The organism is Rahnella sp. BCC 1045, assembly GCF_019049615.1.
In the GTDB taxonomy this organism is placed as follows: Bacteria; Pseudomonadota; Gammaproteobacteria; order Enterobacterales; family Enterobacteriaceae; genus Rahnella; species Rahnella contaminans.
Genome location: NZ_JAFMOZ010000145.1, coordinates 173,015 through 217,004, shown reverse-complemented (window position 1 = coordinate 217,004; position 43,990 = coordinate 173,015). Strand labels below are relative to the sequence as shown.

The 43,990-nt window shown below is 52.8% G+C and carries 40 protein-coding genes and 1 other RNA gene (1 of these 41 only partly in view); 30 read left to right on the top strand and 11 right to left on the bottom strand.

Annotation, left to right across the window (positions count from 1 at the left end; genetic code table 11):
- Positions 1-37: 37 nt before the first annotated feature.
- Positions 38-463, bottom strand: coding sequence for a ribonuclease E inhibitor RraB (gene rraB, locus J1782_RS26270; RefSeq protein ID WP_104924309.1), 426 nt, complete (start codon positions 461-463; stop codon positions 38-40).
- Between the two features lie 168 nt (positions 464-631).
- On the opposite strand from rraB, the gene argF (J1782_RS26265) reads away from it, so the two are divergent.
- Complete coding sequence (gene argF, locus J1782_RS26265; protein ID WP_152327287.1) at positions 632-1,639, top strand: ornithine carbamoyltransferase; 1,008 nt, start codon at positions 632-634, stop codon at positions 1,637-1,639.
- Between the two features lie 164 nt (positions 1,640-1,803).
- Positions 1,804-3,576, top strand: a complete 1,773-nt coding sequence (locus J1782_RS26260) for an alpha-amylase family glycosyl hydrolase (protein ID WP_152327288.1) — start codon at positions 1,804-1,806, stop codon at positions 3,574-3,576.
- 12 nt (positions 3,577-3,588) lie between these two features.
- Here the strand turns inward: J1782_RS26260 and J1782_RS26255 are convergent, their stop codons facing one another.
- Entirely contained in the window at positions 3,589-4,059 is a 471-nt protein-coding gene (locus J1782_RS26255; RefSeq protein ID WP_165061614.1) for a YhcH/YjgK/YiaL family protein, read from the bottom strand.
- A gap of 690 nt (positions 4,060-4,749) precedes the next feature.
- On the opposite strand from J1782_RS26255, the gene arcA reads away from it, so the two are divergent.
- The 12 genes from arcA (at position 4,750) to J1782_RS26195 (ending at position 16,241) form a co-directional block, all read left to right on the top strand.
- Entirely contained in the window at positions 4,750-5,970 is a 1,221-nt protein-coding gene (gene arcA / locus J1782_RS26250) for an arginine deiminase (RefSeq protein WP_217154259.1), read from the top strand.
- Between the two features lie 23 nt (positions 5,971-5,993).
- The gene (gene arcC / locus J1782_RS26245; protein ID WP_217154258.1) at positions 5,994-6,905 is read left to right on the top strand and encodes a carbamate kinase; all 912 of its coding nucleotides are present in this window, start codon (positions 5,994-5,996) and stop codon (positions 6,903-6,905) included.
- 24 nt (positions 6,906-6,929) lie between these two features.
- Positions 6,930-7,937, top strand: coding sequence for an ornithine carbamoyltransferase (argF, locus tag J1782_RS26240; RefSeq protein ID WP_152327291.1), 1,008 nt, complete (start codon positions 6,930-6,932; stop codon positions 7,935-7,937).
- A 55-nt stretch (positions 7,938-7,992) separates the two neighbouring features.
- Entirely contained in the window at positions 7,993-9,396 is a 1,404-nt protein-coding gene (locus J1782_RS26235) for a YfcC family protein (RefSeq protein WP_217154257.1), read from the top strand.
- A gap of 62 nt (positions 9,397-9,458) precedes the next feature.
- Positions 9,459-9,965: an arginine repressor gene (locus J1782_RS26230; protein WP_152327293.1), complete on the top strand. Its 507-nt coding sequence runs from the start codon at positions 9,459-9,461 to the stop codon at positions 9,963-9,965.
- A 261-nt stretch (positions 9,966-10,226) separates the two neighbouring features.
- Positions 10,227-11,168, top strand: a complete 942-nt coding sequence (gene pyrB, locus J1782_RS26225; RefSeq protein WP_217154256.1) for an aspartate carbamoyltransferase — start codon at positions 10,227-10,229, stop codon at positions 11,166-11,168.
- A 13-nt stretch (positions 11,169-11,181) separates the two neighbouring features.
- Positions 11,182-11,646 (top strand): aspartate carbamoyltransferase regulatory subunit, encoded by a 465-nt coding sequence (gene pyrI, locus J1782_RS26220; RefSeq protein ID WP_101075010.1) that lies wholly within the window; start codon positions 11,182-11,184, stop codon positions 11,644-11,646.
- A 53-nt stretch (positions 11,647-11,699) separates the two neighbouring features.
- Positions 11,700-12,086: a 2-iminobutanoate/2-iminopropanoate deaminase gene (gene ridA, locus J1782_RS26215; protein WP_101075009.1), complete on the top strand. Its 387-nt coding sequence runs from the start codon at positions 11,700-11,702 to the stop codon at positions 12,084-12,086.
- 208 nt (positions 12,087-12,294) lie between these two features.
- Positions 12,295-13,755 carry a circularly permuted type 2 ATP-grasp protein gene (locus tag J1782_RS26210; RefSeq protein ID WP_152327295.1) on the top strand — a complete coding sequence of 487 codons (1,461 nt, stop codon included), beginning with the start codon at positions 12,295-12,297 and terminating at the stop codon, positions 13,753-13,755.
- Positions 13,749-14,690, top strand: coding sequence for an alpha-E domain-containing protein (locus tag J1782_RS26205; RefSeq protein WP_152327296.1), 942 nt, complete (start codon positions 13,749-13,751; stop codon positions 14,688-14,690). Before J1782_RS26210 ends, J1782_RS26205 begins: the two co-directional genes overlap by 7 nt.
- Positions 14,690-15,484 (top strand): transglutaminase family protein, encoded by a 795-nt coding sequence (locus tag J1782_RS26200; RefSeq protein WP_165061380.1) that lies wholly within the window; start codon positions 14,690-14,692, stop codon positions 15,482-15,484. The genes J1782_RS26205 and J1782_RS26200 overlap by 1 nt, the downstream gene beginning before the upstream one ends.
- A 25-nt stretch (positions 15,485-15,509) precedes the next feature.
- Positions 15,510-16,241 (top strand): proteasome-type protease, encoded by a 732-nt coding sequence (locus J1782_RS26195; RefSeq protein WP_217154255.1) that lies wholly within the window; start codon positions 15,510-15,512, stop codon positions 16,239-16,241.
- Between the two features lie 23 nt (positions 16,242-16,264).
- Here the strand turns inward: J1782_RS26195 and J1782_RS26190 are convergent, their stop codons facing one another.
- From J1782_RS26190 to uxaC, 4 genes are all read right to left on the bottom strand, one after another.
- Positions 16,265-16,828, bottom strand: a complete 564-nt coding sequence (locus J1782_RS26190) for a YgjV family protein (RefSeq protein ID WP_152327299.1) — start codon at positions 16,826-16,828, stop codon at positions 16,265-16,267.
- Positions 16,829-16,920: 92 nt separating this feature from the next.
- Entirely contained in the window at positions 16,921-18,411 is a 1,491-nt protein-coding gene (locus tag J1782_RS26185) for a UxaA family hydrolase (RefSeq protein ID WP_152327300.1), read from the bottom strand.
- Positions 18,412-18,421: 10 nt separating this feature from the next.
- Complete coding sequence (locus J1782_RS26180; protein ID WP_217154254.1) at positions 18,422-19,873, bottom strand: tagaturonate reductase; 1,452 nt, start codon at positions 19,871-19,873, stop codon at positions 18,422-18,424.
- Between the two features lie 139 nt (positions 19,874-20,012).
- Positions 20,013-21,425 carry a glucuronate isomerase gene (gene uxaC, locus J1782_RS26175; protein WP_217154253.1) on the bottom strand — a complete coding sequence of 471 codons (1,413 nt, stop codon included), beginning with the start codon at positions 21,423-21,425 and terminating at the stop codon, positions 20,013-20,015.
- A gap of 957 nt (positions 21,426-22,382) precedes the next feature.
- Here uxaC and J1782_RS26170 point away from each other — a divergent pair.
- The 10 genes from J1782_RS26170 to J1782_RS26125 all read left to right on the top strand — a co-directional run bounded on the left by J1782_RS26170 (position 22,383) and on the right by J1782_RS26125 (position 29,478).
- On the top strand, positions 22,383-23,675 hold the full coding sequence (locus J1782_RS26170; protein WP_152327303.1) for an MFS transporter: 1,293 nt from the start codon (positions 22,383-22,385) through the stop codon (positions 23,673-23,675).
- Between the two features lie 190 nt (positions 23,676-23,865).
- Positions 23,866-24,642: a transcriptional regulator ExuR gene (gene exuR / locus J1782_RS26165; RefSeq protein WP_152327304.1), complete on the top strand. Its 777-nt coding sequence runs from the start codon at positions 23,866-23,868 to the stop codon at positions 24,640-24,642.
- A gap of 381 nt (positions 24,643-25,023) precedes the next feature.
- Complete coding sequence (locus J1782_RS26160; protein ID WP_152327305.1) at positions 25,024-25,704, top strand: DedA family protein; 681 nt, start codon at positions 25,024-25,026, stop codon at positions 25,702-25,704.
- A gap of 11 nt (positions 25,705-25,715) precedes the next feature.
- Entirely contained in the window at positions 25,716-26,087 is a 372-nt protein-coding gene (gene mzrA / locus J1782_RS26155) for an EnvZ/OmpR regulon moderator MzrA (protein WP_371819843.1), read from the top strand.
- 129 nt (positions 26,088-26,216) lie between these two features.
- On the top strand, positions 26,217-26,594 hold the full coding sequence (locus J1782_RS26150; RefSeq protein ID WP_152327307.1) for a DUF1090 domain-containing protein: 378 nt from the start codon (positions 26,217-26,219) through the stop codon (positions 26,592-26,594).
- Positions 26,595-26,730: 136 nt separating this feature from the next.
- Complete coding sequence (locus J1782_RS26145) at positions 26,731-27,033, top strand: YqjD family protein (RefSeq protein ID WP_152327308.1); 303 nt, start codon at positions 26,731-26,733, stop codon at positions 27,031-27,033.
- A gap of 2 nt (positions 27,034-27,035) precedes the next feature.
- Positions 27,036-27,443: a phage holin family protein gene (locus J1782_RS26140; RefSeq protein ID WP_152327309.1), complete on the top strand. Its 408-nt coding sequence runs from the start codon at positions 27,036-27,038 to the stop codon at positions 27,441-27,443.
- Positions 27,440-27,724, top strand: coding sequence for a YqjK-like family protein (locus J1782_RS26135; protein WP_152327310.1), 285 nt, complete (start codon positions 27,440-27,442; stop codon positions 27,722-27,724). The genes J1782_RS26140 and J1782_RS26135 overlap by 4 nt, the downstream gene beginning before the upstream one ends.
- A gap of 242 nt (positions 27,725-27,966) precedes the next feature.
- Positions 27,967-28,359 (top strand): DoxX family protein, encoded by a 393-nt coding sequence (locus J1782_RS26130; protein WP_101074992.1) that lies wholly within the window; start codon positions 27,967-27,969, stop codon positions 28,357-28,359.
- Positions 28,360-28,494: 135 nt separating this feature from the next.
- Positions 28,495-29,478, top strand: a complete 984-nt coding sequence (locus J1782_RS26125; RefSeq protein WP_217154251.1) for a glutathione S-transferase family protein — start codon at positions 28,495-28,497, stop codon at positions 29,476-29,478.
- Between the two features lie 42 nt (positions 29,479-29,520).
- Here J1782_RS26125 and J1782_RS26120 read toward each other — a convergent pair whose 3' ends face one another.
- Complete coding sequence (locus J1782_RS26120; RefSeq protein ID WP_152327312.1) at positions 29,521-30,426, bottom strand: LysR family transcriptional regulator; 906 nt, start codon at positions 30,424-30,426, stop codon at positions 29,521-29,523.
- Between the two features lie 110 nt (positions 30,427-30,536).
- On the opposite strand from J1782_RS26120, the gene J1782_RS26115 reads away from it, so the two are divergent.
- The gene (locus J1782_RS26115; protein ID WP_217154250.1) at positions 30,537-31,241 is read left to right on the top strand and encodes a pirin family protein; all 705 of its coding nucleotides are present in this window, start codon (positions 30,537-30,539) and stop codon (positions 31,239-31,241) included.
- Between the two features lie 76 nt (positions 31,242-31,317).
- Here J1782_RS26115 and rnpB read toward each other — a convergent pair.
- Positions 31,318-31,696: RNase P RNA component class A (gene rnpB / locus J1782_RS26110), an RNA gene on the bottom strand.
- A gap of 25 nt (positions 31,697-31,721) precedes the next feature.
- The gene (rsmI, locus tag J1782_RS26105; RefSeq protein WP_152327315.1) at positions 31,722-32,591 is read right to left on the bottom strand and encodes a 16S rRNA (cytidine(1402)-2'-O)-methyltransferase; all 870 of its coding nucleotides are present in this window, start codon (positions 32,589-32,591) and stop codon (positions 31,722-31,724) included.
- Between the two features lie 61 nt (positions 32,592-32,652).
- On the opposite strand from rsmI, the gene J1782_RS26100 reads away from it, so the two are divergent.
- The 4 genes from J1782_RS26100 (at position 32,653) to dolP (ending at position 36,321) form a co-directional block, all read left to right on the top strand.
- Positions 32,653-34,680, top strand: a complete 2,028-nt coding sequence (locus J1782_RS26100; protein ID WP_217154249.1) for a penicillin-binding protein activator — start codon at positions 32,653-32,655, stop codon at positions 34,678-34,680.
- 66 nt (positions 34,681-34,746) lie between these two features.
- Complete coding sequence (locus J1782_RS26095; protein WP_152327317.1) at positions 34,747-35,115, top strand: YraN family protein; 369 nt, start codon at positions 34,747-34,749, stop codon at positions 35,113-35,115.
- 30 nt (positions 35,116-35,145) lie between these two features.
- A complete protein-coding gene (gene diaA, locus J1782_RS26090; RefSeq protein WP_013577230.1) occupies positions 35,146-35,736 on the top strand; it encodes a DnaA initiator-associating protein DiaA in 591 nt (196 codons plus the stop codon).
- 9 nt (positions 35,737-35,745) lie between these two features.
- Positions 35,746-36,321, top strand: coding sequence for a division/outer membrane stress-associated lipid-binding lipoprotein (gene dolP, locus J1782_RS26085; protein ID WP_152327318.1), 576 nt, complete (start codon positions 35,746-35,748; stop codon positions 36,319-36,321).
- Between the two features lie 65 nt (positions 36,322-36,386).
- On the opposite strand, the gene mtgA is transcribed toward dolP, so the two are convergent.
- Positions 36,387-37,109: a monofunctional biosynthetic peptidoglycan transglycosylase gene (gene mtgA / locus J1782_RS26080; RefSeq protein ID WP_152327319.1), complete on the bottom strand. Its 723-nt coding sequence runs from the start codon at positions 37,107-37,109 to the stop codon at positions 36,387-36,389.
- Between the two features lie 895 nt (positions 37,110-38,004).
- Complete coding sequence (gene arcB, locus J1782_RS26075; protein WP_217154248.1) at positions 38,005-40,344, bottom strand: aerobic respiration two-component sensor histidine kinase ArcB; 2,340 nt, start codon at positions 40,342-40,344, stop codon at positions 38,005-38,007.
- Between the two features lie 871 nt (positions 40,345-41,215).
- Here arcB and gltB point away from each other — a divergent pair.
- Positions 41,216-43,990 carry the 5' portion of a glutamate synthase large subunit gene (gene gltB / locus J1782_RS26070; protein WP_152327321.1) on the top strand. The gene runs 1,683 nt beyond the window's last position, so 2,775 of the gene's 4,458 nt are visible here — the first part of the coding sequence; it begins with the start codon at positions 41,216-41,218; its stop codon lies off the right edge, out of view.

Below are 43,990 nucleotides of genomic sequence, written 5' to 3'. Positions count from 1 at the left end.
GCATTGCCCGGTTTTTTTATATTACTCGCGATAAAAATTAATGACGTTTCCCGTCATCATCTTCATCAACGAAATCTTCGTCTTCGCCTTCCTCACCTTCTTCGTCGTCATCGCCTTCGAAGTAAGTGCCCCAGCCGTCGTAGTTGACGCCGTTGGCTTCGGCCAGGTTCATCAGTTGTTCAACCTGAGCGTCGATCAGTTCCGCTTTCAGCGCGATTTCGCTGATTACGTCACAACACATCAGCACAGAACCGTCTTCAACTTCTAACTCTTCAGGGTCGGTAACTTCGTAACCCAGCTTGAAAGCCTCAACCGCTGCTTTCTCCAGAACTTCGAACTTCTCTGAAGATAAGTGATGTTCAATGGTGTAAAGCGCGTCAGGATCGCTGCCATCGTCCAGCAGCTCTTCGATGATTAAGCGAGTCTCTTCACGTTGTTCGTCCAGCAATTCACGGTTTGCCATATCTCAGTCCTCAATCAATGTGACGTTTGACCGCTATTTTCACACACCACAGGGCGCGCCTCCACTATAAACGACAAAGTTTTTGCTTCGGGGTTGTAATTGCATATTCATACAGTTAAATTGAATTTAAATTCAATCCGAAATGCTAACGCGCTATGGAGCGACATCATGAGTTTGTTGAGTAAACGTCATTTTCTCAGGTTACTGGATTTTACCCCGTCAGAGATTTCGTCCCTGCTGAAACTCTCCGCAGAATTAAAAGCCGCTAAGAAAAACGGCACCGAGAAGGCCAGCCTGCAAGGCAAAAACATCGCGCTCATCTTCGAAAAAGACTCGACCCGTACCCGATGCTCTTTCGAAGTTGCCGCTTACGATCAGGGGGCAAAAGTCACCTACCTCGGCCCAAGCGGCAGCCAGATAGGTCATAAAGAATCGATGAAAGACACTGCCCGCGTGCTTGGCCGGATGTATGACGGTATTCAGTATCGTGGTTACGGTCAGGATAAAGTGGAAATACTGGCGCAATATGCCGGTGTCCCCGTCTGGAACGGTCTGACCAACGAATTCCATCCAACGCAGTTGCTGGCGGATTTGCTCACTATGCAGGAGCATCTGCCGGGTAAACCGCTGAAAGGTATGCGTCTGGCCTATCTGGGCGATACCCGTAATAACATGGGGAACTCGCTACTGGAAGCAGCGGCGTTGTGCGGGCTGGATTTGCGCCTGGTTGCACCTTCCGCCTGCTGGCCGGAAGCCGAACTGGTCGCCACCTGCGAACATCTGGCAAAAGAAAATGGCGGCAGCATAACGTTGACAGAAGATATCGCGACCGGCGTGAAAGATGCTGATTTCCTGTATACGGACGTTTGGGTATCGATGGGCGAACCGAAAGAAGCCTGGAAAGAGCGTATTAATCTGCTGCGTCCGTATCAGGTTAACAGCGCAATGCTGGCGCTGACCGGCAATCCGAAGGTGAAATTCCTGCATTGTCTGCCTGCGTTTCACGATGACCAGACCACACTCGGCAAACAAATGGCGGAGGAATACGGTCTGCACGGCGGCATGGAAGTTACCGACGAAGTGTTCGAATCAAGCCACAGCGTGGTCTTCGATCAGGCTGAAAACCGTCTGCACACCATCAAAGCGGTGATGGTCGCCACCCTCGGCAACGCCTGATTTTATCCGGCATCATTTTGCGACAAGGCAAAGTGATGCCGCGTTATTCCCCCAGAATCCTCTGCTATATCGCCCTTCCGCTGCCCGCGCCCCGTATTTTCAACTAACCTTTTCAGAGCGCTGTTATTTTTCATACAAAAAGAATTCTGTAAGAAGGAACCGCTATGAGCTCAGTTAATCTCGAGTATGTCCTGCGGCTGGAAAGTCTTTTAAGCCGGATTTACCCCAGAGAACACATTGCTGACCTGCTGAAAAAAATCCTGCATCTCGCTGAAAAATGGAATTACGGCAAACATCGCACGACAAGTTGGGTCGATGGCACCAATATTTATCTGATCACCTACGGCGACAACATTCGTCATGGCGACCAACCGCCGCTGGCAACCTTAAACCATTTCGCCAATACCTATCTGCGCGAGATCGTCAGCGACATCCACATTCTGCCCATGTATCCCTACAGCTCGGACGACGGTTTTAGCGTTATTGATTATCGCCGGATCGACGAACATCTTGGCGGCTGGTCCGACATTCATCACCTTTCCGCTCATTTCAATCTGATGTTTGACTGCGTGATCAACCACATCTCACGCTCCAGCGAATGGATGAAGGGCTATCTGCACGACGATCCGTATTACAAAGATTACTTTATTGCCTCGAATCCCGAGCTGGATTACAGCCGCGTAGTGCGTCCGCGCGCCTCTCCGCTGCTGACGCCTTTTATTAAAGCCAACGGCACCGAGCTGTATCTGTGGACGACGTTCAGCGAAGATCAGGTGGATATCAATTTCAAAAATCCGCAGGTTCTGCTGGAGAGCATCGACGTACTGTTACAGTACGCGGCCAGCGGCGGGCAATCTATTCGCCTCGACGCCATCGGGTATATCTGGAAAGAAGTGGGCACACGCTGCATTCATATGCCGCAGGCGCACAACATTATTAAAGTCTGGCGCACGATCCTCGACGAAGTGATCCCCGGTACACGGCTCATTACGGAAACCAACGTGCCGCATCACGAAAATATCAGTTATTTCGGTGAAGGTGATGAAGCACATATGGTGTATCAATTCCCGCTGCCGCCGCTGACGCTTCATGCATTTTTACGTCAGGACACCACGACGCTGACGCAATGGGCACAAAGCCTGAACGCGGAAGCGCGCTACCCGGACACCACGTATTTCAACTTTCTGGCGAGTCACGACGGCATTGGGCTACGCCCGACGGAAACCTTCCTCAGCGATGATGAACGTAAATACATGGCGCAGGAAACGCTGCGCAAAGAAGGTCGGGTCTCGTATAAAGACAACGGCGACGGTACCCATTCGCCTTACGAGCTGAATATTAATTACCTGAGTGCGCTGACCGAGCCGGGAGATGATGTTGACCTGAAAGCCCGTAAGTTCCTGGCGGCGCAGGCATTGTTACTGTCGTTTATCGGCGTACCGGCCATTTACATCCACAGCCTGCTCGGCAGCGAGAACGATCTCGACGGTATGCATCAGTCCGGGATTAACCGCCGCATCAACCGTAAAAAGCTGGAGCTGGGTACGCTGGAAGCTGAACTTGAGAAGAAAGACAGCCTGCGCTCCCGCGTGTTTTACGGCTTAGAGGAACTGATTAAACACCGCCGCGCGCATCCGGCATTTTCGCCGCAGGCTGGCCAGCGTGTGTTTGATCTGGGCAAATCGTTATTCGCCATGGAACGTTATGATCCAAAGAGCGAAGATCGGATCACCTGCGTGTTTAACATCAGCGATCATTCACAAATGCTGAAACTGGCGGTGGAAGGCAAAGATCTGATTGGCGGAGAAGTGTTTAACGGCCAGATGAGGCTCCAGCCGTGGCAGGTAGTGTGGATCAAACACAAGCTCAAAGCGCCAGAACGTCTCGGCAGGCTGCGTCGCTGGCGGATGAAGTTGTTCAAACGAACAAAGCGTTAAACTGACAATGTATTAAACAGACAGCTTATTGACGTCCATTTTGACGACCGCTTTGCGCACGTTAGCCGATTCGCCAACGGCGCACAGCGGTTTATGCACCTCGCCCGGATAAAACACCACGAAATCACCGGCCTGCATAATCATGGTTTTTTCCTGCTCGCCGGCAGCCAGAAACGCAATGTCTTTATCTTCCAGCCAGTCGGTATCAATGTACCCCGCAGGAAGATTGCTGAACGTCATTCCCTCCGTTCCGTTCAGGACAATCTGGATATCCAGATAACGGGCATGAAACTCCGCACGGCGATCTGCCTGCGGCGCCGTTGAATCATTTGAAATCAGAACAAACGCGTCATTGCCGTGGATATCGTGTTTACCCAGGGGGGTTTCCGCCGTGATATTTTTCTTCACATACTCAATGGCTTCGCGCAGTTCAGCGGGCAGATAAGGCACTAAATGCAGTTGATGGATGTTTCCGGTGATCATCATAACCTCGTGAGAGTGATTCATTAGTGAAACGTTGTTTCAGAAATAATAATCCTCTTTATGTATGGGTGGCTACCTTTCAGATCAAGATTTCCCTTTTTCGCTAAAATTAATTTTCCCGGTTTTATGCGAGCCTTAGAAGAATGGTTATGCATCCGTAGTGCATAGATTGCATCTTCAGCCACAAATACCCGCGACCAGGTGACTGGTCTGAAACGATATTTTCAAAAACTCCTCTGCCGGTCACAAAATGACGGATATAAAAAACCGCTTGAAATCACAATAATTATTTTGATTATTTCCCATTTTTAGGATTTTTATTCAAACAAATTTAATCCCTATGCGTATGATAATTTAAACCCCTTTATTTCAATGCATTACGATTGCATAAATTATATCCCAACCAGTCATTTTTCTAACAGGTAAAATAATTACTCCTTTCACACGTTATTTATTCATAACGGATAATTGATTAATAAAATAAACAATGCGCATCATCAATTAATTATCACTCCATTGTATTCATTCATTCTGATGAGATCGGAATCACATCTTAAATGCTTCAGCGGAATATTATTCACTTCGTTCCAGACGAGATGAAAAAAGATTGAATAACTCCATTTATTCATCAAGGTTTCGTTTTGCCTGAAATATTAACCAGATTACTTTTTTCATAAGAAAGGAATAAATATGAAAAGGCATTATGTCGGTTCTGAAATAGGTCAACTGCACAGCGTCATGCTGCACCGGCCTAATTTAAGCTTGCAACGCTTAACCCCTTCGAATTGCCAGGAACTGTTATTTGATGACGTACTTTCCGTTGAAAGAGCCGGTAAGGAACATGATGTTTTCAGCCAGACACTGCGCCAGCAAGGGGTTGAAGTTCTGCTTCTGACTGATTTACTGACCGAAACGCTGGATAATCGCGAGGCCAAAGACTGGCTGCTGAATATGCAGATCTCCGAATACCGTCTGGGGCCGCAATTTGCTGAAGAGATCCGTGGCTGGCTGGCCGATCTTCCTCACCGGCAAACGGCGCGTTTCATGAGTGGCGGATTAACTTATAACGAGATCCCTTCGACTATCCACAATATGGTCGTTGATACCCATATGGCGAATGATTTTATTATTAAGCCACTGCCGAATCATTTATTTACCCGCGATACCTCCTGCTGGATATATAACGGGGTTTCCGTGAACCCGATGGCCAAAGCGGCAAGAAAGCGCGAAACAAATAATCTGCGTGCCATATATCGCTGGCATCCATTATTCAGCGATAACGAATTCATTACTTATTTCGGTGACGATGATTTCAATTACGACCATGCCACGCTGGAAGGCGGCGACGTCCTGGTCATTGGTCGCGGCGCAGTGTTAATCGGGATGTCAGAAAGAACCACACCGCAGGGCGTTGAGTTCCTCGCCCGTTCTCTGTTTAAACATCAGCAGGCGACCAAAGTTATCGCGTTGGAATTACCAAAACACCGCGCCTGTATGCATCTCGACACCGTCATGACCCACATCGATATCGACACTTTCTCGGTTTATCCCGAAGTCGTACGTGACACCACGCAGTGCTGGACTCTGACCGATGACGGCCGCGGGGGCCTTCGTCGTCAGGAAGAACCGCATTTCCTGAAAGCCATTGAAAAAGCGCTTGGGCTGGATGAAGTGAAACTGATCACCACCGGTGGCGACAGTTTTGAAGCCGAGCGCGAACAATGGAATGACGCCAACAACGTGCTGACCGTACGTCCCGGCGTCGTGATTGGCTATGAGCGCAATACGTGGACCAACGAAAAATACGATAAGGCCGGGATCACCGTGCTGCCTATTCCCGGAGATGAACTCGGGCGTGGCCGTGGCGGCGCTCGTTGCATGAGTTGCCCGCTGGAACGCGACGACATCTGAAAAACCACACCAGGGAAAATACCATGACAAAACCCACACTGGTCGTCGCACTGGGCGGCAATGCATTGCTGCGTCGCGGCGGACCTTTGGAAGCCTGCATTCAGCGGAAAAATATTCAGCTGGCGGCAGAAACACTCAGCGCATTGTGTCAGCAATGGCGTGTTGTGCTGGTTCACGGCAACGGACCGCAGGTCGGATTACTGGCGTTGCAAAACAGTGCTTATACCGCCGTTTCGCCTTATCCGCTGGATATTTTGGTCGCCCAGACGCAGGGAATGATCGGCTATCTCCTGCAACAGGAATTGAAAAATTGCCTGCCGGAAATCCGCGTTTGCACGCTGCTCACACAGGTGGAAATCAGCCCGCTGGATCCTGCTTTCAATCATCCGACCAAATACATCGGGCCGGTTTACACCCGCGAACAGTCTGCTGCGCTGGCCGCAGAAAAGGGCTGGGCGATGAAAGCGGACGGGCAGCATTTCCGCCGCGTCGTGGCCTCGCCGCAACCGCTGAGCATTATCGAAACCGACGCGATCAACGCGCTGCTTCAGGACGGACATCTGGTTATTTGCAATGGCGGCGGCGGTGTTCCGGTCTGCAAAACCGCTAAAGGACTGGAAGGCGCGGAAGCGGTCATCGACAAAGATCTCTCGGCCGCCCTGCTCGCCCGGCAACTGCACGCCGATGCGCTTCTGATCCTCACCGACGCTGATGCGGTGTACCTCGACTGGGGAAAACCAACGCAGCGTCCGCTTCAACAGACCACCACACGCGACCTGGCCGGAATGACTTTCGATGCGGGCTCTATGGGCCCAAAAATCGCCGCAGCCTGCCAGTTTGTCGATGCCTGCCACGGATTAGCCGGGATCGGTGCCCTGACCGACGGCGAAGCGATTCTCGCGGGCCTGAGAGGCACCTCCATCCGTGCGTCGTAATAACGTCATGAAAGGAATAAAACTATGAGTAACACCTTAAAAAATCGTCATTTTCTCAAACTTCTGGATTTTACGCCGGATGAAATCCAGCAATTGATTAATCTCGCCTTTACCCTGAAAACATACAAAAAGAGTGGCCGGGAGCAGCAGTATTTACTCGGCAAAAATATCGCGCTGATTTTCGAAAAAACGTCCACGAGAACCCGCTGTGCGTTTGAAGTGGCGGCTTTCGATCAGGGAGCAAAAGTGACGTATCTCGGCCCGAGCGGCAGCCAGATTGGTCATAAAGAGTCGATGAAAGACACCGCCCGCGTGCTGGGCCGGATGTACGACGGCATTGAATACCGGGGTTTTGCGCAAAGGATTGTTGAGGAGCTGGCCGAGTTTTCCGGCGTCCCGGTCTGGAACGGGCTGACGGATGAATTTCATCCCACACAGATTCTCGCCGACCTGATGACCATGCTCGAACACGCGCCGGGAAAACAACTCAGCGAATTAAGCTTTGCCTATCTGGGCGATGCACGAAACAACATGGGCAATTCGCTGATGGTCGGCGCCGCCAAAATGGGCATGGACATCCGCCTGGTCGCACCGAAATCCTTCTGGCCAGACGCTGCGCTGGTCAGTGAGTGCCGGAAAATAGCCGGAACCACCGGTGCCCGCATTTTGCTGACCGAGCACGTCGATGAAGGCGTGAACGGGGTGGATTTCCTCTACACCGATGTTTGGGTTTCGATGGGCGAAGCCAAATCTGCCTGGGCCGAACGCATCAGCCTGATGACGCCGTATCAGGTCAATGCCGCCGTCATCAAAGCCACCGGCAATCCTGATGTGAAATTCATGCACTGCCTGCCCGCGTTTCACAACGAAGAAACTACCCTCGGAAAAGAGCTGGAAATCGCCTATGGAATGAAAGGGTTGGAAGTAACGGATGACGTTTTCGAGTCGGCGCATTCCATTGTGTTCGATGAGGCCGAAAACCGTATGCACACCATAAAAGCGGTCATGGTGGCCACCCTGGGCGATGCCTGAATTTTTTGCGTGAAGCCCGACTGAGGTCTTCACGCCTTTTTTAAGGATTATGTTGATGCGTACATTCAAATTTCCTTCCGCCTACACCATTCTTTTTATTCTTATCGCCGTCGTCGCGGGCCTGACCTGGATTATCCCCGCCGGCGAATACAACATGGCGATGAACGCCGGTCTTGGGAAAGAAGTCCCGGTTTCCGGCACTTATCACGCTGTTGCCGGTAATCCTCAGGGGATTATCGATATCTTTCTTGCCCCCATTGATGGCCTTTATAACCACGTTACCGGGCAGGCGGGCGCAATCGACGTGGCGTTGTTTATCCTCATTATCGGCGGTTTTCTCGGCGTGGTGACCAAAACCGGTGCCATTGATGCGGGGATTGAACGGGTGACTCATCGCCTGCGCGGCAAAGAAGAATGGATGATCCCGATCCTGATGGCGCTGTTTGCCGCCGGGGGCACCATTTATGGCATGGCCGAGGAATCCCTGCCATTTTACACCCTGCTGGTGCCGGTCATGATGGCCGCCCGCTTCGACCCGCTGGTAGCCGCCGCGACAGTTCTCCTCGGCGCAGGTATCGGAACCCTCGGTTCCACCATTAATCCCTTTGCAACCGTGATCGCCGCCAATGCCGCCGACATTCCTTTCACCAGTGGCATCGGCCTGCGCGCAGTCATTCTGGTGGTTGGCTGGCTAATATGCGTTGTATGGGTGATGCGCTACGCCCGTAAAGTTCGTCGGGACCCGTCGCTGTCAATCGTCGCCGATCAATGGGAATCAAACCGCGAACACTTCCTCGGCGATCCCCGCGAAGAGCTGCTGCCGTTTACCGGCGTGCGGAAAATCGTTTTAACGATCTTCGCGCTGGCCTTTGTCGTGATGATTTATGGCGTCTCCGTCAAAGGCTGGTGGATGGGCGAAATCTCCGCCGTCTTTCTTGCCGCCGCCATCTTTGTCGGGTTAATTGCCCGGATGAGCGAAACCGAGCTGACCGCCACTTTCATTGACGGCGCACGCGATCTTCTCGGCGTCGCGCTGATCATCGGGATCGCGCGCGGTATCGTGGTCGTGATGGATAACGGCATGATCACGCACACCATTTTGCACAGCGCCGAAAACATTGTTTCCGGGCTCTCCAATGTGGTGTTCATCAATGTGATGTTTTTGCTCGAAGTTGTGTTGTCTTTTCTGGTGCCATCTTCATCGGGTCTGGCCGTGATGACCATGCCTATCATGGCCCCGCTGGCCGATTTTGCGCATATCGGCCGCGAACTGGTGGTCACCGCATATCAGTCAGCTTCCGGTCTTGTGAACCTGGTGACGCCTACATCAGCGGTCGTCATGGGCGGTCTGGCCATTGCGCGCGTGCCCTATGTCCGCTGGCTGAAATGGGTTGCGCCTTTGCTCGGGATACTGCTGGTGTTGCTAATGTTAGCGCTGAGTCTGGGTTCTTTGTTTTAACCCTTCGTTGATGATGATTTTTTTGCCATGTTGACGTCCTTTATTCATCAGGGAATATGACCATGAAAAGAACGTTGTCTGCACTTGAAAAAGAACACGAGCAGTTGATCTTGTGTCACCGGCTGATCGCCAGCAAAAGTTTTGCTTCACAGGAAGCGCTGCGCCGTGAATTTCAGCGTGCGGGATACCGGAATATCAGCCAGTCCACGGTATCGCGGCTGCTGAAAACGCTGGGGGTGGTGAAGATCCAGAATGCCAAAGGCAAAAAAATGTACGCGCTGAATGAGCAATATCAGCCCGTTCCCGATGCGTTGCGCCCGGTCACTGAGATGGTGACCAGCGTGGATTACAACCCGCAGTTTGTCATCGTGCATGTGTCGTCGGGCTACGGGCGGGCGGTGGGGAAAATCATTGACCATCAGGGATTGCATGAGGTTCTCGGCGTCATCGCATCCAGCACCGCCGTCTTCGTCGCGCCAAGGGAAACCCGCGAGATCGGGCAGGTTTGTCAGTTAATCAGGCAGGTATTGATGGTCAAAGGAAACCCGAGCAGCAATCGTTTGCCTTAGTCCATTTTTCCGCTTGATGTCGCCGGTGACGCGCGTATAATGCGCCACAATTTGCCGGGAGAACCTATGAACAATTGCCACGTTTTGTGCTCAGATGATCGACCAAACACCGTGCCATCAGGCAGCCCGCTGCCGTTGTTCTTCCGTGGCATTACCGTTTTACTGAAAGCCCCTCATTGAGGGGCTTTTTTTTGTCCGGAATTTAAGAACATCGGTTTTTGAGCGAATTTCTTTTAAGAACAAAGAAACAGGAGAATGACTATGGCTAACCCGCTATATCAAAAAGACATCATTTCTATCAACGATCTCAGCCGCGAGGAGCTGGAGCTGGTGCTCGACACCGCGGCCAGCCTGAAAGCGGATCCGCAACCGGAATTGTTGAAACACAAAGTGATCGCCAGTTGTTTCTTCGAAGCCTCAACCCGTACGCGCCTGTCGTTTGAGACGTCCATGCATCGTCTCGGGGCTTCCGTCGTCGGTTTCTCTGACAGCAGCAATACGTCGCTCGGCAAAAAAGGCGAGACGCTGGCCGATACCATTTCGGTGATCAGCACTTACGTGGATGCCATCGTGATGCGCCATCCGCAGGAAGGCGCGGCGCGTCTGGCGACAGAATTTTCCGGCGGCATTCCGGTTCTCAACGCCGGTGACGGCGCGAACCAGCACCCGACGCAAACCTTGCTGGATTTGTTCACCATTCAGGAAACGCAGGGACGTCTTGATAACATCAAAATCGCGATGGTCGGCGACCTGAAATATGGCCGTACCGTTCACTCTCTGGCGCAGGCGCTGGCGAAATTTAACGGCAACCGCTTCTACTTTATCGCCCCAGATGCACTCGCCATGCCGGGCTATATTCTGGCGCTGCTGGAAGAGAAAGGCATCGAATATAGCCTGCACAGCAGCATCGATGAAGTCGTGCCGGAAATCGACATTCTGTACATGACCCGCGTACAGAAAGAGCGTCTGGACCCGTCTGAATATGCCAACGTCAAAGCCCAGTTTGTCCTGCGCGCGGCGGATCTGAACGGCGCTCAGCCGCACCTGAAAGTCCTGCACCCGCTGCCACGCATCGACGAAATCACGCCGGATGTCGATAAAACGCCATACGCCTGGTATTTCCAGCAGGCCGGTAACGGGATTTTTGCGCGTCAGGCTTTACTGGCGCTGGTTCTTAACGCAGATATTGCACAGTCAGCTTGAGGAGAAAACGATCATGACTCACGACAATAAACTTCAGGTTGAAGCCATTAAATGCGGCACGGTAATCGACCATATTCCGGCGCAGGTCGGCTTTAAATTGCTGTCGTTATTTAAATTTACGCAGACAGAACAACGCGTTACCGTCGGCCTGAATTTGCCTTCCGGCGAGCTTGGCCGCAAAGATATTATCAAAATTGAAAACACCTTTCTGACCGACGAACAGGTTAATCAGCTGGCGGTCTATGCCCCGCGCGCTACGGTGAACCGCATTGATAATTATGAAGTTGTGAAGAAGCTGATGCCGACGTTGCCGGACCGTATTATCGGGGTTTTACGCTGCCCGAACGGCAACTGCATCAGCCGCTTTGAACCGGTGGATTCCAGCTTTGCGGTGAAACAGCGCGCAGATGGCGTTCACCTGAAATGCAAATACTGTGAGAAAGAGTTCGAACATCAGGTTGTGCTCAACAACGACTGAGCAGGTATACTGACGACCGGATTTTTACCCATAACCCAAAATCAGGAGACATTATGTCCCGCGAAATCAGTACTGAAAACGCACCCGCCGCAATCGGTCCTTATGTTCAGGGCGTGGATCTGGGCAGTATGATCATCACTTCAGGCCAGATCCCTGTTGATCCTAAAACCGGTGCCGTGGCCGACGACATCGCCGCTCAGGCGCGTCAGTCTCTGGAAAACGTCCAGGCTATCGTTGAAGCCGCTGGCCTGAAAGTGTCAGACATCGTGAAAACTACCGTTTTCGTGAAAGATCTGAACGACTTCGCCACCGTTAACGCCACGTACGAAGCTTTCTTCACCGAGCACAAAGCGCCTTTCCCGGCCCGTTCATGCGTTGAAGTTGCCCGCCTGCCTAAAGACGTGAAAATCGAAATCGAAGCCATCGCCGTCCGCCGTTAATCCGCGTCCCCGATGCACCAGACCAGCCTGCGGGCTGGTTTTTTTTGCCCTATTTTCAGGCAAAGAAACCCTTTAACGCTCTATAATTAAGCAGTCCCCCCTTATTTCCCCTGATTTTCAGCCCGTTTTGCACGCTGGCACACTTTATGCCTGATCTTCATTGTTATTGAACGATTCAATTGCGGCCTGTCCAGTTTGTGAGGTGATGATGATCAAGATTGACCTTTCCGATTCACCCTTTTTTGATGAGATGTTAATGGCTGACGGGACGCACCGCAGCCATTATCAGGCCTACTGGCAATGGTTGCAGCAAGCCGATCAACAGGCGGTTCAGCGCAAAAAAGAGGAAGCCGCGCTGTTATTCCATCGGGTGGGAATTACCTTTAACGTTTACGGTGAAGATGATGGCGCAGAACGATTAATCCCGTTCGACAGCGTTCCGCGGATCATCCCGGCCAGCGAATGGCAAATGCTCGATCGCGGCATTCGTCAGCGCGTTCAGGCGCTGAATGCTTTTCTGCACGACATCTATCACGATCAAAAAATACTGAAAGCAGGGATCGTTCCGGCCGAACAGGTTCTGGCAAACGATCAGTATCAGCCTTGTATGCAGGGCATCGATCTTCACCGGGATACGTACGCGCACATCGCCGGAACCGATATGGTGCGGGGTGGCGACGGCGAATATTACGTGCTTGAAGATAACCTGCGCACACCGTCCGGCGTTTCTTACATGATGGAAAACCGCAAAATGATGATGCGGTTATACCCGGAACTTTTCGCAGAACAGCGCATTGCGCCGGTTTCTCGCTACCCTTCCCATCTGCTGCAAACGCTGCGTGAAAGCACACCGGTTAACGATCCGACCGTCGTGGTTCTGACACCCGGCAGGTTCAACAGCGCGTACTTCGAGCACAGTTTCCTTGCGCAGCAAATGGGCGTGGAACTGGTGGAAAGCGTCGATTTATTCGTGAAGGACGGCGCGGTGTTTATGCGTACAACTGCGGGCCCGTGCAAAATCGATGTGATCTACCGCCGTATCGACGACGCATTCCTCGATCCTCTGGCGTTCCGCGCGGATTCAATGCTCGGCGTGCCCGGCCTGCTGTCGGTTTATCGCGCCGGTGGCGTGGTGCTGGCGAACGCAATTGGCACCGGCGTCGCCGATGACAAATCGATCTACCCGTATGTGCCGGAAATGATCCGCTACTATCTGGCCGAAGATCCGATCCTTAATAACGTCCCGACCTGGCAATGCCGCAAAGAGAGTGACCTGTCTTTCGTGCTGGCGAATCTGGAAAAAATGGTGGTGAAAGAGGTTCATGGTGCAGGCGGTTACGGCATGCTGATTGGCCCGACCGCCAGCAAGGCTGAAATCGAACGCTTCCGCCAGTTGCTGAAAACGCGGCCCGAAAACTATATCGCGCAGGAAACGCTGGCGCTCTCAACCTGCCCGACGTTTGTGGAGAACGGGCTGGCCCCGCGGCATATCGATTTGCGGCCTTTCGCCCTGACCGGCGCTGAAATCCGTCTGGTGCCTGGCGGCTTAACCCGCGTTGCGCTGGCGGAAGGCTCGCTGGTGGTAAATTCATCTCAGGGCGGTGGCACCAAAGATACCTGGGTGCTGGAAGAAGAGTCGGAAGATCCGACGGAGGGTGACGCATGCTAAGCAGAACAGCCAGCGAACTTTACTGGATGGCGCGTTATCTGGAACGCGCCGAGAATATCGCACGCCTGCTGGACGTGACCAATAAGCTGTCGATGATGTCGATCCGTGACGTCAGCGCCCGCGACGAAAATAACGATCTGCTGGTCCCCCTGACCATGACCGGCACCCGCACATTATTCAATGAACACTATCCGCAGGAAACAATGGGCAATCTGCTCAACTTTTTCGCGCTGGACAGTTTCAACCACAGCAGCATTTTCAGCTGTCTGCAAATGGCCTGGAACAATGCGCACGCGGTGCGCGGTAGTCTGTCTTCTGAAGTCTGGGAAAGCATCAATGCCACCTGGATTGAGATGAAACTGATCCGACGTCAGGGCGTCGGATCGGCGGGCGCGGATTCCTTCTTCGACTGGGTTAAGGAGCGCTCACATCTGTTCCGTGGCGCGATGTTTGGCACTTTGCTGCGCAGCGATGCCCTGAATTTCATCCGCCTGGGCACCATGCTTGAGCGGGCTGACAGCACCGCAAGGCTGCTGGACGCCAAAAATCAGCTGCTCAATGCCGATGAGGATCCTGTGCGCGAATACTACCGGATGGACACCTTATTGCGCGCCGTCAGTGCCCGCGAAGCATTCCATACGCTCTACAAACAGCAGCTCAGCCAGAAACGCATTGCCGAACTGCTGGTACTGCGCCGCGAACTGCCGCGATCCCTGTTGTCCTGTGTAGAAATTATCGCCGAACAGCTGGAGGAAATCGGCGGGTCAGCGGGAAATTTGCCGCGTCGCCGCATTCATACCCTTCACGCTCAGCTCCGCTTCACCGAAATGGACGAGATAGTCGAAATGGGCCTCAGCCCGTGGTTAATGCAGTTTCTTGGCCAGACCAACGCCATCGCTGAGAGCATTCATCAAACCTATCTGGAGGCACAATAATGAAACTGAATGTCAGTCATCAGACGCATTACACCTATGCGCAGCAGGTCAAACACAGTACGCAATATCTGCGCCTGACGCCGCAGGATTCCAGCCATCAGAAGATCCTTTCATGGGATCTGACGCTGCCGGAGTACGCCACCCGAACGCTGGACGCATACGGCAACGTATTACACGTGCTGACGCTGGATCAGCCGCATCAGGCAATCACTATCGAAGCCAACGGCGTGGTCGAAATTGAAGACAACACAGAAGATGATAATTGCGGGCATTTATCGCCGCTGGTTTTTTTGCGCACCAGCCCGCTGACACAGGCCGACGGCGCGATCCGCGATTTCGCCAGCCGCTATTATCGCCCGCAGGATCAGCATGAAAGTCTGTGCAATCTGATGGGCGAATTACTGCTGAAAATGCCTTACAGCCCCGGCAGCACCACGGTGAAAGACAGTGCCTCGCAGGCTTTTTCAGCGCAAACCGGCGTATGTCAGGATCATACCCACGTTTTCCTCGCCTGCTGCCGCAGTCTGGGGATCCCGGCGCGTTACGTCAGCGGATATCTATACTCAGAAGATTCGACACATGTTGCCATGCACGCCTGGGCGGAAGCCTGGCTGGATGATCGCTGGCAGAGCTTTGATGTTACCAACAACACCTGCAAACCGAATCAGCATTTGAAACTGGCTATCGGCATAGATTATCTTGATGCGTGCCCGGTCCGCGGTATCCGGCTGGGTGGAGGCAGCGAAGATATGCGCACTGTCGCAGCCGTTGCGATGCTCGACGTGCCACAATAAACCTGACGCCTGAGGAAAATTTTTTATGACTTACTGTGTGGCCATGCGCTTGTCCTCTGGCCTGGTGTTTGTTTCAGATTCACGCACCAACGCCGGAGTGGACCATATTTCCACTTTCCGTAAACTGCATGTTTTTCATCAAAGTGATGAGCGCGTGCTGGTGATCCAGAGCGCCGGAAATCTGGCGACCACACAGAGCATTATCAGCCTGCTGCATCGCCGCTGCGTAGACGATGAGCGGGAAAACCTGCTCAACGTGAAATCCATGTATGACGCCGCGAGCCTGCTGGGCGACACGGTTCGCGAAGTCATCGCCCGCGACAGCGGTGCGAACCAGGGCGGAAACACGGATTTCAGCTGCAACTTGCTGCTGGGCGGCCAGATAAAAGGCGAAGGTCTGCGGTTATTCCATGTTTATCCGCAGGGGAATTTCATCGAGGCCACGCACGATACGCCGTATTTCCAGATTGGCGAAAGCAAGTACGGAAAACCGATTATTGATCGCGTGCTGAACTTCGAGACGCCGCTGGATCAGGCAATGCAATGCGCGCTGATTTCGATGGACTCTACGCTGCGCAGCAATCTTTCCGTCGGCCTGCCGCTGGATGTGATGATCTATCCGACCCACAGTTTCAGTGCTGCGCAGCAGCACCGGATCACCGAAACCCATCCGTATTTTGACATGATCCGCAAAGGCTGGGGCGAAGGCCTGCTGAGTATATTTTCTCAATTGCCGCCGCTGAAATTAGACGAGTAAATTCTCTTCCGGCGGAGTGATCCCTACTCCGTCGCTTTATTTTCATCCATCTTCTGCACAATCTTTTTCTCGACCTCGAACGGATCGATGCCGCGCAGCTGTAACCGGCGGAAGCGGATAATGTTAAAGCCGTTCATGACGAGGAAACTGCCTTCGATAAGCGAACCGCCTATCGAACCAAGCCAGATGTTGTGGAATACCCAGCAGCAGGTTGAGCACCACATGATGCAGCGCGTGGTCAGCCCGCTGGTGCGAAACAGCGCCCAGGTGCTGACGACCGTTGCGCCGACCGGCAATAATTCCACCCAGTGATGTGCGCGGCTCAGGCCGAGAACCAGCGTCAGCACGATGAAAATTACCATGATCCACTGATTGCGCGTACGCAGGGAAATCAGGGTTCGCAGGGAGTTCAGCAAGGCGCTCATGCCTGCCGGTGCGGCTCCCATCATCAGGAAATGCACGCCGATAATGGCGCTGTAAGCGGAAAGCTGCTGTTTAAAGCGACGGTCGCTGCGGTTGAAAAACATCGTGATACCGACCACAAAGGCCAGAACACCGACTGACTGGGCAAACCAGTAATACGTCATTTTTCGGAGATCTCATTCGTAGGATGCGTAGAAAAAGCAAACGGCGCTTCATATTTGAAACGCCGTTTCATTCTAACGAGTATCCGGAAGAGTTACAATGTGACACCGCTTTTAAAGATCGCCAGTTCACGGAAATCGTTAATTTCGTTTTTGGCTTTACGGCCATCCGCGATCGCAACGATCAGATCCACAAACTCACCCAGCAGCTGATCCATGCTGACATCGTGGATCAGGCGACCTGCATCGAAGTCGATCCAGTGTGGCTTTTTCATCGCCAGTTCGCTGTTGGTCGCCAGTTTTACCGTCGGAACAAAACCGCCGTAAGGCGTGCCGCGACCGGTACTGAACAGCACCATATGACAACCGGCACCGGCCAGCGCGCTGGTTGCCACGGCGTCGTTACCCGGCGCACTCAGCAAGTTCAGGCCCGGCGTCGTCAGACGTTCGCCGTATTTCAGCACATCCATCACCGGGCTTTGCCCTGCTTTCTGCGTACAGCCCAGCGATTTTTCTTCCAGCGTGGTAATACCGCCCGCTTTGTTGCCCGGGGAGGGGTTCTCGTAAATCGGCTGATTATGTTCGATGAAGTACTGTTTGAAATCATTCACCATGTGAACGGTTTTCTCAAACGTGCCTTCATCGCGGCAGCGGCTCATCAGAATACGTTCGGCACCAAACATTTCAGGCACTTCGGTCAGCACCGAAGTGCCACCATTGGCGATCACATAGTCGGAAAAACGCCCGAGCAGCGGATTCGCGGTGATACCGGACAAGCCATCAGAACCGCCACATTCCAGACCGAATTTCAGCTCGCTGAGTTTACCGGGAACGCGTTTATCGTCACGCATTACGGCATACAGTTCACGCAGACGTTCCAGACCCGCTTCCACTTCGTCGTCGAATTTTTGCAACGTCATAAAGCGCACGCGATCTTCGTCAACCTCACCCAGCGTTTCACGGAAGACGTCTACCTGATTGTTTTCACAACCCAGACCAATCACCAGCACCGCGCCCGCGTTCGGATGGCGCACCATATTTTGCAGCATGGTGCGGGTGTTCACGTGGTCATCGCCCAGTTGCGAACAGCCAAACGGATGGGTGAACAGGAAAACGCCGTCGGTGCCTTCTGCGTCATTGGTTTCTTTCAGAAAACGTGACTGGATCTGGCGCGCAATCCCGTTCACGCAGCCGACTGTTGGGATCAGCCAAATCTCGTTCCGGATCCCAACCTGACCGTTTTTACGACGGTAGATCTGCACTTCGCGATCAGCCATCTGTTCAGGCACGGTGGCGAAATCCGGCTGATACTGGTATTCGTCCAGATCGCTGAGATTGGTTTTAGCGTTTTGTGAATGGATATGCACGCCCGGTTCGATCGCCGCCAGCGCATGACCAATCGGCAGGCCATATTTCACAATATTTTCCCCGGCCGCTATCGGGCGCAGAGCAAATTTGTGACCACGGACCACAGGCTGAGCCAGAACAACACGATACCCGCCCGCTTCAACTTGCTCGCCCGCCCCGATATCGCGTAAAGCCACAGCGACGTTATCAGCGGTATGAATTTGAATGATACTTTGCATAGTTGCTCTCTTAGCTATAAGCCGCCAACGCATCACGCATGCCGCGATCTTCAATCGCCTGCAATTGTTCGGTCACTTTCGCCGTCAGACCCGGCACGGTATTCAGGTCACGTCCCCAGTGTTCTTCATCCGCCAGCACGGTTTCAACCAGCCCGATTAACGGCAGGCTGCCGTTATGCACATCGCTCCACAGACCGGAGAAACGGCTCAGCCAGTGGGCATCGTCCTGCAGAGGATAAATTTCACCGTTACGTTCCCCGCGGTAAAACGCCAGCAACGCTGCCAGGGCAAAGGTCAGGCGCGGAGGCAGAAGCTGATTCTTTGCCTGGCTCGCCAGCAGCTGCGGCAGAATGCGGGTGCGGTATTTGGTCATGCCATTCAGGGCAATCGACAGCAACTGATGCTGAATGAACGGATTACGGAAACGGCTGAGCACCGCCTGCGCGAAGGACGTCAGTTCATCCTGTGGCAAATCCAGCACCGGCGAGATTTCTTCGGCGATGGCCAGTTCAACAAAGCGGCTGATTTGCGGATCATTCATTGATTCGCCCACGGTGTTCAGACCTGCCAGGAAGGCCACCGGCACCAGCGCCGTGTGCGCGCCATTGAGGATCGCCACTTTGCGTTCTTTATACGGTTTGATGTCGTCAACCAGACGGATATTCAGCGGCAGTTTGTCCAGACGCAGTTCCTGCGCCAGGCTTTTTGGCCCCTGGATCACGAACAGATAGAAGTGTTCGGCGCTGTCGAAGAAGCTGTCCTGATAACCGAGTTCTTCCTGCAGGCTGTCGATTTCGCTGCGCGGGTAGCCCGTCACAATGCGGTCAACCAGCGTCGAGCAGAAGGTGTTACTGTTTTCCAGCCACTGTGTGAACGCCGCCGGCAATGCCCATTGCTGTGCGTAGCGCAACACCAGTTCCTGTAAGGCTTCGCCGTTATAATCAATCAGTTCACACGGCAGTAAAACCCAGCCTTTATCAGCGGCACCGGAGAAGTGAGTGAAGCGTTCGAACAACAGACGGGTCAGTTTGGCCGGGAAGCTGGCCGGAGGCGCGTCGTTCAGGCTGTCGCTTTCGACATAACTGATACCCGCTTCGGTGGTGTTCGAAAACACAAAGCGGATATTCGGATCGCGGGCCAGTGCCAGATATTCGTCAAACTGATGGTAAATATTGATTTCGCGGTTTACGGAACGAATGATGCGCGTGTCGCGCACGGTTTCGCCCTGCTCATTCAGACCGCTGATGATCGTGGTGTACAGACCGTCCTGCGTGCTCAGTGAAGGTGGGAAATCGGTGTCAATCGGGCGAACGACCACGATCCCGGCATCCAGATCGGTATGTTCATTGAGCAAATCTATTTGCCAGTCGACAAACGCCCGCAAAAAGTTGCCTTCACCGAACTGGATAATTTTGTCTGGATGTTGACGGCCTGGGAAGTCACGGCGATTTAACCTTTGCATCTCACATTCACCTTAATTTGGTCAGACGCCGGTCTTTGAGGACATCACTTTGTCCCGTGGCCGTCGTTCTTTATTGGGATAATAGTTTGTTATTTCTGTGTTTTATCAGGAGCGCAGGAATCTGCGCTCCGTCGTGCTTTTAGTTCAGTTCAATCTGGAAATACTGTTTGGCGTTATCGAAGCAGATGTTTTTCACCATATTGCCCAGCAGTTCAATATCTGCCGGCGCTTCGCCGTCTTCTACCCAGCGGCCAATCATCTGGCACAGAATGCGACGGAAATATTCATGACGGGTATAAGACAGGAAGCTGCGACTGTCGGTCAGCATCCCCACGAAGCGGCTCAGCAAGCCCAGATTGGCGAGCTGCGTCATCTGACGTTGCATGCCATCTTTCTGGTCGTTGAACCACCAGCCGGAGCCGAACTGCATTTTGCCCGGCATCCCTTCACCCTGGAAGTTACCGACCATGGTGCCGATCACTTCGTTATCACGCGGGTTCAGGCAGTACAGAATGGTTTTCGGCAGGCCACCGGCCAGACCTTGCGCGCCCAGCAGTTTGGACAGCGGTTCTGCCAGCGGCTGGTCATTGATGGAGTCGAAACCGACGTCTGCGCCGATCAGCTGGAACATACGTGTGTTGTTATTGCGCAGCGCGCCAATGTGGTACTGCTGCACCCATTCACGGCGCTGATATTCAGAAGCCAGATAAAGCAACACGCCGGTTTTGAACTGGGCGGTTTCTTCTGTGGTTGGCGTTTCACCGTTCAGGCGGCGGGCCAGAATGCCGTCCAGCGTGGCGTCATCCGCTTCGCCATACACCACAACGTCCAGCGCGTGGTCGGAAACTTTGCAACCGTGCGCCGCGAAGTGATCCATACGTTTTTTCAGCGCATCACGCAGATCGCTGAATCGGGTGATGGAAACATCAGCCGCAGCTTCCAGTTTCTTCACGTAATCCGCAAACGTGGCGGCTTCAATGTTGAAAGCTTTGTCCGGGCGCCAGCTTGGCAGCACTTTGATATCAAAGCGGGTGTCCTGGGCGACAGCTTTATGATGTTCCAGAGAATCGATCGGATCATCGGTTGTGCCGACCATTTTCACGTTCATCTGTTTCATGATGCCGCGGGCAGAGAAGTTGTCCTGCGCCAGTAATTCATTACCGCGTTCCCAGATTTCGCCTGCGGTGGACGGGGAAAGCAGTTTGCCGGTAATGCCAAACGGCCGACGCAGCTCAAGGTGCGTCCAGTGATAAAGCGGGTTACCGATGGTGTGAGGAACCGTAGCGGCCCACGCGTCAAATTTCTCGCGGTCAGTGGCGTCGCCAGTACACATACGTTCAGGAACACCGTTGGTGCGCATCGCACGCCATTTGTAGTGATCGCCTTTCAGCCAAATGTCATACAAGTTTTTGAATTTGTAGTCCTGAGCAATCAGCTCAGGCGGCAAATGGCAGTGGTAGTCGAAAATTGGCTCATCTTTCGCGTAGTCGTGATACAGGCGACGTGCGAATTCAGTGTCGAGAAGGAAGTCTTCTGTTAAAAACTGCGCCATCTTAGGTTCCTCATCATGAAATCTGTAGAGTTGTCTCTCAATGGTGCGAAGTTATCACACCAATTTAGGTTGTCGTCCAGCTCTTTTTAGGGGTATGTGCCGGTAATAGCAGGCAATTCAGGACCCAGTAAACTCACTAACTCTCTGTAAAATAATAACGTTGAAGCCTTACTGCACGGGTGCTTATTATCCTCACAATCAGAGTGTCATTTTGTGATGTCACTCAAACTTTAAATCTGTATGACAGGTTATTTCGTACCAAATGTGACAACACCAATTTCACCTTTTCCACGTGATGCCGCCGTTTGATCAGCCTCTCCCGCCTCGCACCTGCGCCATTTCCTCGGGTTCTTCTGATTAACAGCACAATAAAACGCACGATCTGTACTCAAAACGCCGCCGCGTTAAGCGTACGGACGAAATGTGATCAACCCGTAAAGTTGTTACACCAATTTCGTTTCAGTGATCCGGTCTCTGATGTTAATCCTTCACATAAAAGTGTGAACAGGATCAACTAAAAATCAATTTTATCAGTAAATTCAATTAAATACGTGTGTAGTTAAAAAAGTTAAGTAACCACACAATTTAAATGTGGTTTTGTGATGTCATTCAAATTTTAAATCTGTATGACAAGTTATCTTTGCTTCGCCCGGACAAGAGCGTCAGAGATTACCTGCCACGTCCTTTCGCTGTTGCCCGGGCAAAACACTTCCCAGGCGCAGTCAGCCTCATGGCGAAGCAACAATTCTGGTGTTCAGGACGCTCATCGGATCTTACGCACAGATAACAATAAACCAGTGCGTAAACATCGGGCCGCTCCCAGTGAAATCATCTGGCGGCGATATCCCCGGAAAACACTTTAAGGAAGCCAGAAGCCCATGCTCAGGCAGCGTGGTGCGAAATACGCCATGACAGCGTGCGTTGTCATTGCCGGATTATTTACTGGGAGAGAGTTAAATGGGTAAGATTAAAGGGTTACGCTGGTACATGATCGCACTGGTGACATGCGGCACTGTATTAGGCTATTTAACACGTAACGCCATTGCCGCCGCAGCACCGACGCTGATGACTCAGCTCAACATCACCACTCAGCAATATTCTTATATTATCGCGGCTTATTCCGCCTGCTATACCCTGATGCAGCCGGTTGCCGGTTATGTTCTTGACGTCATGGGCACGAAAGTCGGTTACGCCATGTTCGCCATTATGTGGGCCATCTTCTGTATGGCGACCGCGCTGGCCAGCAGCTGGGGCGGTCTGGCGATCGCCCGTGGTGCTGTCGGTATGGCTGAAGCCGCGATGATCCCTGCCGGCCTTAAAGCCAGCAGTGAATGGTTCCCGGCCAAAGAGCGTTCTATCGCCGTGGGCTACTTTAACGTCGGTTCTTCAATCGGCGGGATGATTGCGCCACCGCTGGTTGTCTGGTGCATCCTGATGCACAGCTGGCAGCTCGCCTTCATCATCACCGGTGCATTGAGCCTGATCTGGGCACTGAGCTGGCTGGTGTTCTACAAGCACCCGAAAGATCAGAAAAAACTGAGTAACGAAGAACGCGATTACATTCTCGATGGTCAGGAAGCACAGCACCAGACCACCAACGGCAAGAAAATGTCTGCCTGGCAGATCCTGCGTAACCGCCAGTTCTGGGGCATCGCGCTGCCACGCTTCCTGGCTGAACCTGCCTGGGGCACATTCAACGCCTGGATCCCGCTGTTCATGTTCAAAGTGTATGGCTTTAACCTGAAAGAAATCGCGATGTTTGCGTGGATGCCGATGCTGTTCGCTGACCTCGGTTGTATCCTTGGCGGCTACCTGCCTCCGCTGTTCCAGAAGTATTTCAAAGTGAACCTGATTGTCTCCCGTAAACTGGTGGTTACCATGGGTGCGGTCCTGATGATCGGACCTGGCATGATTGGCCTGTTCACCAGCCCGTACGCGGCAATCGCTTTACTGTGCATCGGTGGTTTTGCTCACCAGTCACTGTCCGGCGCGCTGATTACTCTGTCTTCTGACGTGTTTGGCCGTAACGAAGTGGCGACAGCCAACGGTCTGACCGGAATGGCGGCGTGGATGGCAAGTACCATGTTTGCTCTGGTCGTCGGTGCGCTGGCCGATACCATCGGTTTCAGCCCGCTGTTTGCCGCTCTTGCCGTCTTCGACCTGCTTGGTGCAATCATCATCTGGACCGTACTGCAGAACCGTTCCGCAGTAGAAGCAGCCCCGGCTCCGCTGAAAACCGCGAAAGCCTGATCCGCCAATCACAAACCCGGTAAAATTCTTTGCCGGGTTTGTCTCTTTCTGACATTTCTCCAGTGCCTTTGTGGCCGATGCACGGTGCATCAACCTTTCGTAAATCGTATACTGGTAGTTGTATAATAGGTTTGCAGGTCTGTCCGACACTCGCATCTTGCAGGTTTCACTACTTTTAAAGAGCACTCATATGGAATCCACAGACACCAGACGCCTTTACCAACAACTGGCTGCCACGCTCAAGGAACGAATCGAAACAGGTGTGTATCCGGTTGGCGAGAAGTTACCTGCTGAACGTCTCATTTCCGATGAGATGGACGTCAGCCGCACCGTGGTGCGCGAAGCGATCATCATGCTGGAAGTTGAAGGTTATGTGGAAGTCCGTAAAGGCTCGGGCATTCATGTGATGTCAAATCAGCAGCGCCATCTGGTGGTACCTGATAATGGCATCGAGTTTGGCACCGCCGGCCCGTTCGAGCTGCTTCAGGCACGTCAGCTGATTGAAAGCAATATCGCGGAGTTCGCCGCCACGCAGGTGACCAAACAGGACATCATGCGCCTGATGGAAATTCAGGAGCACGCGCGCCAGGAAGATCGTTTCCGTGATTCCGAATGGGACTTGAAATTCCACGTGCAGGTAGCGCAAGCCACGCAGAATAATGCGCTTTCTACTATCGTTGAAAAAATGTGGAGCCAGCGGTTGCATAACCCTTACTGGCGTAAGCTGCACGAGCACATTGATGAGAAATCGATTGAGAGCTGGTGCGAAGATCACGACCTGATCCTTAAAGCACTGATTCGCCGTGATCCGCATGCCTCGAAACTTGCCATGTGGCAGCATCTGGAAAATACCAAACAAATGCTTTTCCGCGCCACAAGCGATGATTTTGAATTTAACGTAGACCGTTATCTCTATTCAGAAAATCCGGTTGTTCATCTGGATCCACCGCTGCTTAATACCAAATAAATTCCCCTTAAGGCCGGAAATTCTCTCCAACCGGCCTTTTCTCCCCATCTGCGTGATTTCGCATTATCCTGTCAGACACTGTCGAGTAGTGTCAGCCAATGTAAAACCCCTTTCCATTACGTGCGCCGGACTTAAATGATCGGTCTCAACGCGCTATATTTACCTGTCTGAGTTATTGTTATTTTGTTACACTTAGACCCGTTTTTTTACGCGTTTACGAGGCATGAAACAGCGCTATAAACGTGTAAATCCCCGATGAATTCAAAACCAGATAGCCCGCCAGGGAAATGGCGACCTTATCAGCTTACAGGCCGCGTCGAGACATATTCTCCGCTGATGTCAATGCTGACCCACTGAAAATGATGGAGTTTTACACGACAGATGGAAATTATCAGCTCGCTTATCGATGCCCTCTGGCAACAAGATTATGTCACCCTCGCCAACCCTTCTCTGGTTTGGGCGCTGTACCTGATTTTATTCATGATCATCTTTCTGGAAAACGGTTTACTGCCTGCGGCTTTTTTACCTGGCGACAGCCTGCTGATCCTCGTGGGAGTACTGATTGCCAAAGGTGCCATGAATTTCCCGCTGACGATTTTCCTGCTGACGACCGCCGCCAGCCTTGGCTGCTGGCTCAGTTATGCGCAGGGGAAATGGCTGGGGAATAACCGCATAGTACAAAGCTGGCTGGCCCATTTGCCGGTGCAATATCACGAACGTGCACACGCCTTGTTCCATAAACACGGGCTTTCCGCGCTGCTGGTTGGCCGTTTTCTGGCCTTTGTCCGCACTCTGCTGCCAACAATTGCCGGTTTATCGGGCCTGAGCAACAGCCGTTTCCAGTTTTTCAACTGGGTGAGCGGTCTGCTCTGGATCCTGATCCTGACCTCGTTAGGGTATTTCCTGGGCAAAACGCCGCTGTTCCTAAAATACGAAGATCTGGTGATGAATTGCCTGATGCTGCTGCCGGTGCTTTTGCTGATTGGCGGGCTGATCGGTTCCATTGTCGTTTTGTGGCGTAAAAAGCACGCTGACCGCCAGAACAAAGGCAAAAGCGCATAATGAATAGCCTGTTGAGAAAGCACTCATTTATCTGGCCAGCGCTGTTTATCCTGCTGGCCGCCGCGGCCATGATTGGGCTGGCGATATCGCGTCTTCCGGCACCGGCCAGCGCGCTGCAAATCCGCCCGGCACGTTCTGGCGTGGCACTGCCCGATGGTTTTTATGTTTACCAGAGCCTGACCGAGCGCGGCATTCACATCAAAAGTATTACTCCGCTGGAAGATGGTCTGGTCGTTCAGCTCGATTCTGCTGCACAGCGCAAAATGGCACAGGACGTGTTGCAAACCATTTTGCCCGCAGGCTTTGTGATTCAATATTGCGAACCGCCACATACCAAAGCCTGGCTGACCAAGCTGGACCGTGATCGTTTAAAGGTTGGGTAACTGACAGCGGATTTGTCTGATATGACAACCCATTTGTCAGTGATATGATTTCAAGGCTAGTTATTCAAAAAATCTCTACTCACGGAAATAAGTGCCACAATCACTTAACCATCAAAAGGAAGCCCGACGATGAAAATCACTTTATCTGCACTCGTTTTAGCCCCGGCAATGTTATTCACCACCGCAAGCTTTGCTGCGCCTCAGCCAGAAAGCTGCGTGACGAAACAGCACGAAATTCAGAAACAGATCGACGAAGCCCGCCTGCACAAAAACGAGAACCGCGTCGACGGTTTGGAAAAGGCACTGCGTGAGAATAAAGCGCACTGCACCGATGCTGGGCTTAAAGCTGAAAACCAGAAACGTGTCGAAGAAAAACGTGAGAAAGTCCGCGAACGTGAGCAGGAACTGAAAGAAGCTCAGGCGAATGGCAATCACGAAAAAATCGCCAAAAAGCAGCAAAAACTGGAAGAAGCACAGTCTGAACTTAAACAGGCTCAGGGTCTGTAATCCCCTCTCTTAAAGCGCCCGGCCGGCGCTTTAATGCGGGATCTTGCTTTTTAAAACAGACAATTCGCATTTGCGATCACCTGAATATCCGCTATGTTAAAAGTTCGAATCAGTTAACGTATGGAGTGACTTACACATGGCTAGTAATACATCAGAACAACTGCGCGCTGAATTAAAGTCATTGGCAGATACGCTGGAAGAAGTTCTTCAGACCTCTACCGATAAGCCGAAAGCTGAACTCGATAAGTTACGCGGCAAAGCAGAATCCCTGCTGAAAGATACCCGCGAACGTCTGAGCGATACGGGCGATAAGATTGCCACTCAGACCAAAGAAATCGCTGGCAAAGCCGATGATTACGTACATGAAAAACCGTGGACAGGCGTCGGTATTGGTGCCGCTGTCGGTGTTGTGATTGGCGTTCTGTTAGCCCGTCGCTAATTATGTCTGAACCGATAAAACCGGCACCACAGGGACCGGGCAAAGGGCTTTTTGACATCGTTTCACGCATCGCCACCGTGGTGGTGGGCATGGTTGAAACGCGTGTCAGGCTGGTTGTTGTTGAGCTGGAAGAGGAAAAGGCCAATATTTTCCAATTGCTGCTCATGGCTGGCATTACCCTGATTTTTACCGCCTTTGGTCTTATGAGTTTGCTGGTCCTCCTTTTCTGGGCAATTGACCCGGCGTATCGCCTGATTGCGATCGGCACGGCGACCGGTGTTCTGCTGTTCCTTGCTGTGGTTTTAGGCGCGATGACGCTGGCAAAAGCCAAACGTTCAACGCTTTTGAGCCTCACCCGCAAACAGCTGGATATCGATCGGGCGTTGCTGGAAAAGGATGACAATCTATGAGTATCCCAAACCGCGCTATCGAAAAAGTCAGACTTCTGCGCCAGATTGAGCGCCAGCGCGCCGAGCTATCTGAGGCGGGTTCTGACTGGCTGGATGCCACAGCGAAAATTGATCGCGGCTGGGTGAAAATCGTGGATATGCGTAAGTATCTGGTCGTGGGTTCCAGCCTGATTGCCGTCTACGGCATCCGCCATCCCAGCAGCATTGTGCGCTGGTCACGGCGGGCATTTGGTATCTGGGGCACCGTCCGGCTTTTCCGCAAGACTTTCGCCAGCAAATAAGCTTAGCGACATTCACATCAAAGGGTCGGATGACTATTCATCCGACCCTTTTCTTTTTGAATAACAATCCTTCCGCCGTTCAATTTATTTGAATCATTCCAACAGTTTTACTTGCTAACAAAGCGTAATCGTTAGACTTATTATCTCGTCATCAACTGATGCGGTAACGGCGAGAAACATTTTCTGACCGGACCGGTAACACTTTAAGCTCAATTTGAGCACACTACGTTTTGGAGAAGAAAATGACTAAGTTACAAGACACAGCTTTACTGGTAGCCCGTATCCTGATGCCAATTCTGTTCATCGTTGCCGGTTGGGGAAAAATTAACGGTTACACCGCAACCGCGGGTTACATGACTTCCATGGGCGTTCCAAGCTTCTTCCTGCCACTGACTATTTTGTTAGAATTTGGCGGCGGTCTGGCAATCCTGTTCGGCTTCTTCACCCGCACTACTGCGCTGATCACAGCCATCTTCACCATCCTGACGGCGCTGATCTTCCATACTGATTTTGCACAGGGCGTGAACCAGATGATGTTCATGAAAAACCTGTCCATCGCTGGCGGTTTCTTCGTTCTGTTTGCTTCAGGCCCGGGCGCATTCAGCATCGACCGTCTGATCAAGAAAAACTGGTAATCACTGCTCCGGCACCAGGGCGCTGTAACCCAGGCTATAATTAAATAAGACAATAAAAAAGCACCTGCAGGGCGATGTGATTAATCACCTCGCCCTTTTTAATTCTGAAAGGTCACTGACAGTAAGGAAAATATCATGGGACAACTGGTCGAAGGCAAATGGCAGGACACCTGGTATGACACCAAATCTACCGGCGGTCATTTCAAACGTTCTGCGGCGCAGTTCCGTAACTGGATCACACCCGATGGTGCACCGGGCGAGCACGGCGTCGGCGGTTTTACCGCTGAGCGCGACCGCTATCATCTTTATGTTTCACTGGCCTGTCCGTGGGCACACCGGACACTGCTGATGCGCGCCCTGAAAGGGCTCGAAGACATTATCCCTGTTTCCGTCGTACACCCGCTGATGCTGGAACATGGCTGGACGTTCGGAACCGATTTCCCGGCCGCTACCGGCGATGATTTGTATCATCTGAATTATGCGTATGAAATCTATCTGCGTGCGCAGAATGATTACACAGGCCGCGTGACTGTACCGATCCTGTGGGACAAAAAGCAGCAGACGATTGTCAGCAACGAATCGGCAGATATCATCCGCATGTTTAACAGCGCGTTTGATGCCGTGGGCGCAAAAGCCGGGGATTATTATCCGCCGTCGTTACGCCCGTCGATTGATGAGATTAATGAGTGGGTCTATCCGCAAATCAACAACGGCGTGTATAAAGCCGGTTTTGCGACCTCTCAGGACGCTTACGACGAAGCGGTGAATGGCGTGTTTGATGCGCTGGAACGCGCTGAGGAATTACTGAGTAAACACCGCTATCTGACAGGCAACAAGCTCACCGAAGCCGATCTCCGTCTGTGGACCACGCTGGTTCGCTTTGATCCGGTCTACGTCACGCATTTCAAATGCGACCGTCACCGCATCAGCGATTATCCGAATTTGTACGGTTTCCTGCGCGATATTTACCAGATGCCGGGAATTCGTGAAACGGTGGATTTTGCGCATATCCGTAATCACTATTACCGCAGCCACGCGACCATCAATCCGTACGGCATTATTTCGACCGGACCGGCACAGGATTTAGAGTCTGAGCACGGCCGCGACAAACGCTTTTAATCTTGTCTTTTCCCTTCCCCCTTCATAAAGGGGAAGGGCATTTTACTTCGCTTCCCGCGTTGCCAGTAACTTTGGAATTTCACGCAGGAACCAGGCTTTTGCCTCGCCCATGCTGTCGCGACGCCACGCCATAATGATGTCGGTTTCACGGTTATATTCCGCACTGACCACCCGCAGACGCCCTTCCTCGATGTCTTTCTCGACCATCGGATAAGGCATCGTCGCTACGCCTAATCCGGCCAGCAACGCCTTACGTTTTTCTTCAATCGTACTGACCGTCAGCCGCTGTTGTTTATCCAGTAACTGAACGGTGAGCACGGGGCGTTCACGGGCAGTATCGGCGACAGCAATCCCGCGGTATTTCACCCGGCTGACGTCCGATAACGGTTCGGCTTCCTGATGGATAGGATGATCCGGCGCTGCCACATAGACACTGACCAGTTTGTACAGCTTGCGGCTGTTAATTTCGGTGGAAGAGCGGAAATGCATATCGGGTGCGATGACGATATCCGCACGCCCCTGCTCCAGACGCTCCCACGCACCGGCCAGCACTTCCGTTATCAGAGAAACCTGCGTATTGGCTTTCAGCGCCAGCTTTTCAATCAGCGGGAACAACTGCGCGGCAGGCGATAACGCTTCGCAAACGATGGTGATGTGCGTTTCCCAGCCGCGCGCCAGCGCTTCGGCATCGACGGTCAGTTTGTCGGCGGCTTCGAGCAGGACACGGCCACGCTCAAGCAACATCCGGCCCACATTGGTGAATTTTGTCCGATGACCTGAACGGTCAAATAACACCACGTCCAGCTCTTCTTCCAGCTTTTGCATGGTATAGCTCAACGCAGACGGGACGCGGCCCAGCTCATCAGCGGCGGCGGCAAAACTTCCTCTGCGGTCAATGGCATCCATGACCCGTAATGCTTCCAGTGTGAGTGCGCGATCCTTAGCCATTCTTTTCTCTGTCAGGAAATTTGAATATAGCGACCAGATTAACTGGCTAACAATCACACGTCCAGACGCTTACCATTTATACATCGAAATTTTTAAGAGAGGCGACCGCCATGATCACCAGCAGAACGGCAAAAGAGTGCGGCACCGCTGACTTTGGTTGGCTGCAGGCACGTTACACTTTCTCCTTTGGACATTACTTTGATCCGAAGCTGATGGGCTATGCGTCGCTGCGCGTCCTGAATCAGGAAGTGCTGGCGCCGGGTGCCAGCTTCCAGCCACGGACTTATCCGCGGGTTGATGTGCTGAATCTGGTTTTACAGGGCTCGGCGGAATACCGCGACAGCGAAGGTAACAGCGTGCGGGTCGAAGCCGGTGAAGCAGCGCTGCTTTCCACGCAGGCAAACGTCAGTTACAGCGAGCTGAATACCCGCGCGAACCAGCCGCTGACGCGCATGCAGTTATGGCTGGACGCCTGCCCCGAACATGAAAATCCGTTAACCCAGAAAATGACGCTGCCGGATGCGAAACATTTCCTGCTGGCATCACCGGACGGCAAAAACGGCAGCCTGCAATTGCGGCAAAATGTCTGGATACATCATCTGGATTTAAAACCGGGTGAACAGATTTCCCTGCCAATTCGTGGCCCGCGGGCGTATCTGCAATCGATTCACGGACAAGTTGATGCGCTGGGTGCGGTCAGCCACGAATCGCAAAAACTGGCCTGCGGAGACGGGGCGTTTATTCATCAGGAAAACAGCCTGACTGTTTCTGCCAGCACGCCGTTACGCGCTTTGCTGATCGACATGCCGGTTTAACATTCGCGGATAACGGATTTTGCGGATAGCAGAAAGGCGAAAGCCCGCGCAGTAACCTGCGCGGGCTTTCTTTTGACGAGGGAGTTGACCGTTAAGCCGGGTTCTGTCGTGGACAGTCATTCGTCTAGGCCAGCAATCGCTCACTGGCTCAAGCAGCCTACCCGGGTTCAGTACGGGCCGTACCATGTGAACCCCTATTTGGCCTTGCTCCGGGTGGAGTTTACCTTGCCACGAACTGTTGCCAGCCGCGCGGTGCGCTCTTACCGCACCCTTTCACCCTTACCTGATCCCACTTACGTGGGCCATCGGCGGTTTGCTCTCTGTTGCACTTGTCGTAAGCTCGCGCTTCCCAGGTGTTACCTGGCACCCTGCCCTATGGAGCCCGGACTTTCCTCCCCTCCACCTGTCTCCCCCGAAAGGGACGGCAGTGAAGCGGCGACTGTCTGGTCAACTCCGCGGCGGATAATAGGGTATTACGCCCTATTTGTCACCCTCTTGCTCATCAAGCGCGTATTTATACAACGCATTCTTCTTCACGCCATGGATTTCTGCGGCCAGCGCGGCGGCCTTTTTCAACGGTAACTCTTTTTGCAGCAGCGCCAGCGTACGCAGGGCCTCAGCGGGCAACGCCTCCACATCGACTTTATGGCCTTCCACAATCAGCACCATTTCGCCGCGACGGCGGGTTTCCACTTCCTGCACCCATGCCAGCAGTTCGCCAACCGGCGCGCCGTGAATGTTTTCCCAGGTTTTGGTCAGTTCACGCGCCAGCACCACATAACGCTGCGGCCCCCAGACTTCGACCATATCCTGCAAACTGTCGATCAGACGATGCGTGGATTCATAGAAGATCAGCGTGCGCGGTTCTTCGATCAGCGCCAGCAAAGTGTCTTTACGGGATTTGGTTTTGGCAGGCAGAAACCCCTCGTAACAGAAACGGTCGGAGGGCAAACCGGCGGCGCACAACGCGGTAATGGCAGCACATGCCCCCGGCAAAGGCACGACACGGATGCCCGCTTCACGACAGCGGCGCACGAGGTGATAACCCGGATCGTTAATCAGCGGCGTACCGGCATCAGAAACCAGCGCGATAGTCTGGCCTTCCTGCAATTTCGCCAGCAAATGCTCGGCTTTTTGCTGTTCGTTGTGGTCATGCAGCGGGAACATTTTGGCGCTGATCGCGAAGTGTTGCAGCAGCAATCCGGTATGGCGGGTGTCTTCTGCGGCAATCAAATCTACACTGTTGAGTACGGCCAGCGCGCGTTGGGTAATATCCCCTAAATTGCCAATTGGCGTCGGTACGATATACAGCGTTGAGGCAGAAATATCTGCTTGATCGTCTTGATTCATTGTTTCATCCGGATTGCCGATTTAATATTGAGCATCTTGAAAAAACATCACTGGAAACTGAATGCCTTCCTCAATGACTTTTCGTACCCGTTCGGGACGTTTACTCCCTGCCATCATCGTGGCTATGCTTCTCGCCAGCTGTTCCGGTCAGGCGCCGCAGGCACCGACTGAAAGTGTCCAGGGTGCAGCGTCCGGCAGCTCTGATTATTATCTGCAGCAGGCACAACAAAGCGGTGATGATAACAAGGCTGACTGGCAATTGCTTGCAGTCCGTGCCCTGATACGTGAAGGCAAAGTGCCTCAGGCCGTCGAACAACTCGCCAAAGTGCCGCAAAATCTGACCGCAGCACAAACAGTTGAACAGCAGCTGACCAGTGCAGAAGTTCAGGTGGCCCAGAAGAATTACCCGGCAGCGGCAACCACTCTGAGCCAGGTCGACCCGGCCAAACTGAACAATGATCAGAAAGCCCGTTATTACCAGGCGCAAATCGATGCCAGCCAGGGCCGTACCAGCCTTGGCCTGATCCGTGCTTACATCGCGCAGGAACCGCTGTTGCAGGGCCAGCTTCATCAGACGAACATTGATGAAACCTGGACCGCGCTGACACAAATGTCTGCGCAGGACGTTAACAGCATCGTGATTAACGCGGATGAAAATACCCTGCAAGGCTGGCTGGATTTGCTGAGTGTCTGGCAGAGCAACAAGCAAGATCCTGATTTACTGAAAGCCGGTATCAAAGACTGGCAGCGCCGTTATCCGGTCAATCCGGCGGCCAAAACCCTGCCGACACAGCTGAATAATGTGCTGACTTTCCAGCCTGCGTCTACCGGTAAAATTGCGCTGTTCCTGCCAATGAGCGGGCCTGCACAGGTTTACGGCAATGCTATTCAGCAGGGCTTCAATGCGGCGATGAACGGCCAGGTCAGTCAGGCCGCGCCACAACCGGCAACGCCAGCCGATCCTAACGCACAAGCGCAGACAACGCCGGTTGATCCGAATGCTGCGGTCAGCACGTCCGCCCCGGATACCACTGCGCAGCCACAAACCGCACCAGCCCAGCCTGCACCAACGCCTGACGTTGCGCCGGTTGCCAGCAACAATGCGCAGGTAAAAGTTTATGACACCAACGGTCAGCCTCTGGCAGCGTTACTGACGCAGGCACAACAGGACGGCGCCACACTGGTGGTCGGGCCGTTGCTGAAAGATCAGGTGAATGAGCTGGGTAACGCCCAGACGCCTCTGAATGTTTTAGCGCTCAATCAGCCAGAAACTGAGAAAAACAGTCCGAATATCTGTTACTTTGCGCTCTCGCCGGAAGACGAAGCACAGGACGCCGCCCGCCATATGTGGGCAGAACAGAAACGTTCGCCGCTGTTACTGGTTCCACGCGGTGCCTTCGGTGACCGTATTGCGCAGGCATTTGCCAATGAATGGCAGAAACTGGGCGGGCAAACTGTCCTGAAACAAGGGCTGGGCTCTGCCGGTGAATTACGTTCATCTATTGGCAGCGGCATCCGCCTGACCGGTACGCCGGTTACCGCAAGCGACAGTGCAGTTCCCGCGCAAGCGCAGGGTGTCACGATTGGCGGTATTACCATTCCGGCTCCGCCAACCGATGCGCAGATTACGCAAGGCAGCACCGGCGGTGCGGTGGATTCCGTTTACGTCGTAGCGACTCAGAGCGAACTCACGCTGATTAAACCGATGCTGGATCTGGCGGTTAGTGGCCGCTCTCATCCATCCGTCTACGCAAGTTCACGCAGCTATCAGGCGGGAGCGGGCCCGGACTATCGTCTGGAAATGGAAGGCGTGGAATTTAGCGACATTCCATTACTGGCGGCTTCTAACCCTGCGCTGATGCAGCAGGCCGCGGCGAAATTCGGCAACGATTACTCGCTGGTTCGTCTGTACGCCATGGGGATTGATGCCTGGAGTCTGGCAAATCACTTCTCACAAATGCGGACGCTGCCTGGCTTCCAGGTCTCCGGCAGTACCGGTGATTTAAGTGCCAATGAAAACTGTGTGATTCATCGCAAACTGCCATGGCTGCAATACCGTCAGGGCTCGCTGGTTCCGGTTTCTTCCTAAGAAACGCAGTTAACTTGCGCAGAGAAACCGGAATTCTCCGCACGAAATAAGTACAAGGACGTACTGATGATAAATTTTTTGTCAAAAACGCGGTCGTGCGGAGCCGAATATGAAGCTTACGCGCGACGCTATCTTGAAAGAGCCGGATTAACCTTTGTGGCGGCCAATGTGGCCTGTCGTGCAGGTGAAATTGACCTGATCATGCGTGACCAACAAACCTGGGTGTTTGTTGAAGTTCGCTACCGGCGCAATGCAAATTTTGGCGGCGCTGCGGCCAGCGTAACGCGTCAAAAACAACAGCGCTTGTTACGCGCGGCATCTTTCTGGCTTGCAAGCCACAACGCAAGCTTTGACACATCACCTTGCCGTTTTGATGTTTTAGCCATCACCGGCAGCCAGTTAGAATGGCTGCCCGATGCATTCAATGCGGAATAAATATTACGACGACTGACTGGACGAAAACCCGTGCTGGATAGAATCAAAGTCTGCTTTACCGAAAGTATCCAAACCCAGATTGCAGCGGCTGAAGCCTTGCCTGACGCGATTTCCCGTGCTGCGATGACGCTGGTGCAATCGCTGCTCAACGGCAACAAAATCCTGTGTTGCGGTAACGGCACCTCTGCGGCAAATGCGCAGCATTTTTCCGCTAGTCTGATTAATCGTTTTGAAACTGAACGTCCGAGCCTTCCTGCAATCTCACTATGTGCAGACAATATTGTTCTGACAGCGATTGCTAATGACCGGCTGCATGAAGAAATCTATGCCAAACAGGTGCGTGCTTTAGGTCAGGCTGGCGATGTTTTGCTGGCGATTTCTACCCGCGGCAACAGCCGTGATATTGTCAAAGCCGTTGAAGCAGCGGTCACCCGCGATATGACGATTGTCGCATTGACGGGTTATGACGGCGGCGAACTGGCGGGTTTACTGGGGCCTCATGATGTTGAGATCCGGATCCCCTCCCATCGCAGCGCCCGCATTCAGGAAATGCATATGCTCACAGTAAACTGCCTCTGTGACCTGATAGATAATACGCTGTTCCCACACCAGGACGATTAAGGAGATCCAATGAAGGCGAGCCCTCTCTTAGCTGTATTGTTAAGCGCCCTTCTGTTACAAGGCTGTGTTGCGGCTGCGGTTGTTGGTGCAGCCGGTGTCGCAACTAAAACCACCACTGACCCGCGCACTGTGGGCACTCAGGTTGATGACAGCACGCTGGAAGCCCGTGTTTCCAACGCGATAAGCAAAGATAAACAACTGAAAGATGAAGCCCGCATTGTCGCCACCGCGTATCAGGGTAAAGTCCTGTTAACCGGTCAGGCGCCGTCCGCTGATATGGCCTCCCGTGCGAAACAAATTGCGATGGGCGTAGAAGGCGCAACGGAAGTGTATAACGAGATCCGCACCGGCAAACCAGTCAGCATGGGCACCGCCTCTGTGGATACGTGGATCACCACGAAAGTTCGCTCTCAGTTGCTGACCAGCGATTCCGTTAAATCTTCCAACGTCAAAGTGACGACCGAGAATGGAGAAGTGTTCCTGCTCGGCCTGGTCACGCAGGAAGAAGGTAAATCCGCGGCGGGGATTGCTGCCGGTGTCAGTGGCGTGAAACACGTGACGACAGCGTTTACTTACGTTAAATAATTCAGTCGGTTAACGCAAAAAGGACAGCTCAGGCTGTCCTTTTTTACGCCCTGAAACCGCATGAATTAATGCAGTTTATGCTCTTGCAGGAAAGATTCCCCACCGAGCTGGCTCATTTGCCTCAGGATCCACTGCTGACGACGCAGCACGTAGGCCGACGGTGCGTTGACTTTAAACAGGTGAGGATTCGGCAATACGGCGGCCAGCAATGCGGCCTGCGAAGCCGTCAGGCGGCTGGCGGGTTTATGGAAGAAATGCTGTGAGGCCTGCTCGACGCCAAACACACCGTCGCCAAACTCAACAATGTTCAGGTAAACCGTCAGGATCCGGCGTTTCGTCCAGACCGTTTCAATCCCCACGGTCAGACCCGCTTCCAGCCCTTTTCTCACCCAACTGCGGCCATCCCACAGAAAGAGATTTTTAGCCGTCTGCTGGGAAAGCGTAGATGCTCCGCGCATTTTTCCGCCGTCTTTATCCAGAACTGACTGGATGGCATCCACATCAAAGCCCCAATGCTCGGGGAATTTTTGATCTTCCGCAGCCATTACCGCCAGCGCCATTGGCGCAGAAATTTCGCTCATAGGCACCCAGTCGGAATGCGCCACATACCCGAAATCACCGGTGAGCCAGGCGGAAACCTGACGTTCGACCATCACGGCAGAAAAAGGAACGGGTAAAAAAGCAAAAAGTACGATGCCCGCAACCCATAAGCCAAACAGCAGTATTACGGCACGTTTCAGCCATAATACCGGTTTTCCCCAAATGCCCTTTCCAGCAAATTTCTTCATTCTGCGGTTTCCACAACACATCTGACCATCTAATCAATCCCAACGGAGACCCGATAATGCGGGCTAGCGAAATGCTCCACAATCCTGCTAACAATTGTGCGAAAAAGCATAACTCATCCTTAAAAACTCCATTTCAAAATTGCGTTTTGATCACTGGCATCAAGGGGTTCCGTCATAGTCGTCGGCATTTCCAGTTTTTCATTCATCGGGTATTTAAAGACAGCATGTAAATTACTTGTGAATAAACTCAATAAATAAACATTAACAATTCTAATAAATGAAAATACCAAAAGTGAACGAATTTTCACCATTTCCCGGTTTACCGTGGCGCTGACTAAGTCAAATCGCACAGTAAAAAATGGCAGAAAACTGCCTGCAGACTGGCGACTTAACCCGATAAAAACCTGATCATCCTAAGTGAAATTTTTTCACTCATCACAATTTTTAAAAATGGGTCGAAATCAAAATACTGAAGACAACGCAATAATCGCATAAATGATGAATAACAAGTACTTGTCAGTGAATCCAGCCATTCCAACGCCGATTTTCAGGTTAAATTAACGGCGAAACAAGCAGCAAAATGGCATGACATTGTTCACTTCCATAAGCAAAATTGCATGACACCGGTACAACATCAACAGGCTTCATTTGTATTCTGTCAAAAATCCTGCGATAAAGACTTGATGTTTTGTATAGACAAAGACTAATCTACATCACAGTTTTTAATGAATGTTGTAACAGTCCTGCTTATATTTGTTATGTTGATTGCTACAGGATGTATTAGACTTTAAGACTGAATTCCAAGACCTGCGAAAACCGAACCCTTATAACTATCGTGGGTTACCTCTTTCCCTGGTGTTGGCGCAGTATTCGCGCACCCCGGCTTCGGCTGGGGTTATTTTTTTTCAGCGTTTGCCGTCCAGTCACGTAACACCTGTATGTCATGACGCCATTCTGCTTTCAGCTCATCAATCCATTCCTGAACGTTATCCCACCACGCAGGCAACGTCGGCGTCTGAATTTGTTGCGCCAGTTGTTGCAGGTGCTTAAGCCCTACGGAACCCGCCGCTCCTTTGATTTTGTGGCCTTCTTCCGCAATCCCTTTTTGGTCGCGCGCGGTCATGTTGGAATCCAGCACCGCGAGATAGCCCGGCATCATCTTTTCGAACATATCTGCGCTCTGATAAATCAGTTTCGGCCCGACCAAATCGATGTACTGTTCAAGCATGGCGGTATCAAGCAACGTTTCGCTGTTTTTCATTTCGACAGTTTCCTTTTCCATTACTGAAACTTCAGGCTGGTGATCCCAGAACTGCTGGATCATGCCGGTTAGCGCAGAGACAGACAGCGGCTTACTCAGCACATCGTCCATTCCGGCATCGAGATACTCTTTCTTATCTTTGAGAACGTTGGCGGTCAGCGCAATCAGCGGCGGCAGATGCTTGCCTGCGTAATCGGTACGCAGTTTGCGGGCGATATCCAGCCCGGTCATGTCCGGCAGCTGGATATCGAGCAGGACGAGGTCAAATTCGTCCGGATCGAACATCTCCAGCGCGTCGTGACCGTTCATCGCCACTTCCACGCTGTTCCCGAGTTTCTCCAGCACCGAACGCGCCACAATCACGTTCAGCTCGATATCTTCCACCAGCAGCACGTGCAGCGCGGGCAGCGGCATATCCTCTTCTTCATCCACTTCGGCGACCGGCGCATCGAGCGTTGGCGCGCGCACTGTCAGCGTGAAGCAGGAACCGTTGCCCGGTTCGCTGCTGACGGTGATATCGCCGCCCATGGTTTGCGCCAGACGTTTTGAAACGGCCAGCCCGATACCGGTTCCTGTCGCCGGTTTGCCGCCGTTCTGATCTTTCACCTGATAGTACATGGCGAAAATTTTGTCCTGCTCGTCCTGCGGGATGCCCATGCCGGAATCGCGGACAACGAAACGCAGCATGTCGTTGGCTTCGTAATGGACGCTCAGCACAATCTCCCCTTCGCGGGTGAATTTGACGGCGTTACCAATCAGGTTCCACAGGATCTGGCGTAAACGCGTGCCGTCCGTCGTAATACTGCGCGGCAGCGGTAAATCCGGATCCATGACGAATTTCAGACCTTTCGGTTGTGCCAGAAGGCCGGAGAGGTTTTCGAGATCGGACAGGAACTCGGTGAAATCCACCGGCTGATTGTCGAGCTGCACTTTGCGGCGCTCGATTTTGTCCATTTCGATAATGTCGTTGAAGATATTCCCGAGCGTGATTGCGCTGACGTGAATAGTTTTCAGATAACTGTGCTGTTCTTTGTCGAGTTCGGTGTCCAGCAGAATGCGGCTCAACCCGACGATGCCGTTAAGCGGCGTACGCAGCTCGTGGCTGATCGTAGAGATGAAAGTGGTCTTTTCCCTGCTGGCGTTCTCTAACGCGTCCTGATAACGCTTACGCTCGGTTATATCGCGGCCAAAGCCCATCAGCCCATGCCGTTTGCCAATGCGATCGTAGAACGGCACTTTGCGCAGCTCGAAGCAGGCTTTACGCCCGTCCGGATAGACCAGCCATTGTTCGTAAGTCAGGGAAACGTTGTGGCGGAAGACTTTCTCATCGGTTTCCACCACTTTTTCGGCAATGTCCGGGGTATACACATCATTCGGCGTGAGGCCAATCAGCTGTTTTTCGCTTTTGCCGGTCAGCAATTCCATCGCACGGTTACAGCCCGAAAATTCCTTATCTTCATTGCGGTAGTAAACCAGGTCAGGGGAAGCATCGAGGAATGAGCGTAACAGCGCCGATTGCTGGCTCAGTTCGATTTGCGCCTGTTCGCGGTGATGCATTTCAAGCTTCAGCTTGTCCACCACTGCCAGACGCGCCTCTTCGGCTTTCACGCGGTCGGCGATTTCCTGATTCAGCTGCGTAATGTTGTCCTTAAGCTGCTGGTTCAGTTCGAGATCGCGGTGGCGCATTTCTTCGAGCTTATCCACCAGACGCGCTAAACGCTGGCGTGATTCCTCAAGCTGCTCAACGACCACCGACAGGAAATACACCGCCCAGGGCGTAATCAGCAAACCAAAGAAGATGGAGCGAACGACGTCGATACTTTCAACCTGCCCGCGCAGGAGCATGGTCACCGCCATCTGGACAATCATCGCCAGCACCACCAGCGCAGACGCCAGCAGCAGAGAGAATCTCACCAGCCCCAGCTTGACCATCAGATCGACATAATACTGCGCTAAAACCCGGATTTGCTTCATAACGGTTCCCTTAAAACGAAGTCGCCTGAATCATACCGCAAAACCTCGCCGTGGTGAGTCTGCAGGCAAGATTGAGCGTGAAGTTTGTGAGATGCACCTTGCGGGGGCTTGCCATGGTGCAATGCAGGAAATAAGGGCAGAGTTATTGACTAATTTACGCCGTGATATTATTAATATCGGCCGGCTTAATTTCGTCACAGGCTTTGCCAACTGCCGCGCAGCAAACATCTTTTCCTTATTCTCTCCGAATTCATTCTCAGTCGGCGCACTCCGCGCAGGCATAACTATTCATTATTACTGCAAATAAAATCATTCACGCCAGTATAAATAATTCTTATTACGAAGAGCCGATTAGTACATTATTACTGTCAGGTTAAAAACAGTGACAAACCGCATGCCCGCAGTGTTTTCCAGTATAAAATACTGGGAATTACGGACCTGCCAGCACGGTTCGGAGATATGAAGCTTTTCCCATAGTGAGTCAGCTCACACTTTGCACGCATTACCCCACCGACATTACGCCATTAAAAACACCATAAATCATATATATTTCAAATAATTAAATGTCTTTATATCACTTTTAATATAAGTTAATTCGCCATTTGACCTCCTTGTGCTTTCTCGCTAAGTTGGGAGTCCGCTGGAAGCAATCTCGACGGGTGAGCAACTCGTCATATTTATGCAGTAATTGAAGACTCCCTCATTAAAACAAGTCAACCACCACTTGTGAGAACCATCACGAGAGGCCTTTGACGGAGATGCCCGGGCAATTAACGCACCGCAAGAGTGCGCGAAATTGCGGGTCCGCTCTGTGAATAAGTCCGCTCGCGGTTGGTGTGAGAGTCTCGCAGAGCCTGGGGAGGTTCACGTTATGTTGTACGATAAATCCCAAGAGAGGGACAACTGTGGTTTCGGCCTGATCGCCCATATAGAAGGCGAACCTAGCCATAAGGTCGTGCGTACCGCGATCCACGCACTGGCCCGTATGCAACACCGTGGCGCGATCCTTGCTGACGGCAAGACCGGCGACGGTTGCGGCCTGCATTTACAAAAACCTGACCGCTTCTTCCGCATGATTGCCGAAGAGCGCGGCTGGCGCCTGGCGAAAAACTATGCCGTCGGCATGCTGTTCCTCAGCAAAGATGAAAAAGAAGCTGAGGCGAGCCGTCGCATTGTTGAAGAAGAGTTGCAAAACGAGACGCTGTCCGTGGTGGGCTGGCGTGACGTTCCGACTAACCCGGACGTACTCGGTGAAATCGCGCTTTCCTCCCTGCCCCGCATCGAACAAATTTTTGTTAACGCGCCCGCCGGCTGGCGTCCGCGTGACATGGAACGCCGTCTGTATATGGCGCGCCGCCGTATTGAGAAACGCATTCAGGATAAAGACTTCTATGTGTGCAGTTTCTCCAACGTGGTCACGATCTACAAAGGCCTGTGTATGCCTGCGGATCTGCCACGCTTCTACTTAGATCTGGCCGACCTGCGCCTGGAATCAGCAATTTGCCTGTTCCACCAGCGTTTCTCGACCAACACCGTACCGCGCTGGCAACTGGCTCAGCCTTTCCGCTATCTGGCGCACAACGGCGAAATCAACACCATCACCGGAAACCGCCAGTGGGCCCGCGCCCGTGCGTATAAATTCAAAACGCCGCTGATCCCCGATCTGCAAGATGCCTCACCGTTCGTGAATGAAACCGGCTCGGACTCCAGCTCGCTCGATAACATGCTGGAACTGTTCCTGGCAGGCGGCATGGATTTGCTGCGCGCCATGCGTTTGCTGGTTCCGCCAGCCTGGCAGCAAAACCCGGATATGGATGACGATTTACGCGCATTCTTCGACTTCAACTCCATGCATATGGAGCCGTGGGACGGTCCGGCCGGTATCGTGATGTCAGACGGTCGTTATGCCGCCTGTAACCTCGATCGTAACGGTCTGCGTCCGGCGCGTTATGTCATCACCAAAGATAAGCTCATCACCTGTGCCTCTGAGGTAGGGATCTGGGATTACCAGCCGGACGAAGTGGTCGAAAAAGGCCGCGTCGGACCAGGCGAGCTGATGGTGATCGACACCCGCAGCGGCAAGATCCACCACTCAGCTGAAACCGATAACGACCTGAAAGGCCGCCATCCTTATAAGCAATGGATGGAGAAAAACGTTCAGCGCCTGGTGCCGTTCGAAGACCTGCCGGAAGATCAGGTCGGCAGCCGCGAACTCGATGACAGCACGCTGGAAACCTTCCAGAAACAGTTTGGCTACAGCAGCGAAGAACTCGATCAGATCATCCGCGTGTTGGGTGAGAACGGTCAGGAAGCCGTCGGTTCAATGGGCGACGATACGCCATTTGCCGTGCTCTCCAGCCGTCCGCGCATCGTGTATGACTACTTCCGCCAGCAGTTTGCGCAGGTGACCAACCCGCCAATCGACCCGCTGCGTGAAGCGCACGTGATGTCTCTGGCGACCAGCATTGGCCGCGAGATGAATGTATTTTGCGAAGCAGAAGGTCAGGCGCACCGTCTGAGCTTCAAATCGCCAATCCTGCTGTGGTCTGATTTCAAACAGCTCACCACGCTCGACAGCAAACACTATCGCGCGGAAACGTTGGATCTGACTTACGATCCGACCGAGCAGAATATGGAGCAGTTCGTTCAGAAACTCTGTGACGAAGGCGAACAGAAAGTGCGTAACGGCGCGGTTCTGCTGGTGCTGTCTGACCGCAACATCGCACCAAACCGCTTGCCGCTGCCTGCGCCAATGGCCGTCGGCGCATTGCAGTTGCGTCTGGTGGAAAAAAGCCTGCGCTGCGACGCCAACATCATTGTTGAAACCGCCAGCGCACGCGACCCGCACCACTTTGCTGTGCTGATCGGCTTCGGTGCGACCGCGGTTTATCCATATCTGGCCTACGAAACGCTGGCCAAGCTGGTGGATTCGCAGGTCATCGAGAAAAAATACCGTGAAGTGATGCTGAACTACCGTAACGGCATCAACAAAGGTCTGTACAAAATCATGTCCAAAATGGGCATTTCCACCGTCGCCTCTTACCGTTGTTCGAAACTGTTTGAAGCCGTCGGCCTGGCGAAAGATTTGTGCAACACCTGCTTCAACGGCGTGGTCAGCCGTATCGGCGGTGCCGGTTACAGCGACTTTGAACAGGATCTGCTGAACCTGTCCAAACGCGCCTGGCTGAAACGCAAAACATTGGATCAGGGCGGTCTGCTGAAATTTGTCCACGGCGGCGAATATCACGCATACAACCCTGACGTCGTCACCACGCTGCAAACCGCAGTGAACAGCGGCGATTACGACGACTATAAAGTCTATGCAAAACTGGTCAACGAACGTCCGGTAGCAACCTTGCGCGACTTACTGAAAGTCACGCCGAAAGGCCAGCCGATTCCGGTTGATCAGGTAGAACCGGCCGAAGGTCTGTTTACCCGCTTCGATACCGCGGCAATGTCTATCGGTGCGTTAAGCCCTGAAGCGCATGAGTCTCTGGCCGAAGCGATGAACAGCATCGGCGGACGTTCTAACTCCGGCGAAGGCGGCGAAGATCCTGCGCGTTACGGCACCAATAAAGTGTCACGCATCAAGCAGGTCGCGTCAGGTCGTTTCGGTGTTACGCCAGCGTATCTGGTCAATGCAGAC

Coding starts and splice junctions, on each gene's coding strand:
- exuR (WP_152327304.1), top strand. CDS start 23,866: ATGGAATCCACAGACACCAGACGCCTTTACCAACAACTGGCTGCCACG.
- J1782_RS26145 (WP_152327308.1), top strand. CDS start 26,731: ATGGCTAGTAATACATCAGAACAACTGCGCGCTGAATTAAAGTCATTG.
- J1782_RS26205 (WP_152327296.1), top strand. CDS start 13,749: ATGCTAAGCAGAACAGCCAGCGAACTTTACTGGATGGCGCGTTATCTG.
- uxaC (WP_217154253.1), bottom strand. CDS start 21,425: ATGGCGCAGTTTTTAACAGAAGACTTCCTTCTCGACACTGAATTCGCA.
- J1782_RS26115 (WP_217154250.1), top strand. CDS start 30,537: ATGATCACCAGCAGAACGGCAAAAGAGTGCGGCACCGCTGACTTTGGT.
- arcA (WP_217154259.1), top strand. CDS start 4,750: ATGAAAAGGCATTATGTCGGTTCTGAAATAGGTCAACTGCACAGCGTC.
- J1782_RS26190 (WP_152327299.1), bottom strand. CDS start 16,828: ATGACGTATTACTGGTTTGCCCAGTCAGTCGGTGTTCTGGCCTTTGTG.
- J1782_RS26230 (WP_152327293.1), top strand. CDS start 9,459: ATGAAAAGAACGTTGTCTGCACTTGAAAAAGAACACGAGCAGTTGATC.
- J1782_RS26160 (WP_152327305.1), top strand. CDS start 25,024: ATGGAAATTATCAGCTCGCTTATCGATGCCCTCTGGCAACAAGATTAT.
- J1782_RS26210 (WP_152327295.1), top strand. CDS start 12,295: ATGATCAAGATTGACCTTTCCGATTCACCCTTTTTTGATGAGATGTTA.
- argF (WP_152327287.1), top strand. CDS start 632: ATGAGTTTGTTGAGTAAACGTCATTTTCTCAGGTTACTGGATTTTACC.
- J1782_RS26170 (WP_152327303.1), top strand. CDS start 22,383: ATGGGTAAGATTAAAGGGTTACGCTGGTACATGATCGCACTGGTGACA.
- J1782_RS26100 (WP_217154249.1), top strand. CDS start 32,653: ATGCCTTCCTCAATGACTTTTCGTACCCGTTCGGGACGTTTACTCCCT.
- pyrI (WP_101075010.1), top strand. CDS start 11,182: ATGACTCACGACAATAAACTTCAGGTTGAAGCCATTAAATGCGGCACG.
- mtgA (WP_152327319.1), bottom strand. CDS start 37,109: ATGAAGAAATTTGCTGGAAAGGGCATTTGGGGAAAACCGGTATTATGG.
- J1782_RS26200 (WP_165061380.1), top strand. CDS start 14,690: ATGAAACTGAATGTCAGTCATCAGACGCATTACACCTATGCGCAGCAG.
- J1782_RS26255 (WP_165061614.1), bottom strand. CDS start 4,059: ATGATCACCGGAAACATCCATCAACTGCATTTAGTGCCTTATCTGCCC.
- J1782_RS26185 (WP_152327300.1), bottom strand. CDS start 18,411: ATGCAAAGTATCATTCAAATTCATACCGCTGATAACGTCGCTGTGGCT.
- arcC (WP_217154258.1), top strand. CDS start 5,994: ATGACAAAACCCACACTGGTCGTCGCACTGGGCGGCAATGCATTGCTG.
- arcB (WP_217154248.1), bottom strand. CDS start 40,344: ATGAAGCAAATCCGGGTTTTAGCGCAGTATTATGTCGATCTGATGGTC.
- pyrB (WP_217154256.1), top strand. CDS start 10,227: ATGGCTAACCCGCTATATCAAAAAGACATCATTTCTATCAACGATCTC.
- dolP (WP_152327318.1), top strand. CDS start 35,746: ATGAAGGCGAGCCCTCTCTTAGCTGTATTGTTAAGCGCCCTTCTGTTA.
- J1782_RS26095 (WP_152327317.1), top strand. CDS start 34,747: ATGATAAATTTTTTGTCAAAAACGCGGTCGTGCGGAGCCGAATATGAA.
- J1782_RS26135 (WP_152327310.1), top strand. CDS start 27,440: ATGAGTATCCCAAACCGCGCTATCGAAAAAGTCAGACTTCTGCGCCAG.
- J1782_RS26120 (WP_152327312.1), bottom strand. CDS start 30,426: ATGGCTAAGGATCGCGCACTCACACTGGAAGCATTACGGGTCATGGAT.
- J1782_RS26235 (WP_217154257.1), top strand. CDS start 7,993: ATGCGTACATTCAAATTTCCTTCCGCCTACACCATTCTTTTTATTCTT.
- rraB (WP_104924309.1), bottom strand. CDS start 463: ATGGCAAACCGTGAATTGCTGGACGAACAACGTGAAGAGACTCGCTTA.
- argF (WP_152327291.1), top strand. CDS start 6,930: ATGAGTAACACCTTAAAAAATCGTCATTTTCTCAAACTTCTGGATTTT.
- rsmI (WP_152327315.1), bottom strand. CDS start 32,591: ATGAATCAAGACGATCAAGCAGATATTTCTGCCTCAACGCTGTATATC.
- J1782_RS26260 (WP_152327288.1), top strand. CDS start 1,804: ATGAGCTCAGTTAATCTCGAGTATGTCCTGCGGCTGGAAAGTCTTTTA.
- J1782_RS26130 (WP_101074992.1), top strand. CDS start 27,967: ATGACTAAGTTACAAGACACAGCTTTACTGGTAGCCCGTATCCTGATG.
- J1782_RS26180 (WP_217154254.1), bottom strand. CDS start 19,873: ATGCAAAGGTTAAATCGCCGTGACTTCCCAGGCCGTCAACATCCAGAC.
- J1782_RS26140 (WP_152327309.1), top strand. CDS start 27,036: ATGTCTGAACCGATAAAACCGGCACCACAGGGACCGGGCAAAGGGCTT.
- J1782_RS26195 (WP_217154255.1), top strand. CDS start 15,510: ATGACTTACTGTGTGGCCATGCGCTTGTCCTCTGGCCTGGTGTTTGTT.
- J1782_RS26125 (WP_217154251.1), top strand. CDS start 28,495: ATGGGACAACTGGTCGAAGGCAAATGGCAGGACACCTGGTATGACACC.
- J1782_RS26150 (WP_152327307.1), top strand. CDS start 26,217: ATGAAAATCACTTTATCTGCACTCGTTTTAGCCCCGGCAATGTTATTC.
- ridA (WP_101075009.1), top strand. CDS start 11,700: ATGTCCCGCGAAATCAGTACTGAAAACGCACCCGCCGCAATCGGTCCT.